45 protein-coding genes and 1 pseudogene (2 of these 46 cut by a window edge) are annotated in these 57,671 nt (G+C 65.6%); 26 read left to right on the top strand and 20 right to left on the bottom strand.

The window, feature by feature from the left end:
• On the bottom strand, window positions 1-231 hold the start of the coding sequence (locus tag AB4079_RS09400) for an alpha/beta hydrolase (RefSeq protein WP_441787029.1). 414 nt of this gene lie to the left of the window's left edge; 231 of the gene's 645 nt are visible here — the first part of the coding sequence; its start codon is at window positions 229-231; its stop codon lies off the left edge, out of view.
• Window positions 232-518: 287 nt separating this feature from the next.
• On the opposite strand from AB4079_RS09400, the gene AB4079_RS09395 reads away from it, so the two are divergent.
• The 5 genes and pseudogenes from AB4079_RS09395 to AB4079_RS09375 all read left to right on the top strand — a co-directional run.
• Window positions 519-1,712, top strand: coding sequence for an extracellular solute-binding protein (locus AB4079_RS09395; RefSeq protein ID WP_441787028.1), 1,194 nt, complete (start codon window positions 519-521; stop codon window positions 1,710-1,712).
• A gap of 39 nt (window positions 1,713-1,751) precedes the next feature.
• Entirely contained in the window at window positions 1,752-2,894 is a 1,143-nt protein-coding gene (locus AB4079_RS09390) for an ABC transporter ATP-binding protein (protein WP_441787027.1), read from the top strand.
• The gene (locus AB4079_RS09385) at window positions 2,887-3,801 is read left to right on the top strand and encodes an ABC transporter permease (protein ID WP_441787026.1); all 915 of its coding nucleotides are present in this window, start codon (window positions 2,887-2,889) and stop codon (window positions 3,799-3,801) included. The genes AB4079_RS09390 and AB4079_RS09385 overlap by 8 nt, the downstream gene beginning before the upstream one ends.
• Window positions 3,801-4,682, top strand: coding sequence for an ABC transporter permease (locus AB4079_RS09380; RefSeq protein ID WP_441787025.1), 882 nt, complete (start codon window positions 3,801-3,803; stop codon window positions 4,680-4,682). The genes AB4079_RS09385 and AB4079_RS09380 overlap by 1 nt, the downstream gene beginning before the upstream one ends.
• A gap of 16 nt (window positions 4,683-4,698) precedes the next feature.
• Window positions 4,699-5,350, top strand: a pseudogene (locus AB4079_RS09375) (NAD-dependent epimerase/dehydratase family protein); the annotation flags it as partial.
• A 77-nt stretch (window positions 5,351-5,427) separates the two neighbouring features.
• Here AB4079_RS09375 and AB4079_RS09370 read toward each other — a convergent pair.
• Genes AB4079_RS09370 through AB4079_RS09345 form a run of 6 tightly spaced genes read right to left on the bottom strand, consistent with a single transcriptional unit; the run spans window position 5,428 to window position 14,654 of the window.
• Window positions 5,428-6,822 (bottom strand): mannitol dehydrogenase family protein, encoded by a 1,395-nt coding sequence (locus AB4079_RS09370; RefSeq protein WP_441787024.1) that lies wholly within the window; start codon window positions 6,820-6,822, stop codon window positions 5,428-5,430.
• Window positions 6,819-8,210 (bottom strand): glucuronate isomerase, encoded by a 1,392-nt coding sequence (gene uxaC / locus AB4079_RS09365; RefSeq protein ID WP_441787023.1) that lies wholly within the window; start codon window positions 8,208-8,210, stop codon window positions 6,819-6,821. Before uxaC ends, AB4079_RS09370 begins: the two co-directional genes overlap by 4 nt.
• The gene (locus AB4079_RS09360) at window positions 8,210-8,842 is read right to left on the bottom strand and encodes a bifunctional 4-hydroxy-2-oxoglutarate aldolase/2-dehydro-3-deoxy-phosphogluconate aldolase (RefSeq protein WP_441787022.1); all 633 of its coding nucleotides are present in this window, start codon (window positions 8,840-8,842) and stop codon (window positions 8,210-8,212) included. Before AB4079_RS09360 ends, uxaC begins: the two co-directional genes overlap by 1 nt.
• The gene (locus tag AB4079_RS09355) at window positions 8,835-9,761 is read right to left on the bottom strand and encodes a sugar kinase (RefSeq protein ID WP_441787021.1); all 927 of its coding nucleotides are present in this window, start codon (window positions 9,759-9,761) and stop codon (window positions 8,835-8,837) included. Before AB4079_RS09355 ends, AB4079_RS09360 begins: the two co-directional genes overlap by 8 nt.
• Complete coding sequence (gene uxuA, locus AB4079_RS09350; RefSeq protein ID WP_441787020.1) at window positions 9,754-10,971, bottom strand: mannonate dehydratase; 1,218 nt, start codon at window positions 10,969-10,971, stop codon at window positions 9,754-9,756. The genes AB4079_RS09355 and uxuA overlap by 8 nt, the downstream gene beginning before the upstream one ends.
• 14 nt (window positions 10,972-10,985) lie before the next feature.
• Window positions 10,986-14,654 (bottom strand): glycosyl hydrolase 115 family protein, encoded by a 3,669-nt coding sequence (locus tag AB4079_RS09345; protein WP_441787019.1) that lies wholly within the window; start codon window positions 14,652-14,654, stop codon window positions 10,986-10,988.
• Window positions 14,655-15,013: 359 nt separating this feature from the next.
• Between AB4079_RS09345 and AB4079_RS09340 the strand changes: the two genes are divergently transcribed.
• Window positions 15,014-16,048, top strand: a complete 1,035-nt coding sequence (locus AB4079_RS09340; RefSeq protein ID WP_441787018.1) for a LacI family DNA-binding transcriptional regulator — start codon at window positions 15,014-15,016, stop codon at window positions 16,046-16,048.
• A gap of 459 nt (window positions 16,049-16,507) precedes the next feature.
• Here the strand turns inward: AB4079_RS09340 and AB4079_RS09335 are convergent, their stop codons facing one another.
• The gene (locus AB4079_RS09335; protein WP_441787017.1) at window positions 16,508-19,321 is read right to left on the bottom strand and encodes a beta strand repeat-containing protein; all 2,814 of its coding nucleotides are present in this window, start codon (window positions 19,319-19,321) and stop codon (window positions 16,508-16,510) included.
• Between the two features lie 421 nt (window positions 19,322-19,742).
• Entirely contained in the window at window positions 19,743-20,570 is an 828-nt protein-coding gene (locus AB4079_RS09330) for an SDR family NAD(P)-dependent oxidoreductase (RefSeq protein ID WP_441787154.1), read from the bottom strand.
• An 80-nt stretch (window positions 20,571-20,650) separates the two neighbouring features.
• Here AB4079_RS09330 and AB4079_RS09325 point away from each other — a divergent pair, with 80 nt between their 5' ends.
• The 3 genes from AB4079_RS09325 (at window position 20,651) to AB4079_RS09315 (ending at window position 22,099) form a co-directional block, all read left to right on the top strand.
• On the top strand, window positions 20,651-21,076 hold the full coding sequence (locus AB4079_RS09325; RefSeq protein ID WP_441787016.1) for a MarR family winged helix-turn-helix transcriptional regulator: 426 nt from the start codon (window positions 20,651-20,653) through the stop codon (window positions 21,074-21,076).
• 426 nt (window positions 21,077-21,502) lie between these two features.
• Complete coding sequence (locus AB4079_RS09320) at window positions 21,503-21,910, top strand: hypothetical protein (RefSeq protein ID WP_441787015.1); 408 nt, start codon at window positions 21,503-21,505, stop codon at window positions 21,908-21,910.
• Between the two features lie 51 nt (window positions 21,911-21,961).
• On the top strand, window positions 21,962-22,099 hold the full coding sequence (locus AB4079_RS09315) for a hypothetical protein (protein ID WP_441787014.1): 138 nt from the start codon (window positions 21,962-21,964) through the stop codon (window positions 22,097-22,099).
• Between the two features lie 138 nt (window positions 22,100-22,237).
• Here AB4079_RS09315 and AB4079_RS09310 read toward each other — a convergent pair whose 3' ends face one another.
• From AB4079_RS09310 to AB4079_RS09270, 9 genes are all read right to left on the bottom strand, one after another.
• On the bottom strand, window positions 22,238-22,957 hold the full coding sequence (locus AB4079_RS09310; protein ID WP_441787013.1) for a class I SAM-dependent methyltransferase: 720 nt from the start codon (window positions 22,955-22,957) through the stop codon (window positions 22,238-22,240).
• A 105-nt stretch (window positions 22,958-23,062) separates the two neighbouring features.
• The gene (locus AB4079_RS09305; protein WP_441787012.1) at window positions 23,063-23,221 is read right to left on the bottom strand and encodes a hypothetical protein; all 159 of its coding nucleotides are present in this window, start codon (window positions 23,219-23,221) and stop codon (window positions 23,063-23,065) included.
• Window positions 23,222-23,624: 403 nt separating this feature from the next.
• Window positions 23,625-23,999, bottom strand: a complete 375-nt coding sequence (locus AB4079_RS09300; protein ID WP_441787011.1) for a helix-turn-helix domain-containing protein — start codon at window positions 23,997-23,999, stop codon at window positions 23,625-23,627.
• A 1,074-nt stretch (window positions 24,000-25,073) separates the two neighbouring features.
• Window positions 25,074-25,754, bottom strand: a complete 681-nt coding sequence (locus tag AB4079_RS09295; RefSeq protein WP_441787010.1) for a ThuA domain-containing protein — start codon at window positions 25,752-25,754, stop codon at window positions 25,074-25,076.
• The gene (locus AB4079_RS09290) at window positions 25,751-26,629 is read right to left on the bottom strand and encodes a sugar phosphate isomerase/epimerase family protein (protein ID WP_441787009.1); all 879 of its coding nucleotides are present in this window, start codon (window positions 26,627-26,629) and stop codon (window positions 25,751-25,753) included. Before AB4079_RS09290 ends, AB4079_RS09295 begins: the two co-directional genes overlap by 4 nt.
• Window positions 26,626-27,834: a dihydrodipicolinate synthase family protein gene (locus tag AB4079_RS09285; protein ID WP_441787008.1), complete on the bottom strand. Its 1,209-nt coding sequence runs from the start codon at window positions 27,832-27,834 to the stop codon at window positions 26,626-26,628. The genes AB4079_RS09290 and AB4079_RS09285 overlap by 4 nt, the downstream gene beginning before the upstream one ends.
• Window positions 27,831-29,012, bottom strand: a complete 1,182-nt coding sequence (locus tag AB4079_RS09280; RefSeq protein WP_441787007.1) for a Gfo/Idh/MocA family protein — start codon at window positions 29,010-29,012, stop codon at window positions 27,831-27,833. The genes AB4079_RS09285 and AB4079_RS09280 overlap by 4 nt, the downstream gene beginning before the upstream one ends.
• 155 nt (window positions 29,013-29,167) lie before the next feature.
• Complete coding sequence (locus AB4079_RS09275) at window positions 29,168-30,172, bottom strand: LacI family DNA-binding transcriptional regulator (RefSeq protein ID WP_441787006.1); 1,005 nt, start codon at window positions 30,170-30,172, stop codon at window positions 29,168-29,170.
• A gap of 9 nt (window positions 30,173-30,181) precedes the next feature.
• Window positions 30,182-31,267 (bottom strand): LacI family DNA-binding transcriptional regulator, encoded by a 1,086-nt coding sequence (locus AB4079_RS09270; RefSeq protein ID WP_441787005.1) that lies wholly within the window; start codon window positions 31,265-31,267, stop codon window positions 30,182-30,184.
• Window positions 31,268-31,403: 136 nt separating this feature from the next.
• Between AB4079_RS09270 and AB4079_RS09265 the strand changes: the two genes are divergently transcribed.
• The 12 genes from AB4079_RS09265 to AB4079_RS09210 all read left to right on the top strand — a co-directional run bounded on the left by AB4079_RS09265 (window position 31,404) and on the right by AB4079_RS09210 (window position 50,762).
• Entirely contained in the window at window positions 31,404-32,450 is a 1,047-nt protein-coding gene (locus AB4079_RS09265) for a LacI family DNA-binding transcriptional regulator (protein WP_441787004.1), read from the top strand.
• Window positions 32,451-32,522: 72 nt separating this feature from the next.
• Window positions 32,523-34,631, top strand: a complete 2,109-nt coding sequence (locus AB4079_RS09260) for an alpha-galactosidase (RefSeq protein ID WP_441787003.1) — start codon at window positions 32,523-32,525, stop codon at window positions 34,629-34,631.
• Window positions 34,632-34,803: 172 nt separating this feature from the next.
• Entirely contained in the window at window positions 34,804-36,141 is a 1,338-nt protein-coding gene (locus tag AB4079_RS09255) for an ABC transporter substrate-binding protein (RefSeq protein WP_441787002.1), read from the top strand.
• 51 nt (window positions 36,142-36,192) lie between these two features.
• Complete coding sequence (locus AB4079_RS09250) at window positions 36,193-37,179, top strand: carbohydrate ABC transporter permease (RefSeq protein WP_441787001.1); 987 nt, start codon at window positions 36,193-36,195, stop codon at window positions 37,177-37,179.
• A complete protein-coding gene (locus tag AB4079_RS09245) occupies window positions 37,176-38,129 on the top strand; it encodes a carbohydrate ABC transporter permease (RefSeq protein ID WP_441787000.1) in 954 nt (317 codons plus the stop codon). The genes AB4079_RS09250 and AB4079_RS09245 overlap by 4 nt, the downstream gene beginning before the upstream one ends.
• A complete protein-coding gene (locus AB4079_RS09240) occupies window positions 38,126-39,046 on the top strand; it encodes a family 43 glycosylhydrolase (protein ID WP_441786999.1) in 921 nt (306 codons plus the stop codon). The genes AB4079_RS09245 and AB4079_RS09240 overlap by 4 nt, the downstream gene beginning before the upstream one ends.
• The gene (locus tag AB4079_RS09235; protein ID WP_441786998.1) at window positions 39,043-40,044 is read left to right on the top strand and encodes a LacI family DNA-binding transcriptional regulator; all 1,002 of its coding nucleotides are present in this window, start codon (window positions 39,043-39,045) and stop codon (window positions 40,042-40,044) included. The genes AB4079_RS09240 and AB4079_RS09235 overlap by 4 nt, the downstream gene beginning before the upstream one ends.
• A gap of 8 nt (window positions 40,045-40,052) precedes the next feature.
• A complete protein-coding gene (locus AB4079_RS09230; RefSeq protein WP_441786997.1) occupies window positions 40,053-41,684 on the top strand; it encodes a family 43 glycosylhydrolase in 1,632 nt (543 codons plus the stop codon).
• Window positions 41,681-42,679 carry a hydroxyacid dehydrogenase gene (locus AB4079_RS09225; RefSeq protein WP_441786996.1) on the top strand — a complete coding sequence of 333 codons (999 nt, stop codon included), beginning with the start codon at window positions 41,681-41,683 and terminating at the stop codon, window positions 42,677-42,679. The genes AB4079_RS09230 and AB4079_RS09225 overlap by 4 nt, the downstream gene beginning before the upstream one ends.
• Window positions 42,680-42,784: 105 nt before the next feature.
• Entirely contained in the window at window positions 42,785-47,407 is a 4,623-nt protein-coding gene (locus AB4079_RS09220) for a discoidin domain-containing protein (protein ID WP_441786995.1), read from the top strand.
• Entirely contained in the window at window positions 47,383-48,402 is a 1,020-nt protein-coding gene (locus AB4079_RS09215) for a glycoside hydrolase family 43 protein (protein ID WP_441786994.1), read from the top strand. The genes AB4079_RS09220 and AB4079_RS09215 overlap by 25 nt, the downstream gene beginning before the upstream one ends.
• Window positions 48,399-50,762 carry a glycosyl hydrolase family 95 catalytic domain-containing protein gene (locus AB4079_RS09210; protein WP_441786993.1) on the top strand — a complete coding sequence of 788 codons (2,364 nt, stop codon included), beginning with the start codon at window positions 48,399-48,401 and terminating at the stop codon, window positions 50,760-50,762. Before AB4079_RS09215 ends, AB4079_RS09210 begins: the two co-directional genes overlap by 4 nt.
• A 34-nt stretch (window positions 50,763-50,796) precedes the next feature.
• Here the strand turns inward: AB4079_RS09210 and AB4079_RS09205 are convergent, their stop codons facing one another.
• Window positions 50,797-51,603: an alpha/beta fold hydrolase gene (locus AB4079_RS09205; RefSeq protein ID WP_441786992.1), complete on the bottom strand. Its 807-nt coding sequence runs from the start codon at window positions 51,601-51,603 to the stop codon at window positions 50,797-50,799.
• Between the two features lie 208 nt (window positions 51,604-51,811).
• On the opposite strand from AB4079_RS09205, the gene AB4079_RS09200 reads away from it, so the two are divergent.
• From AB4079_RS09200 to AB4079_RS09185, 4 genes are all read left to right on the top strand, one after another.
• Entirely contained in the window at window positions 51,812-52,354 is a 543-nt protein-coding gene (locus AB4079_RS09200; RefSeq protein ID WP_441786991.1) for a YbhB/YbcL family Raf kinase inhibitor-like protein, read from the top strand.
• Window positions 52,355-52,448: 94 nt separating this feature from the next.
• A complete protein-coding gene (locus AB4079_RS09195) occupies window positions 52,449-52,838 on the top strand; it encodes a hypothetical protein (RefSeq protein ID WP_441786990.1) in 390 nt (129 codons plus the stop codon).
• Between the two features lie 196 nt (window positions 52,839-53,034).
• Complete coding sequence (locus AB4079_RS09190; protein ID WP_441786989.1) at window positions 53,035-54,300, top strand: DUF445 domain-containing protein; 1,266 nt, start codon at window positions 53,035-53,037, stop codon at window positions 54,298-54,300.
• A 97-nt stretch (window positions 54,301-54,397) separates the two neighbouring features.
• A complete protein-coding gene (locus tag AB4079_RS09185) occupies window positions 54,398-55,387 on the top strand; it encodes a glycoside hydrolase family 6 protein (protein WP_441786988.1) in 990 nt (329 codons plus the stop codon).
• A gap of 122 nt (window positions 55,388-55,509) precedes the next feature.
• On the opposite strand, the gene AB4079_RS09180 is transcribed toward AB4079_RS09185, so the two are convergent.
• The gene (locus AB4079_RS09180; RefSeq protein WP_441786987.1) at window positions 55,510-56,934 is read right to left on the bottom strand and encodes a ricin-type beta-trefoil lectin domain protein; all 1,425 of its coding nucleotides are present in this window, start codon (window positions 56,932-56,934) and stop codon (window positions 55,510-55,512) included.
• A 250-nt stretch (window positions 56,935-57,184) separates the two neighbouring features.
• On the opposite strand from AB4079_RS09180, the gene AB4079_RS09175 reads away from it, so the two are divergent.
• On the top strand, window positions 57,185-57,671 hold the beginning of the coding sequence (locus AB4079_RS09175) for an ice-binding family protein (RefSeq protein WP_441786986.1). It continues 722 nt past the right edge of the window; the window shows 487 of its 1,209 coding nt (coding positions 1-487); it begins with the start codon at window positions 57,185-57,187; the stop codon falls past the right edge of the window.

Genomic DNA, 57,671 nt, shown 5'->3' with positions numbered 1-57,671 from the left:
GCCGGCGGAGAAGCCAAGCAGCACAACGGTTTTGACGCCTTCAGCGCGAAGCTCCGCAATGCGACCTTCCACGGCGTGAAGGGGGGCGGGGTGCCGAGCTGGCACGGGGTACCAGAGCACGGTCGCTTCGTATCCGAGCGTGCGCAACCACTGCGCGACGGGCTCTCCCTCATGAGGAGCATGGCGTTGATAGCCGCTACCGGGTAGGACGATGATGTGCACGCTTGACATGTCAACCAGGGTAACGAACTGAAATCGTGATGGTTCACTTTTTCACCCGATGCTCCTCAGAAATGGGCAATGAGCAAGTCGATGCAATTCTGATCCTGCCGCAACATATTGGCGAATCTGGATACCTTTGACATTAGGGTGAACGATCACTATTCTGATGAGCAGTCCTCGCGGCATCCGACATCGACGATCATCAGAGATGGGCTGCGAAGTACAGCGTCGTATTTACGAAAGGGACCCCCGTGGCACACAGCAGTGACACCAAGCGAGTCGGCCGAAAGATCGGCATGTTCGCATCCATCGTCGTCGTGGCCGCTCTTGGCCTGACCGCATGCAGCGCCCCGAGCGCTCCGACAGCGGCATCGACCTCGACAGCCAAGCCGGCCAAGCCGAGCAAGCCCATCCAGCTCACCATCCTCGATGGCGGCGGCGACCTCAAGGGAGGTGGTCAGGCTGCGATTGACGCGTTTGTGAAGGCCAACCCTGACCTTGTTTCCAGCGTCTCCTATCAGACGGCAGCGGCGACCGATGTCGCCGGCAAGCTCCTCGCGCAGTCTTCAGGCGGTGCAGTCACCACCTCGCTGGTACTCGGCGGTCCGGATGTACTCGGTTCTCTGCAGAAACAAAAGCTGCTAACGACCCAGCTTCCCGCATACGCGTCCAGCCTTCCGGATTTCACGAAGATCCAGGACGCCGGTCGATCGAACTTCCAGAAGGCTAGCAACGGCCAGGGAATCCTGATCAATTACGACCAGAACGGGCCCTTTATCGACTACCAGTCGCCCGTCACGTCCTCGGATGCCCCGAACACGCCACAGGCTCTCCTCGCGTGGGCCAAGGCCAACCCGGGCAAATTCTCGTACGCGCAGCCTGCCAACTCCGGTTCGGGACGGGCGTTTATCGAGACGCTTCCCTACATTCTCGGTGACAGCGACCCGTCCGAGCCGGTTCATGGTTGGACCAAGACCTGGGCCTACCTGAAGGATCTCGGCAAGTACGTCACCAGCTACCCGTCGAGTTCATCGCTGCTTGCCCAGCAGTTTGGCGGCGGCCAGCTTCAGGTGATTCCGACGGTCATCTCTCACGACATCTCGTTCCGCAAAGCGGGAACCTACCCTGCTGGTACGGGTATCACGCTGTTCAAGAACCAGAACTGGATCACGGACGGCCACTACTCGATGATCCCGGCCGGCGTCAGCCCGGAGACGCTGTACGTGGATCTGAAGCTCGAGTCCTACATGGTAGGTGAGGAAGCGCAGAAGCAGCGCCTGAGCACCGGTGTGCTGACGACGGCGAACAAGAACGTGACCACCGACAACTCGGGTGACGAGGTGAAGGCGTTCGTCGAGCAGTGGGGCCGCCCGGACTTCTACCCGGAGGCTCTGAAGACCGGCAAGGTTCGGGTTCCGCTGACGCCGGATGCGCTGCAGAATGCCTTCACGATTTGGCAGCAGAACATCGGCAGCTCCGTCGGCCAGTAACGACCATCATCCGCAACTCAATGGAAATCCGGTAAGACAATGACCACCACCTCGATCCGAGCGACCAAGAAGCATCAGTTCGAGCGACTGCAGATGCGGAACGTGTCGCGGTCATACAGCAAGGGAAGCTTCGCGCTGACCGATCTGGACCTTAGCCTCGGACGGGGAGAGTTCGTTGCCCTCCTGGGCCCCTCGGGGTGCGGAAAGTCGACCGCGCTGGCATGCATGGCCGGACTGCAGCCGCTGACCAGCGGTTCCATCTGGCGTGATGATCAGCGCATTGACAACCTCCCTACCGAGAAGCGCGGCTTCGGAATGGTGTTCCAGAATTACGCGCTCTTCCCGCACATGACCGTGCAGAAGAACGTCGAATTTGGGCTCAAGATGCGAAAGGTGGCGCGCCCCGAGCGCGCCACCCGGGCATCAAGGACCCTAGAGCTCGTGCAGCTGAGCGAGCACGCCGGGAGGTTGCCAGCACAACTCTCCGGTGGTCAGCAGCAGCGCGTGGCGATCGCCCGGGCGCTGGCAATCGACCCCGAGATCGTGCTCATGGACGAGCCACTCTCCAACCTGGACGCTTCGCTGCGCGTGGAACTCAGGACCGAGATCAAGCGGCTCTACCAGGAGCGCGGGCTCACGGTGCTGTACGTGACGCACGACCAGGAGGAAGCGCTGTCGCTCGCGACCCGCCTGGTTGTGCTGCGCGCCGGCAAGCTTGAGCAGACCGGCACCCCGGAGGAGGTATACACCAACCCCGTCTCGGCGTACGTCGCCGGCTTCATGGGATACCGCAACCTCTTCAGTGCCGTCGCCTCGGCGTCGCGCTCGGACGGAACCATTGAGGTCGACCTCAACGGCCAGCGGCTGCTCGGGACGTTCAGGTCTCCCGGCGCGCCCCAGCCCGGAGCGAAAGTCACGGTCGCCATCCGACCGGAGGACGTCAAACTCAGCGCAGGGACCGCGGCCGATGGACTCGAGGTGATCGCCGAGGTCGTGGAGTACCACGGTCGAGAGCTCGCCGTGCAGACCCGAACCCGGGGCGGCATCGTTATCCACCTCCGCACCGGCGAGCAGGTCAGCGCTGGGAACGATGTGCGGCTCCAGATCTCGCCCGATCGCGTCCTCGTCTACTCGGACGAGGCACACATCGACGAGGAAGGGCAGGTGAAAACCGTTGGCTAGCGCAACCACCGCGTCGAGCGGCAACGCGTCTGCGGCCAGACAGCCGCTTAGGCACCGTCTCTCCGAGCGAGGAATCGACTGGAGCCTCCTGCTCCTACTGCCGGCGATTCTCGTGCTCGCAGGGCTCTTTCTGTATCCGTTCCTGTACGGAATCTCAATCTCGTTCCAGCCCCGTTCGGGCGGTCCGTTCCAGAACTACATCGACTTCTTCACTAACCCTTATCAGGTGAGCTCGATCCTCCGGACGCTGACGCTCGCCGTTCCTGTTGCCCTGTTCAGCGTGGTGTTCGCTGCCCCGATCGCCTATCAGGCGCGCCGTGATTTCCGCGGGCGTAAGACGATCACCCTGCTCATGATGCTGCCGCTCACGTTCGGCAGCATCCTCATCGCTCAGGGCATGAGCCGGGCGTTCGCCCCGTTTGGGTGGATCAACTTGGCACTGAAGGCACTGGGCCTGCCACAGGGAAACTTTCTTTATAACTACTGGGGCACGTTCATCGCCGCCGTGCTGACCACGGCGCCGTTCGCCTTCCTCATGATGATGGGCTTCTTCGGCGGGATCGACCGCTCTCTGGAGAACGCGGCGGCAAGCCTCGGGGCGAGCCGGTCGGCTCGCTTTTGGCAGATCATCTTTCCGCTCGCGCTGCCCGGTGTACTTACTGCGCTGATGCTGGCACTGGTGGAGTCGTTTGCGATCTTCCCCTCGGCGATTCTCGTCGGCCAGCCCGATAACCAGACCCACGTACTCACGATCCCGATCTACCAGGCAGCCGCACAACAGTCCGACTACACCGCGGCCTCCGCTATCGCGATCGTCCTAACGATCATCGAACTCATTGTGCTCGGTGTGATGACATTGATCCGATCCCTGCTCTACAAGGGCCCCGCCGTCGGAGGAAAAGGCTAATGGCGACTACGACACCCTTCATCTCTGCCAAGTCTCGATCCGGGGGGCCGCGGCCGCGGATGCTCTCCCGCTTCAGCCTCACCTCATTTATCACTTGGTTCGCGGCAGCATGCTTTATCGCCGTACTGTTCGCCGTGCTGCTCTCGGTGATCGTCGCCTCGTTCGCACAGAGTTGGGGCGGAACCTGGTGGCCGACAACCTTTACATTCGACTGGATCAAAGAAGTCCTCGAGATCCCGCAGTTCAAGCCCTCGATCATCACCACATTCGAAGTGGCCATCGCTGACGTATTCCTTGCACTGGTCATCGGCGTCCCAGCGGGATATGTCCTCGCTCGCAAGAAGTTCCCAGGACGCTCCGCGGTGATGTTGGCGATTCTGATGCCGGTCGTGCTGCCGACCCTCACCTATGCGGTGCAACTCGCCGCACTTATGTACCGGTTCGGTCTCGGCGGCAGCCTGCTTGCTGTCATCCTCGTCAACCTGGTGCCAATCCTCCCGCTTGTAGTCCTCATCACGGTTCCGTTCGTCGAGCAGATCTCGCCGCAAGTTGAGAACGCGGCGCGCGTGTTCGGAGCAAACAATTGGCGGTTGTTCAAGGACGTGCTCATCCCGCTGTTGGCCCCGGGAATCGTAGCCGCCGGCGTTCTCGCCTTCGTCCGGGTGCTCGGGTCTTTCGACCTGACGTTCTTCGTTGCGGGTGCGGACACTCAGACGCTGGTGGTCACAATCTTCGGAGCCATGTCTAATCCAGGCGGAACTCCGGAAGGCCTGACGGCTGCAATGACGCTGTTCTACATGATCATCGCCTTCATTGGACTTGCCATTAGCCTCCGCTTCTCAAATCCGGCACAAGCACTTTCGTCGACCACGCGGCGCTAGACAGCGTCGGAACAGGCTGCGACGCACGTCGTGCGGGCATGCGGAGTTCGTCCCGGACGGTGTCCCCTTCTATCGGGCCACGATCCTCGACAGCGAGCTGCTGTCGTCGGTCTTCGCCGAGAACCGGATCAGTGGCGTCGTGCATGTCGCCGGGTTCAAGTACGCGGGCGTCTCGGTGCAGCGTCCGCTGCACACGTACGAGCAGAACGTGACCGCGACCGCTGTGCTCCTGGCCGCCATGCAGGACGCCGGCGTCGACGCGATTGTCTTCTCGTCGTCCGCGGCGGTCTACGCGACGCCGGACGTGGACATCGTCACGGAGTCGACTCCGAAGAGCCCGGAGTCGCCGTACGGCGAGTCGAAGCTGATCGGGGAGTGGCTCCTCCGTGATCAGGGAGTCGCCGCCGGGTTGCGCCACACCTCACTGCGGTACTTCAACGTCGTCGGCCGAGGGGCGCACCCCGCGCATCAACGGCACCGACTACCCGACGCCGGACGGCACCTGCGTTCGCGACTACATCCAGGTCGCCGATCTGGCGGTCTCGCATGTCGCTGCGGCGAAGCGACACTATGCCGGGGAGCCGATCGAGGCGGTCTACAACCTGGGCAGCGGTGACGGCGTCTCGGTCGGCGAGATCATGTCGACCGTGGCCGAGGTGACGGGCATCCGCTGAACCCGCACCGCGTCCCTGCTGCGGGTCTGCGAATCACCGCTCGGGCAAGCAGTCACTCGCCACGGCCTCGATTAGAGGATTTGGGTGAGGCCGTCGACCGCCTCTGACACTCTGCGCGAGAATGTCTCATCAGTGGCGAGGTCGGGGGCGACAATAGCGAGAAGTTCTCGGATCGGTTCCGCGCTCTGCTCTGCCACGCTGATGTCGTCGGCCCGCTCGTCGGGGACCTGGGGTGTCAGCTGCAGGGAAGCGATCCACGCGGCGATGGCTGTGGCTGCAGCGTCGGCGCCCCGTCCTGCAGCAAGTTCCAGTCGTGCAACCGGGGCGACCCGAACACCGAGCTTCGTTGCCGAGTCGGTTGCGATCTGGGTGAGGGAGTGCTCGATTCGCGGGTTCGCGAACCGCTTCAGGAGTGCGTCGCGATAGGCAGGAACGTCGAGTTCCTCTGCGAGATGGTGGGAGGCCTCGTCCCACCATGCTTCGACGTGACCAAGGCACTGATCGTCCAACATCGCCTCTGCGACGGCCCGATGTCCTCGGAGCCTTCCAGAGGCTGCGAGGAGGGTGTGCGCGCCGTTCAACATCCATAGCTTCCGAGATTCGTACGGTCCGATGTCTGCGACGAATCGTGCACCCGCGCTTTCCCACTGCGGGCGACCCGACGGGAACTCACCGCTGAGGGTCCAGTCGGAGAACGGTTCGGTCGCGACCGGTGCCGCGTCGTACCAGCCGGTGGCGCTCTGAACAGCGTCGAGCAGGTCGTCTGTGGCACGTGGGGTGATTCGATCCACCGACGTCGAGACGAACGATGCGCCTGTCGGCAACCAACCGGCGAGGTCAGGGGATATCAGGTTTGCAAGGGTGGCGAGGGCTTGCGCGAGCACGCTTCCGTTGGCGGGGATGTTGTCGCACGGGACGATCGCTACTGCAGGTGCTCCCGAGCGTCGGCGCCCTTCGAGGCCGAGCAACAGTCTGCCGAGCGTGGTCTGCGGCGATGCTGTCTCAAGGGTGTCCGAAATGATCGCCCGTTGGAGCTCACCGATATCCCTAACGATGAGCGGATCGTTGAGGTCGGGCATACCTGTCGGGGTGAGGGAGTAGCCGGCCTCGGTCACAGTGAGCGTGATGATGGCCGTGGTCGGCGCGCTGGCGTAGCGCATGTAAGCGTCCCGGTCGGTCGCAGCGCGCGCGTCGACGATGCTCGTCACATGTTCGTAGAGATCCTCTTCGGCTCCACGTTCGACGAGCGTGAAGACACCTCCTTGTGGAGCAAGAAGGTCAGGGAGCGAGCCGGAGCGCCCCGAGAACGCGGCGATACCCCAGTCGGCAGCGTCTTCCGCCCGGCTGGTATACCAGGCTTGGTGGGCGCGATGGAAGGCGCCGAGACCGAGATGGAGGATGCGCACGGGCGGGCTTGATGCGGCGATACGGGAACGGGTGATCTGCGGTCTCGTCTTCTCGATCACAGCTTGAACGCCTTCTTCGGGATTGAATCTACGAGGTCTTCAATGATGTGTTCCGCGGCTGCCATGCTGACGCGGCCGTCCGCCACCAGGCGCGCGAGGAATGCCGCGTCGGCACGACGGGCGGTGTTGTGACGCGCCGGAATCGACAAGAAGGCGCGGGTGTCGTCGATAAACCCGGAACCCCGGTAGAACCCTGCTGTTTCGGTTACGGCGGCGCGAAACCGCCCGATCGCGTCCGGGGCATCGAGGAACCACCACGGGGCGCCGATGTAGATGCTCGGGTAGAAGCCGGCCAAGGGCGCAAGCTCGCGGGAGAAAGTTGTCTCATCGACCGTGAAGAGCACGAGGTGGAAGTCTCTTTCCAGTCCGAATCGTTCCAGCAAGGGCCTGAGCCCTTCGACGAATGTGGTGGTGACGGGCAGGTCGTGACCGGTGTTTGCGCCGTAGCGGCTGAGCGTGGCGCTGCTGTGATTGCGATACACGCCGGGGTGCAAGGTCATGACGAGGCCGTCGTCGACGCTCATTCGCGCCATCTGGAACAGCATGTGCGCTCGGAAGAGCCGAATCTCGTTGGTATCCCCTGTGCCAGACAGAACTCGGGCGAAGAGGCTCTCCGCTTCCATTGGTGATAGGTCGGCGGTCCACGTGTCGAAGACTCCGTGGTCAGCTGAGACTCCACCATGCGATATGAAGTACTGACGCCGTTGTTCCAGAGCCGACAAGTAGCCACCAAACGTCGCGGCGGTGGAAGTGGTTGCGAGGAGGCGGTTAACCGATTCGGCGAAGTCGGGCGCCTCTGGGTCCAACAACCGGTCTGGGCGGAATGTTGGCAGGACTCGGAACCCGTCCGCTTGCAGGCGAGCGTGATCTTCGAGGTCGTCGAGCGGGTCGTCGGTTGTTGCGAGGACGTCGATCTTGAAGCGCTCGAACAGCGCTCTGGGCCTGAACGCTTCCATGCCGAGGTGCTGTTGAATGATGTCATAAACGTCGTCGGCTGTCCGAGCGGACAATTCCTCGCGGATCCCGAAGACGCCCGCGAGTTCTTCCGCCATCCAGTACCCGGTCGCGGTGCCCGCGAACACGTGCCAATAGGAGCAGACGACGCGCCACACCTGCCGTGGGTCAGCGTCCGGTCGTCCCACGCCGAGCCGGTCGAGATCGACGCCACATGCGTGAAGCAGTCGGGTCAGATAATGGTCTCCGGTGACAAGGAGTTCCGCGGGGTCTCGAAATTGCGTATTTGAGGCGAGTAGGCGCGCATCGACGTGGCTGTGTGGGGAGATTAGCGGCGCATCTTCAATTCGCGCGAGGAGTTCTGCAGCGATGTCGCCGGTCAGGGTATCTGTCGGCAGCAGTCGCCTGGCGAACTGCCCAGTCGTCGCCCGCACTAGCTGCCGCTTCCCAATGAAGAGCGAATGCTCGAGGAGATCAGTTCGCCGACCTTCGCGATCTGGTCTTCTGTATCGAAGGCAGAACCGAGTGCCACAACGTGGCATCCTGCGTCGAGGAACGAACGCGCAGTCTCGGGCGTGACGCCTCCCGTTGCGACGAAGCGAACGTCCGGGAACGGTCCGTGCTGGTGTCGGATCCATTGGGGCCCGAGTCGCTCGGCCGGGAACGCTTTTAGCCAGACAAAACCCAGCGAGAGAGCCGACTGGATCTCCGTGCCGGTTGCGACACCCGGAATGTGGGGGAGACCGAGTTCAACACTGGCGCGCGCGACTTCTTTGTCGAAACCGGGGGCGACCGTGAATGCCGCCCTAGCCTTCTTGACCGCAGCGAGCTGGTCAGCGGAAATGATCGTTCCGGCTCCGACGTCAAGCCCGCGGTCGCGTGCTTGGTGCGACACCGCCGCGAGGACGTCGAGATCCTCCGGTGTCTGAACGGGCACCTCTAGGATCCGTACGCCGGCGTCCCAGGCTGCGTTGGCGAGCAGCATGGTTCGCTGAAGCCCTTGTCGCCGGAATATCCCCATGATCGGCACATCGGCGAACGTGGTTGAGAAGTAGGCGTCAGACATCGATACTCGCCTCCATTGACGATAGTGATTCGAATGGTGCTTGGTCGGAGTGGCTCCGCAGGACGACCCCGGCGGCCGCGTGTCCCGCGGCAAGACGCTCCTGCGGACCGTCTCCACGATGGAATGCGGCGAGCCAGCCGGCGGCAAACGCGTCGCCGGCGCCGACGGGCTCGATGACGTCCACTTTCGGGGAGGGGACACTCATCCGCTTGGTCCGTGTGAACTCGGTGGCCTCTATGTCAGCGTCCTTGACGACGAGTGAGGGGACATCCGGGAGCAACCGTCGGATCTCCTCCGCGGTCGCCGTTCCCCAGAGCGCTTCTGCCTCATCCCGCCCAACGAACACGATGTCGGCACGGGCTGCCAACGTGTGCAGCGTCACCGCGGCTTGGTCTTTGGAGGGCCACAACGATGGGCGGTAGTTGACGTCGAAGCTGATGGTGGCGGGCGCGAGCGCGCCAGTAACGATGGCTTCGGCGAGCGCTTTCGTCGAGAGGGATAGAGCGGCAAGGATGCCCGAGATGTGTACGACTGCGGGCGGTGTGATCCCGTCGAGGTCGGATGGCGAGAGGTCCGTCGCCGCGGACCCTGCCCGATAGTAGAACACTTCCGATGCGTGCTGGCCTGCGTGTTTGACCATCAGCCCGGTCGGCCGAGTCGGGTCGACGGTGACGTGGGAGACGTCGACCCCGCGGCGTGCGACGCTTGCGCGGACGAGGTCTCCGAGCGCTCCTGGTCCGATTCGGGAGAGCCATGCCGTGCGGAGACCGAGGGCCGCAGCGCCGATCGCCACATTGCTCTCGGCGCCTCCTGCGCCCAGAAGCACCCGTGCGTCGATTTCGATGCTCCCGTGATCGTCGGGCGCAACGAGCACCATCGCCTCACCTATGGTGAGAAGGTCGAAGCGCGTCTCACTCATGCTCTTGAGGGCACGGCCGTTCGGCCTGCTGGCTAAGCAGGCGCGTCACAGCGAGCTCGACGCCGCGGAGCTGAGCGAGTCCCTTCATCCGTCCGACGAGGGCGTAGCCGGGGTACGTCGGCCGGCGCAGGTCGTCGAGGAGGAAGTGCCCGTGGTCCGGGCGCATCGGGATCTCTGAGGCTTCTTCTCCGTCGCGCCGGCGTCGCTGCTCTTCAGTGACGAGAGCTTGGATGACCGCGACCATTTCCACGCCGCCGTCGATGTGGCTGTCTTCGAAGAAGCTTTTGCCGTCCGACTCCAGTGTGACGTTCCGTAGATGCGCGAAGTAGATGTGCCTGGCAAACCGTTGCGTCATTGCGACGACGTCGTTGGTGGCTACCGAACCGAACGAGCCGACGCATAGGGTCAACCCGTTCGCCCATGACGGTTTTGCCTCGAGCAGGTTCTCGACATCCGCTTCTGTGGAAACGACGCGCGGCAACCCGAACAGGGGTCGGGGCGGGTCGTCGGGATGAATTGCGAGACGGATGCCAGCTTCTTCTGCTGCGGGAACGACATCACGCAGGAAAGCGGTCAGATTTCGTCGAAGGGTATCCGCGTCGATGCCGTCGTAGAGTGCCAGGCCAGCGCGCAGGGTGTCAAGATCGTAGGATTCGCTGGAACCTGGCAGGCCTATGAGCACCGTCTCGGTGAGTGCCGCCTTGGCCGCGTCGTCGGCGTTCTCCCACCAAGCGGTAGCCCGAGCTCGATCCTCTTCGGTGTAGTCCGATTCGGCGTCGGCTCGCCTCAAAACGAACAGGTCGAAGGCTGCGTGGGCGGCGAAGTCGAACCGCATCGCGTAGCCGCCAGTGGGCAGGGGATGACGCTGATCGGTACGCGCCCAGTCGATTACCGGCATGAAGTTGTAGCACACCGTCTTCAGACCGCAGTTCCCGAGGTTGCGCAAGGTTTGCGCGTAGTTGGCCACAGCCTCGTCGCGTAACGGCCCGTTCCATTTGATGTGTTCATGTATCGGCACTGATTCGACCACGCTCCAGGTCAGGCCGGCCTCGCGGATCATTGCTTGACGCTTCCGAATTTCTTCGATGGGCCAGACGGCGCCGTTGGGGATGTGGTGGAGCGCGGTGACGATTCCGGTTGCGTCCGTCTGACGGATCTCGGCGAGCGTGACGGGGTCGTTCGGGCCGAACCAGCGGAAGGTGTGCTTCAACGGAGTCCTCGGTTTCAGGTGAGAGCCGAAACGGTCGGCGAATGCTGATCGTGAATCGGCTGATGGAAGGCGACGGGTGGAGACGCGGTCCACGCCGAGTCGATGGGGGGAAGCTCATCCCCGGTGGTCAGGTAGATCCTGTCGATCCGCAATCCGGAACGTCTGGCCAGCACGGAGAAGACGTGAGGCCCCGCAGGGATTTCGAGGTCGGAAATTGCAGCCCACAGCCACACTTGGCGGGTCCCGTATGTGCACAGGTCTCCGCCCGAGAACTGCCTTTCGACCGGCTGGATCACGCCGTCGAGAGCAACAAGGCACGAGTCGTCGGACCGGTCTGCAAATTTGACGAGCATCCAGACGTGGTAGGTGCCACCTTCGACTGCATCAATTGCGTAGTGCAGTCCTGGAGCCGCGCGCGGGTCCTCCCAGAACACACCGGACGGTTGAACGTGCATTGCGAGTCCGGTGCGACCTCGGGATTCCGACTGGGTGTGCGACCAGGTGCTGTTACCGTCGCGAGATGGTGTCGTCCAGGCGGCCTGCGTATCTGCGAGGGCGATCTCAGCTTCGATGGCGATGACTCCGCCGGTACCGGATGCGCCAGGGTTGAGTTCATCGAGTACCTTCTTCGTCCCATCCGCATGTGTCAGCTGAACGGGCTCACCTCGACGTTGCTGACTGACGGATGAGTAGGGTCGGAAGGTGGTATCGCCATCCCAGAAGTGCCTGTCGGCGTATGCCTGGTCAGGCAATTCGAGGGTTGACGGGTCTACGCGCAGGTAGTCGCGCGTAATTCGTTCAATCGAGGCTAGATCGAAAGCGGCGGGGTCCATCAGGGTCTTGGGAGCCATTGCGTGTCGTGTGTGAGCGCTGAAAGCGGGGCCGATGTTGCTTGCAATCGGGGCACTGGTATGGATCACGATCTTGCTGATGGTCACATGGTCGTCGATCGCGTGCACGGAGAGAGTGTGGACACCTGCGGCTAGCTCGGGAATGGGCACAGTCAGTCGTTCGATGTTGTCGAGGATGCCCTGCTCCCACATGCCGCGATGTTCGTCCGTAGTGACACTTTCGATCGTGATCGGGCTTTCGCCGTCGAGGCTGATGGCGAGCCGGATTCGTCCGGTGGCGTCGAGAGTTGGAAGCCGGTGAATCTCGAGTTGGTGTGCTCCTGGGGTTCGCAGCTGGAAGCGAAAGTCCACGCTTGCCGCCGCGTCGGACGTTTGCATGTCGAGAGCGCGCGCTTCGAGCGCCGCGGAACCGTACCTGCTCAGGAGGGGGGCGGCCTCCCAACGTGATGTCGTCGCGGGATGATCGTCGTCGGGCAGCGCGGGATCGATTGAGACGTACCCATCCGCTTCAACCCATCCCACGAAGTCCTGCGGTGGCGCCTCCGCATCCACAACCCGAACGGTCACGATGTGACGGGCCCCCGTCGCTGCCTCGATTACTGTGATCTGGCCGGTTCGCCCACGGTTCGATGACGATTCGACCCGGACGGCGACTCTCCGCTCGGTCTCCACGACACCGGTGCGGGCACCCACGGTAATCCACGGGTCGCATTCGATGGTGTACTCCACGCCGGGCACCCCGGTGCAGAAGAGTTCGATCCATTTGTCTTGGATCCCGTCGGGCCAGAACGTCAATGAAGGCTTCGAGCGTTCGGAATCTCCCCATGCGATCACGCCCAGGCCGCGGCCCTGGATCGTTAGGGCGGGCGTGCCAGCCGGATACAAGGGCATGACCGGCGGTGGGAACGCTTCGGGGGTGAACATGCCGTCCCATATGCCGCCGGACATGCGGTGGTTGTAGAAGTCGATGACAGCACGCTTGTGGTCGTCAAGCGCGCGGGAGAGCGCGACGTATTGGTCGGCTGCGGCGCTTTTTCCTTGGCTGGCGGCGAGCGTGCTTCGATCGGCGTAGACAAACTCCGCGTTGACCAGGTATGCCATGTGGATCTTGACGGCAAAGAGTTGGAAGAAGGAATCACGTTCCTCAGCCGGTAGTCGCAATAGCAGATCGTTGGTGGCTGTGTAGAGAACTGCGAGTTCGGACAGTCGTTCGCTCGCCTCATCCCCATAACCTGTCTGGTGGAACACGCCGGTGTTAAGGTGCTCGTACTTTCGCTGGTTGTTCAGTCGGTAGTAGTCGGCGTAGATCCGTGCGGCCTCGGCTCCGATGCCGCCGCTGAACTTGGAGTCCATCCACGCGGCAGTGAACCGCTCTACGTCGCTGGTCGACCGCTCCTTTCCTGCCTCCCACGCACTGCGGAGGAAGAATTCCATTTCGAGCTCGAGCGGCTTCAATCCTCCGATGTTGTCCACCCAGAGTTGCCGAATTCCTCGCTCCCACGCATTTCGCAACTCGGACTTCATCAGAGCTAGAGGAGTCGAGGATGTCGCGAGGTAACTGGTCGTCGGAGTCGACCAGTAGGACGAGTGGTAGTAGAGACCGTGCCCGCCGGCACGACGAAGTTCCGCGGATCCAGGGAAGCGGCGAATGTATCCGAAGTTGTCGTTGGTCCACACCACGGTGACGTCATCCGGCAGCTCAAGCCCCGCGTCGTACAGCGGAAGAACCTCTTTGTAGGGGATGAATATCTGCGGGGCCGCACTGGCGGACACAGACAGTGTCGACGCCAGAATTGTGCGCTGGTTCTGGATCGCCTCTCCCAGGAGTGCGACCCGAGCAGCCAAACGCTCGTCTTCGGTCAGGGAGGCGTCCTGATCGATAGCGGCTGTCTGGAATCCAGTGTCGTGAATGCCGCGTATCCCCAACGTCCAGGTGACCTCGTAGTCCTTGTTCTGCTCCACGCTCTCGCGCCAGTACTCGTGGAGCCGGTCGCGGTTGCGTCCCTGCAGCGAATAGTCGTAGAGAACCGGTTCGGGCTGCGCCTCCTCCCAGGGGCGAAACTCATGTTCGTTGCTTCGCAAGAGGATGTCGCAATGGCTGGAACCGATAACGATCCCCATGTCGTGAGCGAGCTTGCCATTGGCGATATCGGTGTTGAACGCTCGGACATGCATTGCCGGCCACAAGTAGTTGCCTTTGAGGCGAAGGATCAATTCGAAGAGGCGTTCATAAGTGGCCGGGCCGAGCGTGCCATCTGCCGTGTGTGTGGACGCCCAGCGAACCAACTCCTCCTCGTCGTTGATGAACACTCCGCGGTAGCGCACAGATGGCCAATCAACGATTTCGACATCTGGCACGAGAGCGAGCTCGTCCCGTGGACGGGTGGGGGTCTGCCCCCACCAGGCCCAGGGCGAGGCGCCCAGTTGTTCGCTGAACTCATAGAGCCCGAAGATAGTCCCGCGTCGATCTGCGCCAACGATGTAGAGCGTCTCATCGATCAGCTTGATGAGATAGCTTTCCGGTCGCAGCTCACCGTCGGGGTCGCGCAGCACGTCAAGGTTGAGGATGTTGTCGTCGATAGCACGTTGGATCAACGGGGAAGTCCCTGCAGTTCCGACAACGGCACCTCCCCGGCTCGTGTCCTCGACGACCGCGTGAACTCCGGCGATACGGCGGAGATCTTCAGCGACGCTACGGGCCGCTCGCCCGACCGCGATCGATTCCTCGCGGGCCAGAGCGATTGACATGCCCGAGCCACGCCGCGCAATGACCGCACCGCGTTCTCCGGGCGCGGTGAACAGAGCATTGATCGATGGAGCTGTGAGCGACATTGGCCGTTATTCCGTTGCGTTTGGACACTGGTATGCCGAGCTGCATCAACCGGCACGTTGCTTGACAATACCAGAAAAGTGATCGTTCACTAAATACTCTGCCGCGTGCCTCGTCGCCAGGTATCGGGGTGGCATGTCGACCCGACCCGCGGCAACGGCTCACGAGCTTGACACAAAGTTATCGTTCACTAGAATAGTTACAGAAAACCAGCAACATCCGGGGTCGATCCACGATGGTCGCAACTAAGCACGTGTGACGCTGCGGAAGCCTGGATCAGTCGGAGACGATGATGATGGGGTTGCAGCGCTTTCGGCGTTGACGTCATACGATCAGCGACATGTCGGTGAGGAGCGATGATATGAGCGCGGTCGAAGGCTCTGAGCAGGAACACCAGAAGCGAGCGACGATGTTGGACGTCGCTCGTCACGCGGGAGTTTCGCATCAAACTGTTTCTCGCTATTTGCGGAACAACGGCGGCCTCAAGCCCGCCACAATCGAGCGGATCGACCGTGCCGTCCAGGAGTTGGATTACCGTCCGAACCTGATCGCTCGATCGATGCGGACTATGCGATCGAATCGAATCGCTGTCGTGCTCCCAGAACTCAGCGAATTCGTCCCTACCGCCACCCTACGTGGTGCCGCAGGCGTGGCGCACGAGGCAGGCCTTCTGATCGATGTCGTCAGCCTCGAAGGTAATGAGCGTAATCGGCGTGACCGAGTTCTCGAACTCCTGGACGGTGAGCGAGTCGACGGAATTCTGTCGCTAACGCCATTGGGGGAAATTCTCGACTACCCGCAAATCCCGGGACTGGCGCCGATCGTGGTCGTTGGCGAGTACGACGACAAGATGCGGTCCCGTGGCGTCTTCGCGGATGGTGCTCTCGCTTCAGAAATCATCGAGTACTTGGCCAGCTTGGGGCATCGCAGATTCCTTCACGTCGCCGGGTCTTCGGAGTGGGCCTCGGCGCGTAACCGCCGTGACGTCTATATCGAAACCGTTGATCGGTTGGGGCTGGAGTCTTATGGCGTTGTGGATGGCGACTGGTCGTTGAGGTCGGGATATGAGGCCGCGCGTGATCTCCCGTCCAATTCGGGAGTAACCGCGGTTCTTGGCGCCAACGATTACGTCGCGCTTGGAGTGATCCGTGGATTTCAGGACAGGGGCGTCAGGGTTCCGGACGATGTCAGCGTATTCGGATGGGACGACGAGCAGTTCACCCAATATATGTCCCCAACCATGTCCACGGTCGCTCTCGACAAGGAAAGACAAGGGCGGCAGGCGATGCAAACTCTTATCGCGCGTGTCCGGGGCGAAACACCACCATTGTTCGACGTGGAAAAGACTGGTCGACTGATTTTCCGCGGGTCGAGCGGACCGGCACCGCGAATCTGATCGACTCCCGCTTTGGGCGTCGGATCGAAACTGGTCAACCGGCTCTCGCGGAGTCGTGTTGCCGACCGTGCCGACGTGAGCTGTTGACGCCGCTGGACTTCTGAAAGGTTTCGTCGCGTTGGCTTCCCATCGCACCGTGGCAGCATCCGGCGGCCGGCGATCCGCCCCCTTCGGGACACGACGAGATGACATGCGAAAACCCCTTCCGAGTGGTTCTCGTTGCGACGGTCACTGGAACCATTTGAGGTCGTGTTCGCACGCTCGATGCGGTCGCCGGCGCGAGGGATGTATTAATGCCGCAGTGCGGCCTGAGTGGGGGCTCAGAGCCGCACTGCGACACGGCGGAACGGGATGCTACTGGACCAGCATCTGTGCATTGTTCGCACGTGCAGCTGGTTTCGGCTGTCGTTGTCGGCGATCTACTTCCTCCGTCACACTCGCCGGCATTGAAGATCCGGGTCAGTCGCGAGAGACGGTCACGTTATTGATGTAGACAGACCCCACTTCGCCGCCGTTGGCGTACCAAGCGATCTTGCCGATCGAGGGCATCGATGTACGGAATGAGGCGTTCGTGATCATCGGTTGGCCGTCGAGATCCATATCGAAGCTTTGGTTCACGGTGTCGATAGTGAGGGTGACGGTGTACCACTGGTTCAGGTTGTAGGTGGTGAGGGTTTTGAGTGTGCCGCCTTCGTACGCCTCGATCTGGCCGTGAGCGAAGGCGACGCTGACTGCCGGGGACCCGCCCGCGTTATACACGTACGGCAGCCCGAAGTATCCGCCAGAACTGTCATTACGCATGATCTGCGCCTGGATGGTGACCAAGCCAGTCAGCGGTGTGGAGTAAACCCGCGCCAGGTTCGTGCCATCTGTGCCGCCCTGGCTGTTGGTGCGGTTGAGGTAGCCGCTCTTGTCGGTGGCAGAGGGCACTTGGGCGACGTTCACCGTGTTGCCGGTCGAGACCACCTTCCAGCCGTCTGTCCCGTTCGCTAGTGAGCCGGTCGGAAGGTTGTCGAAGGTCTCCGAGGTTATGGTCTCAGTGCTCTGGCTCTTCAGGTAGAGGCCGCCGATATTCACTGTCTGTGTCGGGCTGAGCGAGAAACCGCTGCGAGCGATGCCGGAGTAGCCGAGCGCGGAGGCGACGAATGAGTAGCCGCTGCCGACGGGTACGTTCTGGGCGGTAAAGCTGCCATCGTTGCCCGATGTCGGGGTTGCGACGGTCGAGCCGTTCTCGGAGACGGTCACCTGGGCGTTCGAAACGGGGTTGCCCCGCTCGTCGATCACCGTGCCTGTGAAGGTGCCGGTGGTCGAGGTGGCAGTCATCGTGAAGTTCTGCCGGGTGAACGTGCCGTCGGCTATCGTCACGGTTGACTGGTAGGTCTCGTAATCCGGCGCCGTCGCCATGAGGGGCGCATCCGTTGCGAACGGCACACCTGATATCACATAGAAGCCGCTTGAGTCACTGGTGGCTGTGTAATTCGTGCCGCCCACGCTCACCGCAACGCTTGCACCGGCAACAGCGCTTCCGTATTGGCTGGTGATCGTTCCGGCGACGGATTCGGTGTTCTGGCCGGCCGGTGTCCGGTATTCGAAAGCTCCGATGTCGGTTGCGGTGCCGTTCGGCACGGGGTTACCGGCATAATCCACTCCGCCATTGCCTGTGATCGCCAGGGCGGAATCGATGAAGCCCGAGCCCGGCTGCAGGGCGTACGCGTCCGCCGTCGCAAGTTGTGTTCCGTCCGCGCTGCCGTACGGGCCGGTCGGATCGGGATTCACGAAGCGTGCATCGCTAACGGTGACAGCTTTGGTCTCCGATGATGGAATCTTTGTCTCGTTGGAGGTGTAGCCGTTGTTGTTGTACTTCAATGCTGATGCTGACACAAACGCGGTATCTGAGCGCTCCGAGGCGAAGATGTTGTTCGTCATCGTCACGGTTCCCTTGATGGAGCCGGAGGTCATGTTCGGTGCGATCTTGTTGTAGAAGGTGTTGTTGTACACCTGCGCCGTCGAGCCGCTCACCTGAGAGAAGTAGATGTTGCGGTTCGTGCTGTTCGCGACCACGTTGTATCGAATGGTCGCGCTCCCGAATTGCGGGCTACCGCAGGCACACAGAAGGATGCCGTCGGCGTTGTCGTGCAGGTAGTTGTACTGGAAGTACTGGTTGGTGGTACCGATATCGGGGTCGAGCCCGTTCGCGTCGGCGCTGTGCTGCGCGTAGTGCGTACCCATGATCTCGTTGTACTGAACGGTGATGTTGTCGGTCATGTTGCTTTCGACGCCGGAGACGCCGACCTGGTCGATCACATTCCCCTGGACGGTCCCGCCGCGCACACCTGTGATGTACACGCCGTCTCCGCCGAACGCCGTACCCGCTTGTGTGATGTAGTTGTTCTGGATAATGACGTTCGTGAACGGCGTGAACCTGCTGTCGGTTGCGGTCGCTCGCTGGCCCCAGCCGGTCGAAACGGCCCCAGGGGCGTCACCGCTGTACTGCTTCGTGGAGATTCCAGAGAAGGAAGTGTTTTCCACTCGGGAATTCTCGATCGTCAGACCGTCGTAAGTGGTTGCCGTTCCAGGAGCCGCAATGTTGGCGACGGAGGCGTTGACGATGATCCCGCCCGTGTTCTTGGACCTGTCCCAGCCCGTTCCCCAATTGACGCCGGGGGTGTCGTTGGAAGCGCTGCCGCCGACCCAGTTGATCTGTCCCGTCACATCGTGGACGTAAACCGAGTCGATGGTGATGTTGTGCAGAACCGTTCCGTTGTTGCCATGAACTCCGATGCCGCGGAAGTCACCCAGGTTTGCTCCAGGGGTTTGCGTAGCCGGAACCTCGTTCGACACGTCAAGATTGCGAATCACCCAGTACTGCTGATTGAGCAACTCCACCGCATCACCTGCGGACCCTTGGCCTTGAATCTGTGGCTTGGCACCCGTTCCGTAGCTGTCGATGGTGATCGGCGCGCTGACCGAACCAGATCCTTTCGCCCACAACTGGCCGACCCACTGATCGCCCGATTCAAAGTGGATAGTGTCGCCGGGCTGGAACGTCGCGGCGTCTACCTTCGCAAGCGACTGCCACGGCGCGTTCGTGCTTGTCCCCGAGTTCTGGTCACTACCCGAGGTGCTTACGTAATAACTAGTGCCCGTCGATCCTGACGCGAGGCTCGCCGTAGCTGGGACTAGAGCTGCCGCAACGGATGCGAGGGCGGCGAGCCCAGCTCCGATCATCAGGCGTTGAGATCGATTTAGTACAAGACCCTTGAGTTGAGTCACAACGAACCCTCTCCTTTGAGGTGAGCGCCCGCGCGATGGTGGCGGGTTTAGCGCTCGATATAGTGATGGGCCGACAATAGTGAACGATCATCCTCAGTGTCAACAATCAAGCGTGTGGAGAATTTCGTATCGTTGAAACTCCCGGCCAACATGAGCGTCCGGCTGGGAATCACCGGACAATCGAGCGGTCGCAAGTGAGAGTACGCGCAAAGTGAACGATCATTAAAACGTCTTAGCCCGCAAGCGTGGAGGGTTTATGGATCGCGCTCATCGGTGTCGTGCCGCGCGACGGTCGATGGACGCACCTCGTCGAGCCATGCCGCGGAGCACTGCTCGGGGAACTGGATGTTGTCTGGCGGGCCGCTTCAGGGCCGCCCGCCAGACCAACGTGGGCGCTGACGCGTCGCCCAATCTTGAAGCGTCAGCCGTTGGCTTTATGCGACAGCGCCTCCCATGACTTCCACTCGGCCAGTCGAGCGGCGTATACCTGTGGCACCATGACCGTGGGCGCGATCCCGAAGAACACGCGAAGGGGAGGTCTCTCGCTGTCGACCAGCTCGAGCATCGCTTCACCGACGGCGTCAGGTTTTCCGTACCATTCGGCAGGCTGGCTCGACCATCCCGCGGCGATCTCCTCACGAACCTGGTCATATGCGGTGATCGGGCTGGCATGAATCGCGCTGGATCCTGCCCAGTCGGTGTCATACCCGGCCGGCTCGACCAGAGTGACGTCGATTCCGAAGCCGCTCACCTCCTGGGCGAGCGCGTCGCTCAAACCCTCCAGCGCCCATTTCGACGCGTTGTAGCCACCAAGGCCGGGGAAGCTCACCACGCCACCGACGGTGGAGATCTGCACGATGTGCCCGGAGCGCTGGGCGCGCAGAATCGGGAGCACGGCCTGGGTCACATGGAAGGCGCCGAAGAAGTTCACCTCGAACTGGTGACGAAGCTGAGCCTCATCGAGTTCTTCGATCATGCCGAACAGTCCGTAACCTGCGTTGTTCACCACGACGTCGATCCGACCGAACCGGTCGACCGTTGCCTGAATCGCTCCGTCGACGGCGCTCCGATCGCTGACATCGAGTCGAATCGGCAGCAGCGCATCACCGAACGTCGCCTCCATTTCAGATAGTGAGTCGACATCACGGGCGGTAGCGGCCACGCGATCGCCGCGACTGAGCGCCGCTTCTGCGAATCGGCGTCCGAAGCCCCGCCCCGCACCAGTGATGAACCATATTTTGTCCGTCATTTCCAACCACTTTTCGTTAGACGTAAGTTACTTAGCGTTAAGCAGCCTAGCAGTGAGGTAAGCCGCGATACAATTCGGTCGTGACGAATCTCCGGGAACTCTTCGACGATCTCGTGCGAACCAAGGCCCTGATCTGGAGCGGGATCGACCGTGGCCTCGCAGACGGAGGTCTCATCGGCCTAGGCCCGCTCAGCATGCTCAACGCCATCCATTCGCGGGGGCGGTGTCGAGTGCAGGATCTGGCCGTGGAAGCCATCATCACGACCGGAGGGGCCAGCCAGGCGGTCGATCGCCTCGTCCGCATGGGACTCTGCCAGCGGATCGACAACCCTGATGATCGACGATCGTCCCTCGTCGAGCTCACCGGCGACGGCGTCCGGGCCATGAGCGCCGCAAATGTGGCGTATGACGAGTTGCTCGAGACGTACTTCGCGCCGATCCCAACGGGGGAGCGGGTGGCGCTGGGCAGCGCACTTGGTCTACTGCGGGCGCGCGCGACGCCCTGAAACGTGTGGTCGCCGAACTCAATCGGTTGCAGTTGCGCACGATCGCACCTACCTACCGGGGTGCCGCAAACGACGGCGGTCTCAACGGGTGAGATGCACCACCCGACTCTGACTCGAGCGAAGTTGCACGGGGCCCGGAGACCGGGGCGACTTTCTCCACAGTCTTGCTAGCGGAGGGTCTTGCACGAGGTTGGTTTACCCGCGGCCGGCGCCGCTCGGCAGAGCCCTGCGCCGGTTGAAGTGCTCACCCCGGCTCGCTCGGCCAGGTCATAAGTTGTCGGCCGCCGGTTTCGAGGTGACTCGTCGTTCGGTGCCCCGGCCGTTTATGCGTCGGCTGGATCGCCTCGGAGGTACCGAGCGGATCCTGATCGAGACATTGCACGAGCTCGAGGACAAGGGCGTCGATATCAAGAGCCCACCGAGCCGGTGATCGACACCACAAGCCCGATGGGCAGGGCCCTGTTCGGCTTCGTCGCCGCGACCTCCGCCATATTCAGTAGCGAGGGCGAGGCAATCGCCGAGGGTGTCGCCGCCGCTTTGCAGATCGATCCCACCCATGACCACATTGCGAAGCTGCTGGCCGATCCGTACGACGAGCGGCACCTGTTCCTCATTGTCGGGACGACGGGTCTCAGCAATGCGGCCGCGTACGCGCTCATCGAACCCGGCGAGGTACCGTCTCAAGATCCCGCCCCCCCGATCGGAATTGATCACCTGTGGCTCGCGCCTGGTTGGGGGAAGACGGTCACGGTGTGGAGCCGTCCGACTGGATGGCGTCACGAGCGCCTGCCCGATCCGCCCCGATCAGCTGAGCGGAGCCCAGCCACTCGTTGACGTCGGTGTCTAAGGTTCGTACCGAATGGGCTGACGGCAGCCTCAAAGAGAATGGAGCTTCGCGAGAAGAAGGCTGCACGTCGAACGCAACACCTCACAGCGCTGCCGGACGACCCTCCAGCGATGCTCGCGGTCCGCGACACCTACCGCGCCCGCATCGCCGCCATCGTGCGCTCCGTCACCCCCTGACCGCTCGATCCTCCGTCACCCCGCGACGCGCCAGCACGAGCTCGAACACGTAGCGTCTCGTGACCCGTCCGCCGAACTCGGCGTCGATCACGTTGCCCAGACACAGCAGAAGTCCCTCGCGTGCTTCCTCCGGCAGGCTCAGGATGTTCGAATACGTCCGCTGCAGGTCGAGGAACTCCTCTGTCGAATACGTGATTTCGACGGGGAAACGGTGGCCCTCCCATCGGTCACGAGTGGAGACGCGCCAAGTTCGTCGGTACTCGGCGGTAATCGCTGTTCCTCGGGCGGTTGGAAGTCGGCAGGGGCGTCGGGTTCGAAGCGCTTGTAGCAGGCTTGGGTGCGCGTGAAGTAGCCGGGAGTGCCGCCGGCGACGTGATGAGTCCACACGATCGCCAGCGTTCCGCCGACCCGCACGGACGCTGCAGCCCGCTCCACGCGCGTGGCCGGGTCGAGCCAGTGGAAGGCCGTGGCGCAGAAGAATGCGTCGAACGGTTCGCTCGGCAACGTCCAGTCGTCGAAGGAGCCGGTCACGATGTCGACGTGGGGCTGATCGGCGGTGTGCCGGCGCGCGACCGCCGCTAAGTGCGCACCCAGTTCGACAGCCGTCACGCTCCAGCCCCGCTCGGCGAGCGCCCGTGTCGCCTGACCGGTTCCGGGGCCCACCTCGAGGATGCGCGCCCCACGCGCGAGACCGCCGTACGCGGCCATCCTGTCGTACAGGGCGGCGGGGTAGGTCGGGCGCCGCGCGGCGTACCGCTCTGCGTTGTCGTCGAACGTCCGCCGCCGGGTCTCGCGCATACACAGGATGCTACGCGCGAGCGTCCGGCCGCTGGGCGGTTGCCGCTTCGGCTTGCGCATCCTCGAGCGCTGAGCCGCCTTCCACTCGCTGACGTCGACACGGATATAACGGACGCAGGTTTGTCAAGGATGGGTACCGGTACGGTCTCGGCCGTCCCTGAAGCTTCAGTCTGAGAAGCGAGCCCGCACGAGGGTTTCCTGCTCGTCTTCAAGCTCCCATCGCGCGCGGTGCTCGTGGTCCGGGTACTCCTCGCGAAGGAACGCGCGGATGGTCTTCGCGGACACGTCCAGCTGGTCAGCGAGCTCGCGCGGCGTGGTCGTCATGGCCGCCATCGTATCGAGCCATCAGGGCCGCGCCCGGGGGACGGCCAGCGGGATCTTCACGCTGACCAGACAATCCGGTCGGATCTCCCTGGAACCAGGACGCTTCTCGGTTCGAAGCGGAGGCATCGACGAGGGAGTGATCCGCGCCCGTTCGGGGCCATCACCGTGCATGAGAAGGGATCTCTATTTCGCATCGTTGTCGCCACCGCACAAAAATCCCGGGAGGTTCTGCGGAGATGAGGCCCGCTGAGGTCGAGCGGTAAGGCGCCCTCCAAAACTGCGGGGTCGCGGCTTCGACCCAACCGGGCCGGCTGTTTGTAACGAAGTTGACCCGACTTCCGCTCGCCACCCATGAGAGGAACCCGTCGCTGCGAAGCCGTGGCCTGACATCGACGCGGCGCCGCTACTCGCCGTAGCCGGATTGCTTTCCTGGTCGGTGGCCCCCGTTACGAACGCGCGAGGCGCGCGCGTGCTCGATTGGCGTCGGCTTAGGGACGGTCGGCCCGGGAATGGACGCGACCAGTTCGGTGATGTGGATTCCCAGGGCGTCGGCGAGAGCGACCACAGTAGTCAGGCGGGGGCTGTGTTCGCCGCGCTCTATCCGGCCATAGGTTCCCACGTCGATACCGATGAGCTCGGCGAGTTCGACTTGTCGGAGTTGCCGCCGCTTTCGGACGTTCCGCAGCTCCTCGCCGAAGAAGTACGCGATGGCCTCCTGGCGACCGGGGGCGGCGAAGGTCCCAACCGGTGCTCCTTGATGGTTGCGTGCGCCTGTCATGTCGCGACTCTAAACGGGGAGACGGGCGCCGCGGAACAGAGGGATTGCGAGGATCGCGTACCAGCCGAGCACCCTCCACGCTCGCGCTTCGCCAGCACTGGTCATTTACGGTGTTATGTCCCAGGGCATCGGCCTTTAGCTGTAATTCCCCGTGAGGTTGTGAACGTGGGCTGTGGGTCCTGATTAATGGCGTATGAATGTGTCGCGCTCGCACTCGACGAAGGAGTCGACTTCATTTGGTACGCGTGATCAGCAGCTGACTTTCGCACTCGCTCGCCCCCGAGTAATCTCCGGCCTAGTGGGTCGCCGCAGCGACACGGCCGCGATCGTTCAGCTCGGAGGTCCCCTTGCCGCCGGGCTGAACTCACGTCGTGAGACGGGAAGACTCCCCAGCTGATCCGCTGGTTCTATTAGTTGAGCGCTCAAGCTCGACAAGCCCCGGGGCAGATAGGCAACGCTTGACAACACTTTGACAACACTTGGGCAAAATCGGACAGTATCGAGCGGCGCTAACGGTTATCAAAGAACGGCAGGATTTCGCGGAAATCTGGCACCTGCCCGGCGATACCGGCACCACCGCTAGAGTTCGAATCCCACGCCCTCCGCGGTGTCATGAGTCGCGACATAGGTCTCACCTGAGTCGCGTCATGAGTTACTGAGGGAGAGTCCGGCCATTGGCCGGGCTCTTTGTCGTGGTTGGTCCAGTAGCTGTGTTCTGGGTCGATGGTGTGGGTGGACAGTGGTCGAGGGGGGTGTGCCGGCGAAGCGTGCGGGACGGGCCTCGGCTGAGGCTGCCCCTTACGGTGCGCCGGAGGGGAGCCGCCTCGCGGTCTCCGCCTAGCGTCGGAGATCCCGCCGCTATCGTCGGAGACTTGCGCGCATCCGGGCCCAAATCTCCGACACACTGCGGCCGGTCGGAGATTCGCGCCCGTTTCTCCGACGCAAGGCGCGCCTGTCGGCGGTCAGCAACCGACTGTCGCCTCTGACCCGACTCAGGTGTCACCTCGCCGATCACATTCTCGAGCCCGCTTCACACCTCACGTGGTTGGACCGGCCGTAACGCATCGAGGCGAGCTAGTCGATGAGCCAGCGGATGGCTTGAGCGAGCAGGGCACGGTGGTCGTCGCTATCGTACGAAGCGGTGTCGTGGCCCAGGGCGTCGTAGAGAACCCGGGCCTTCTTCGGGCCGTAGGTGCGTTGCCAGACGATCGGATGGTCTCGGCCGTTCTCCTGATGGACGGCGAGGACGGTGTTATCCGGTTCGACGCTCAGGTCCGTGTATCGCTCATCCTGGACGCTGAAGTCGGCGATCCCGTTGTTGACGTCGGTCTGATCGGGGCCGATTCGGACGGCTGCGGGGCCGTAGTCAGGGTGGAAGCTGGTGCCGCGCTCCCACATCCCCCCGACGATGCTTCGCCATTCCGGAACTCCTCGCAGGGAGGTGACGGTGGCGTGGAGGGCGAGAAGAGGCCGCCCCGCCTGCAGGTACGACAGCAGGCCGACCCGGGCGCTCGCCTCCGCGGCGGGTTGCGGATCGTCAGGGTGGTTGAGCGCCGGATCGCCGAAGTTCATGACCAGGAGGTCGGGGAGCTCAGCCGGTAGTCGCGACATCCGCTGGTCGACATCCCCGTCGATGGTGACGTGGAGGCCTTCTGCGCGGAGGATTTCGGCCAGCCGTTCCGAGGTGGCCGGGAACGGGTGCCACGGGTCGGCGTAGCGGCCGGTGCCGCTGAGAATGATCGCGTTACGGTTCATGCTGGGTGCCTGGTGTCTCGGAGCGGAATATGGTCGGTGAACGCCTGGGCCGTTCGAGCGACCACCTCGGCCGGATCGGTTGCCCAGATCTCCGCGTTGAAGATCTCCACCTCGACGTCGCCACTGTATCCGGTCGCGTTGACGGCTGCGGTCAGACGGCCGAAGTCGACGTGGCCGTCGCCCATCATCCCGCGGGCGAGCAGGGCGTCCGCCGGGATCGGAGTGAGGAAGTCGCAGACCTGATAGCTGGCGATCCGTCCGCCGGCGCCCGCCCGTGCGATCTGCGTCTGCACGTCCGGGTCCCACCAGATGTGGAACGTGTCGACAACCACTCCGACGGAGGCGGCCGGGAACTGCTCCGCGACGTCGAGCGCTTGACCCAGCGTCGAGACGACCGCGCGGTCGGCGGCGTACATGGGGTGCAGCGGCTCGATAGCGAGGGTCACCCCGGCTTCGTGCGCCTCCGGCTCCAGCTCGGCGATCGCCTCGGCGACCCGCGCGCGGGCTCCGACGATGTCGGTGGACCCGCGGGGGAGGCCGCCGGCCACGAGCACGAGGACCGACGCCGAGCCCGGCGCGCCTGCGGCGCCGAGCGTTGCGGTCTCCTCGATCGCTCGGCGGTTCTCGTCGAGCGCGGCGCGCCGCTCGGCACCTTCCAACGCTGTGAAGAATCCGCCGCGGCACAGGCTGGAGACGCGCAGGCCGGAGTCCGCGACCATTCTGGCGGCGTCGGCGAGTCCCACATCGGCGACCGGCTCCCGCCAGAGCCCGATCGCCGGGATGCCGGCGCCCGCGGTCAGGCGGAGCGCGTCGGCAAGGGTCGCGTATTTGATCGTCGCCTGATTCAGGGACAGGCGCGGGTCGGCGGGGGTCATGCGTCGAACCCGTGCAGTGCGAGCAGTCGGCTCCAGCGTGCTGCTGCCAGCTCGGGACGTTCGAGCGCGCCGGCCCGGTTCGCGAGTCGGAGGATCTCCGACAGGTGCGGAAGGCTGCGTGCGGCATGGAGCCCGCCGACCATCGCGAACGACGGCTGGTGGCCATTGAGCCAGGAGAGGAAGGCGACGCCGGTCTTGTAGTAGTAAGTCGGCGCAGCGAAGATCTGCCGGGACAGCGCCTCGGTCGGACTCAGGATCTGACGGTACCGGTCGCTGTCGCCGGCGTCGAGCGCCTGGATGGCAGCGGACGCGTTCGGGGTGATGGCTGCGAACGCGCCGAGGAGCGCATCGGAGTGCGCGCCATCCTCGCCGTGGATCAGCCGCACGTAGTTGAAGTCGTCGCCTGTGAACATCCTGGCGCCCTCCGGCAGCCGGGATCGGAGACTGACTTCGGCGTCCGCGTCGAGCAGGCTCATCTTGATTCCGGCGACCTTGTCACGGCCGGATTCAATGATCCGGACCACCGTGTCGGCGTCGCCGAAGTAGCCGGCGAGCTGCGGGTCGAACGCTTCACCCAGCCAGTGCAGGATGACCGGCGCGCCGGCCGCGTCCAGCACCTCCCGGTACACGCGCGCGTAGTCCGCGGGCGACTCAGCGGCCCGTGCGAGGTGCCGGCTGGCCATGAGGACGACGCCGGCGCCGGCCTCCTCGGTGAAGTGCAGCTGCTCCTTGTAGGCGTCGATCACGGCGGTCAGCGAGACGACTTCGTCGTCGAGATGATCGGTGTTCACGCCCGCGACGACGGCGCCGCCGACCGCGCGCGCCTCCGCGGCGCTGCGCGTGATGAGTTCACGGGTGGTGGCGGCGTCGAGTCCCATGTTGCGCTGCGCAGTGTCCATCGCGTCCGCCACACCGAGGCCCCAGGAGTGGACGTGGCGGCGGAAGGCCAGGGTCGCATCCCAGTCGAGGTCGGCGGGGGCGCCGGGCGCGTTGTCGGCCCAGGGCTTCGGGATGACGTGTGCGGCGGCGTAGACCACCCGCGAGCGCAGCGGGGCAGCGGGCCGGTCGTAGCCGGGGGCGGCGCCGAGGTCGGCGCTCTCCGTCGTGCCGTCGGCGTTCAGAAGCGTCACCGGGAGGGCGGGGGGAGTGCCGGCATCGCCGGTGCCGCTGGGGTCAGCGGTACTGCGCAGGGCGGAGAGGCTCATCGCGCGATCCCGGCGAACGCCGGAGCTGCGTCCGGCAGCCTCACCGCGGGGAGGTCGATGCGGCGGCCTTCGCGGGACGAGCGCAGGCCCTGCTCGGCGAGCTGGACGCCGCGCGCGCCGGCGAGGAAGTCGTAGTGGTTGGGGGCGTCCTCCAGCACGTGTCGGAGGAACTCCTCCCACTGGGTCTTGAAGCCGTTCTCGAAGACGTCGTTGGCCGGGGACTCGATCCAGTCGGCCGCGTAGTCGTGCTCGTCGGCGAGGTCCGGATTCCACACCGGCTTGGGAGTGGCGTTGCGCGGTTGGATCCTGCAGCCGAACAGTCCGACGACGGCGCTGCCGTGCGTCCCGTCCACCTGGAACTCGACCAGCTCGTCGCGGTTGACCCGGGTGGTCCAGCTGGAGTTGAGCTGGGCGGTGATCCCGCCCTCCAGCTGGAAGATCGCATAGGCGGCGTCATCGGCTGTCGCCGCATACGGGTGGCCCTGCTCGTCGACGCGTTCCGGGATCTCGGTCACCGCGTGCGCGTAGACCGACTCCACTCGGCCGAAGAGGTTCTCGAGAACGTAGCTCCAGTGCGGGAACATGTCGACGATGATGCCGCCGCCGTCCTCGGCGCGGTAGTTCCAGCTGGGCCGCTGTGCGGCCTGCCAGTCGCCCTCGAACACCCAGTAGCCGAACTCGCCGCGGACCGAGAGGATGCGGCCGAAGAATCCGGAGTCGATGAGCCGCTTGAGCTTGCGCAGTCCAGGGAGGTAGAGCTTGTCGTGCACGACCCCGTTCTTGACGCCGGCCTTCTCGGCGAGGCGGGCGAGCTCGAGCGCCTCCTCGAAGCTCTCGGCGGTCGGCTTCTCGGTGTAGATCGCTTTGCCCGCGGCGATCGCCTTGCGGATCGCCGCGCTGCGCGCCTTCGTGACCAGGAAGTCCGCGTAGATCTGCCAGCGGTCGTCGGCGAGGGCTGCATCCAGGTCGGTCGTGTAGTCAGCGATGTCGTGGCGCTTGGCGAGTTCGGCGAGCTTCTCCTCCGACCGGCCGACCAGGAGCGGCACGACCTGCACGCGGCGACCGTCCGAGAGGAGCACTCCGCCCTGCTCGCGGATCGCGAGGATCGACCGGAGCAGATGCTGGCGGTAACCCATCCGCCCGGAGACGCCGTTCATGATGATGCCGATGGATGACACGTGTACTCCCTCAGTGGACGATCCGATCGGTGACGACCGTTGGAAAGCGCTTACCAGTGAATCTAGCGATCCCGTCCTCGAATGGTCAAGCGCAGACGAGACCGGTCACCGCCAGCCGCAGCGCATGTGAGGTCCCGCGGGTCGCCAGCGGGCGACTACGGTCGAGCGCTCAGGCCAGGGGTGGACTCGCGGAGCCGGACGCGGCCGTCGACGGCCAGGGTCGCCGGTGCGTCCGTGTCGTCGGAGAGAGCGAGCTCGAGCGCATCCGCGCCGATGCGGGTGAGCGGCAACGCGACCGTCGTGAGTCGCGGTGTCACGTCCCGCAGCAGCGGAATGTCGTCGAATCCGGCGACGGCCACGTCGATTCCCGGTCGGAGGCCGGCGTCCTGGATCGCGGCGATGGCACCGATCGCCATCACGTCGGTGACCGCGAAGACGCACTCCGGGCGCCGGCCCTCTGCGAGCAGTCGAGCGGTGGCGGAGTAGCCGCCGTCGCGGGAGAAACGGTCGTGACGCACGGACGCGCTCGGCGCCACCGAGGTGAAGCCGGCGACCCGATCGCGGACCGTGGACAGTTCCGCCGGGCCGGCGATGACCGCGAAGTCCGTGTACCCGATGCCGGTGAGCGCCCGTGCGAGGTCGGCGGCGCCGACGTAGTTGCCGATGATGATGGAACGAATTCCCGGTGCGTCCGGACCGATGACCACCAGCCGGTCGATGGTCGTGAACGCCTCCCAATCCGCGGACAGGGCTCGGCTGGAGGCGAACAGGACTGCGCGGGGTCGCTGGGCGCGCAGCGCCGTCAGGGTCTCCCTCTCCAGGGCCGGCGCAGTCTCGACGCCGTCATAGGGGAGTGCGGCGATGGTGACGATCAGCCCTCGGGTGCGGGCCACGTCGATGACGCCGGCGGCGATCGCCGCGAAGTACGGATCGGCGATGTCGCCGACCACCAAGGAGACCGTGCTCGTGGAGCCGCGGGCGACCGCTTGCGCGTGCGCGTTCGCACTGTAGCCGAGCTCCGCCGCCGCGGCTATCACCTTCTGCCGCAACTCCGGCCGAACGGTCCGTGCCGATGGATGCAGAGCCCGCGAGGCTGTGGCCAAGGACACGTTGGCACGTGCTGCGACGTCAGCGAGGGTCGCGGCTGATGGTGAGGCCACGCGCGTAACCTACCGCATCCACTGTCTGTGCGATCCCGGCTGACCGGGACGGCCGGTTCGCCTCTCGCGCCTCGGCGTACTGTCCCGGATCACACCCGTGGCCGACAGCATCCGAACCGGGCGGTCCTCCGGCTCGGCGAGCGCCATGGCGAAGGCGAGGCCGCCCATTTCGGTCAGCGGAACGGAGGCCGTGGTGAGGCTCGGCGTCACGTCGCGGGCCATCCGGATGTCGTCGAACCCAGCCACCCCGATGTCGCGGCCGACCTGGATGCCGTGGTCCCGGAACGCTGCTGCGGCTCCGACGGCCATGACGTCGTTGACCGCGAAGACGAGGTCGATGTCGTCCACGCCGCGGGCGATGAGCTTCTCGGCAGCTCGGTAGCCGCCGTCCCGGGTGAAGTCGTCGACGAACGTGTCGTGATCCCGGATGGAGAGCCCGACCTGGGCGAGTCCTTCGGCGAAACCGGCGCGCCGCTCCGCCACCGTGACGAGCGTCGGGCTCCCGCTCAGCACCGCGAATCGCCGATACCCGTGTCCCGCGAGCTGCAGGGCGAGGCTCCGAGCGCCGCCGGCGTTGTCGACCGCCACGGTCGGAAACGGCAGGAGGGGCTGCGAGACCAGGACGACGGATCCGCCGGAGCGCTCGAACGCTGTCAGCGCGTCGGTCAGCTCGTCGTAGGAGGCTCCTGAGTCCCGGCTGCCGGCGATGATGATCGCCCGGTGTCCCTGAGCGCGCATGTCGCGGACGCTCCGCAGCTCCAGGTCCGGGTTTCCCGCGCTCGCGGTCACGGTCACGGTCAGCTTGGCCGCCTTCGCGGCAGTGATCAGCCCGCTGGCTATGGCTGCGAAGTAGGGGTCGGCGATGTCGTTCACCACGAGCCCGATGGTCGACGTCGCACCGCGTTTGACCGATTGAGCCGACACGTTCGCCACGTACCGGAGGCGTCGCGCGGCTTCTTCGACGCGAGCGGAGATATCGGGGCGCACGACTCGGTCGCTGCCGTTGAGCGCCCGGGATGCCGTGGCGACGGAGACACCCGCCTCGCGCGCGACGTCGTGCAGCGTCGCTCGCGACGGTGAGCGCTTAGTCGCCATGTCCGGGCCCTCCCCGCACTGATCGGCATGCGCAGAAGACCCCACCGTCATTCCCCGCCGTCATGAGGACATTGTCACACGCGCGCGCGACCCGGCGGCCGCTGCCGCGGTCGCACCGGTCCATTACTGTCGATCCATGGCAACGCGACGCTCACCCAAGCCGACCCTCGATGACGTCGCCGCTCTGGCCGGCGTCTCGCGCGCGACGGCGTCGCGCGTTCTCAACGGCGGCGTTCGCTCGACAGCCAACATCGACCCCGAGGTGCGGGAGGCCGTCTTCGCGGCGGCCCGATCTCTGGACTACACCGCGAACACCCAGGCGCAGGCGATGTCGGCGGGCGCATCGTCCACCGTCGCGATCCTGGTCTCCGAGATCGACGATCCCGGCTCGTCCGCGCTGGTGTCCGGTGCTCTGAAGCGAGCTCGGGAGACGGGCCACGCACTGATCGTCGGCCTGTCGGGGTTGACCGAGACGGAGGAGTTGGATGCCCTCCGGGCCCTACGTGGCCAGCGACCGAAGGCTGTCGTGGTCGCCGTGAGCCGCACGACGGACGCCGCTCGCGAGGACGCGTTCCGGGAAGAGCTCACCGCTTTCGCCGATGCGGGTGGACGCGTGTCGGTCATCGGCGCGAACTCGTTCGGTTTCGACGAGGTGCTTCTGAGGAACGCCGACTCCTCCGCCGCGCTGGCCCGCGCCCTCATCGGGCTGGGCTACCGGCGATTCGCCATCGTCGCTGCGTCGGCGGATCAGATCACGTCGCACGAGCGGCAGCGCGGATTCATGGAGGAAGCAGAGAGGGCGGGGTTCGCCACCGACCCCGACCTCGTCGTCTCGGCCGATTTCGATCGCGACGGCGGGTATGCGGCGGCCGGGGCGCTGATCGATCGCCTCGACGATATCGACGCGATCTTCGCCGTGAGCGACGCGATAGCGCTCGGAGTGATCGCGCGACTGCGTGAGAACGGGGTCGCGGTGCCCGGCCGTGTCGCGGTCGCGGGATTCGACGATGTCCCTGTGGTCAGGGATCTGACCCCGCCCCTGACGACGGTCCGGATCCCCCTGGAGGAGATGGCGGCCCACGCCGTCGATCAGGTACTGGGCGAGAGCGGGGCCGCCGGTCCGCAGACGCTCGAGCTCACGGGTGAGGTCGTCGTGCGGGCCAGCACGCCGGCGAAGGGCTAGGGCGCAGAGTCCAGCGGGGCGATACGATGAGGTAAACGCTATCCGTATGACTTTGCAGGGGATTGACAGCCAATGACGCTTTTGGAAGACCGGGCCGACGCGCTCCGTGAACGCACGTGGAAGGCGGACGACCTCGCCATCGAGCTCCGCTGGGATGACGACTCCCCCGCGACGATCGGCGCGATCCACATCGGAGTGCGGCGGACTCTCGTCGGAGGACGACCGCTCGTGGACCTCTTCACTGCCGATGAGCAGCGCGCCCGAACGAGCCAGAGCTACGTCCGATCGGCGGTCGGATCGCGCCTGCGGGTGCGATCGATCCAGGAGGACACCGACGACGAGGGCGCCGCAGTGCTCTCGATCACCCAGCGGGATGAGGTGGCGTCGCTGGAGGTGACGACAACGCTCCGGAAACCTCCGGCTGCCCGGGCGCTCCGGGTCCAGCATTCCGTGTGCAATGTCGGCGACACCGACATCGTCCTGACAGCGATCAGCTCCCTCCTCGTCGGACTCGGCCGAGCCGAAGCCGACCTGGATCACATGACCGTGATCGACGGCGAGAGCGAGTGGCTCGCCGAGGGGCGCTGGCACGAGCGTCCGCTGCGTGACCTGGTGCCCCGGCTGTCGCTGGGAATCCACGGGCAGGACGGGCGGGGCCGCTACGCCGTCACGAGCCACGGGGCCTGGTCGACGGGCGAGCACATCCCGGTCGGAGGGGTTGTGGATGCCGGAACCGGTACGAGCATCATGTGGCAGCTCGAGGCGGGTACGGCGTGGCAGTCGTCGATCGGCCAGGGCGTCGAGGGCGGCTTTCTCACCCTCATCGGCCCCGCCGACCTCGAGCATCAGTTCGCCCACCTGCTCCCGCCGGGAGGGGTCTTCCGGTCGGTCCCCGCCGCGATCGCCTTCGCGGTCGGCGGCCGGGACGAGGCGGTCGCCGCGCTCACCGAGTACCGGCGCTTTCAGCGCGGCGCATTGCGCGACGAAGACCGGGCGATGCCGATCGTCTACAACGACTTCATGAACACCCTCATGGGCAACCCCTCCACGGAGAAGCTGCTCCCGCTCATCGAGGCGGCAGCGGGTGCAGGCGTCGAGTACTTCTGCGTCGACGCCGGCTGGTTCGCGGCTCCCGGCGACTACTGGGACACCGTCGGGGAGTGGGTCGAGCATCCCGACCGCTTCACCGGCGGGTTCGCCTCGGTCATCGACGCGATCGTGCGGCACGGCATGCGCGCCGGGACGTGGCTCGAACCCGAGTGCGTGGGGGAGAACAGTCCCGCTGCGACAAGGCTGCCGGAGGAGGCCTTCTTCCAGCGGTTCGGGCGTCGCGTGAAGGAGCACGGTCGATACCATCTGGACTTCCGGCACCCGGCCGCCGTCGCCCACGTCGATGCGGCCGTCGATCGGCTGGTGAGGGACTACGGGATCAGCTACCTGAAGCTCGACTACAACATCAACCCGGGAGCGGGGACGGAGCTGAACGCGGCTGCGGCCGGCGACGGCCTGCTCGGGCACAGCCGAGCGTTCGTCCGGTGGCTCGAGGACATCCAGCGGCGTCATCCGCAGCTCCTGATCGAGCACTGCAGCTCCGGTGCCATGCGGATGGACTACGCCTACCTCCAGCACTGCCACCTGCAGTCCACCTCGGATCAACAGGACTTCCGTCTCTATCCGCCGATAGCCGCGGCTGCGCCACTCTCGGTGCTCCCGGAGCAGGCCGGCAATTGGGCGTACCCATCGGTCGAGATGACGGACGCCGAGACCGTCTTCACGCTCGTCTCCGGTCTCGCCGGCCGGCTCTATCTCTCCGGGTTCCTCGATCGCCTCCGTCCGAGTCAGCGCAACCTCGTCGTCGAGGCCGTCGCTGTCGCGAAGCACTGGCGGACACGCCTCGCCGGCGCCCATCCGTTCTGGCCTCTCGGTCTGCCCGAGTGGGACGCAGAGGCGATCGTTCTGGGATTCCACGCGGGCGAGGAGCAGCTCATCGTCGTGTGGTCGCGGAGCGCGGAGGGGCAGCGCATTCGGATACCGGGCCGGCTCGACGGGCTCCGGGCGGAGTTCCCGGCGCGCCAGAGCAGCGCGGATGGATGGAGGGTCGATCTCGAGGCGGACGCGACCGTGTTGACGGCCCCGGCCGGACTGTCGGCACGCGTGTTCAGTGCGCCGCAGCTCGGCTGAACGTCGGTCCGTTCGGGCCTGGTTGTGTCCGTTAGCCTGTCAGCGGGTGGACATCCACGAGGTGTTGACAAACCCAAGCGGCGCGGAATAGCGTACGGATAGCGTTTTCCACACGGAGACAGCATCAAGCAGATCCGTGAGTCCTCAACTCACGTCACGAAGGAGTGAACGAATGCGAAAAGCACACACCCGTGCGCTCGCCCTGGTGGCCGGGGTCGCAGCCCTGGGCCTCATGGCCGGGTGCAGCGCGCCGTCCAGCCCGTCGGCGTCCGCGACCTCGAAGAAACCCGCCGTCATCGACGTCTGGGGCTGGGACGCCGAGATGACCCCGAACATCGTCAAGGCCTTCAACGCAAGCCACACGGACGTCCAGGTCAACTACGTCCTGCAGGCGAGCAACCCGGCGACGGTGACCAACTTCCGCAACGTCATGAAGTCCAAGAAGGGCATCCCCTGCTGGGTGCCTGCTACCGGCCCGGTCACGACAGCGGTCGTCAACGGCTGGGCGCAGGACATCACCAAGTACATCAAGCCGATCGAGAGCAAGTTCTCCGCGGGAGCGCTCGCCGGCGCCAAGGTGGGCGACAAGTACTATGGGTTCCCGACCGGCCCGGATGCGACGTTCGCGATGGTCAACGAGAAGATCTACAGCGACAACGGCATCGCCGTGCCGAAGACCTGGGATGATCTGATCGCCGCGGGCAAGCAGCTCAAGCCGAAGGGCATCACGGTCATCAACCTCGCGGGCGAGGACCCCTCGACGCTGATTCAGATCGAGCAGCTCGCCGGTGCCAAGTGGTTCGCGATCGACGGCGACCGCTGGAAGGTGAACTTCACCGATGCGAACTCGCTGAAGGGCGCTGATGTGATCCAGCAGATCGTGGACAACGATCTTGCGTCGCACCAGACGTACCAGGACCGGCCCTCCCTCTATGCGTACTTCGACAGCGGCAAGCTCGCGACCATCCCTCTGGCGTGGTGGTCCCTGTTCGGATACCAGACGAACCTCAAGGCCTCGCTCGGGGCGTGGAAGGCCGTGGACTTCCCACAGCTGAGCAGCTCGGGGAAGTTCAAGACGCCCGGGATCGCCAACCCCGGCATCGTGCCAGTCGGCTGCAAGGACCCGGCTGCCGCGGTCGAGTACCAGACCTGGGTGCAGACGTCCGCCGCCGGCATCGCGGCTTCGAAGAGCACGAAGACCGACGCCATCAGCCTGCCGACGGCTCTCAAGGACGTGTCGAAGTACACCACGGCCATCGTGCCCGACAAGCTCATCGACCCGGCGCAGAGCAAGGAGCAGGTGGGCGCTGTGATCTCCAAGGCGCAGGCCGCCTCCATCGGTGCCTTCAATGAGGGCCCCGACTACGACGCCTGGTTCCCTGAGCTCCAGGACCAGTGGGGCAAGGCGATGGCCAAGCAGATCACGGTCAAGCAGGCGCTCGAGAACGTTCAGGCGTTCGTCGTCCAGGACCTGAAGACAAAGGGCATCAACTACACGGTCGGGAAGTAATAGGTGAGGGGTGCGCCCGAACGGCGCACCCCTCACGGAAAGGAGACGGCGATGTCTTCGGCCACTAAGACGAGCGAGGCCGGGCCCGCGCGCAGCGCCACCCGGAGCACTCCGCTCCCGAGCACCGGTCAGCGGTCGAGGCGACGGATGACGTGGCGGCACGTGCAGTCGCTGAAGGGAGCGTCCTTCACCTGGCCCTTCGTCGCCGGCTTCGCCGTCTTCACGGTGCTGCCCGTTCTCCTCGGGCTCGGGCAGAGCTTCTTCACGGTGAAGAGCTCCGGGCTCGGGTTCAGCGCAGCGCAGACGTCGTTCACGGGATTCGACAACTTCTTACGCGCACTGGGCGATGAGACGTTCTGGGCGTCGATGATCCGGGTGGCCGTCTATGCGGCCGTCATGGTGCCCGTCACGATGATCGTGAGCCTGACGATGGCCCTCCTCCTCGACGCCGTCCGCAGGCGCGTGGCCAACCGGTTCCGGCTCCTGCTGCTCATCCCGTACATGATCCCGGGGATCGTGGCGACCATGATCTGGCTCTACCTGTACAGCCCGAACGTCGGCCCGATCCGGCCCGTCCTGGCGCTGGTCGGGCTCGACGTGAACTTCTTCGCGGGCAACATGGTCTGGGTCGGGATCGGCAACCTGGTCGTCTGGGGCACCATCGGGTTCAACATGCTGATCCTGTACGGGTCGTTGCAGGCCGTCCCACGGGATGTGTTCGAAGCCGCGCGGGTCGATGGCGCCTCCGAAATACGCATCGCCTTCTCCATCAAGGTGCCCTACGTGCGCGCGACCCTGGTGCTCACGGGCCTCCTCTCCATCATCGGCACGCTGCAGATCTTCGCGGAGCCGACGCTCTTCCGGACGGTCTCCCCGGAGACCATCACCAAGGACTTCACGCCCACGATGGTCATATACAACCAGGCCTTCCAGGTCGGGAACCTCAACTACGCCGCTGCCCTCTCCATCATCCTCGCCCTCGTCGTGGGGATCGCCTCGGCAGTGATCTACCGTCTCGCGAACAGGGTGGACAAATGAGCCTCATCGAAACACTGAACTCTGACCCGGACCTCCCGGGCTCGAGCAGCGACTCCCCGCGCCGATCCATGCGGCGGCGGGAGGTGGAGCACGACGCGGGTGAGATGGCCGGCCGGCGCGGCGGTTCCAAGTGGGTGGTCATCATCGGGCTGGTCGCGTTCGCGCTCTACTCGGTGGGGCCGGCCTGGTGGTTGATCGTGTCCGCCACCAAGTCGAAACAGGACCTTTTCACGACGAGCGGTCTCTGGTTCTCCCACTTCAACCTCTTCGACAACATCAGCTCGCTGTTCTCCTACCAGGACGGGATCTTCTCGCTGTGGCTGTGGAACTCGACGGTGTACGCGGTGCTGGGCTCGCTCGGCCAGACCTTCGTGGCCCTCGCCGCGGGCTACGGACTGGCGATGTACCGGTTCAAGGGACGCGGCGCGACTGTGGCCTTCATCATCGCCTCGTTCCTCATCCCGAGCACGCTGCTCACCATCCCCTCGTATCTGCTGTACGTGCAGCTCGGCATCTACAACACGATCTGGGCGATGATCGTCCCCGCGTTCTTCAGCCCGTTCGCGGTGTATCTGGCGAAGGTCTACACGGAGGGGGCGATGCCGGCCGAACTGATGGAGGCTGCGCGCATCGACGGCGCGGGGGAGTACCGGATCTTCTTCCGGATCGGGCTGCGACTGCTGACCACGGCGGGAGCGACCATCTTCCTCCTCCACTTCGTCGGCTCCTGGAACGGCTTCTTCGGGCCGCTGGTCTTCCTGCGCGACTCCGACAAGTGGCCGGTGATGCTCGGGCTGTACTCGTGGCTGCAACGCGGGGTCGACTCCACGGTCGATCTGACCAGCCTGGTGATCACCGGCTCGCTCGTCGCGACCATCCCGATGGTCCTTCTGATGATCGCGATGCAGCGGTATTGGAAATCCGGCGTGACCATGGGGAGCATCAAATGACCTTCGAATCCACTCGTGCGGCGGAGATCCGCCCGGGGACCGTCTTCATCGACGACGCCAGTGAGGTCGCCCAGCTGCACGGCGTCGGGATCCAGCGCTTCGGCGACCGGTTCTATGCCTGGGGCGAGGACAAGCGCGCCGGCTCGGCCTTCACCGCGGTCGCCTGCTACTCGTCCCCGGATCTGGCCGAGTGGCGCTTCGAGGGGAATTCGCTGGTCGCCGGCGACGGCGAGCTCGCCCCCGACCGGGTCATCGAGCGGCCGAAGGTGCTCCGCCGTCCGGACGGTGCGTACGTGATGTTCCTCCACGTCGACACCGGCGACTACAGCTTCGCGCGCGTCGGCTACGCGATCAGCGACAACCCGGTGGGTCCGTTCCGTTACCTGGGAAGCGAGCGTCCGCTGGGGAATGTCAGCCGTGATATCGGCGTCTACCAGGAGGGCGGAGTCGGGTACCTGCTCTCCGAGGATCGCGAGAACGGCCTGCACATCTATCGGCTGGCTCCCGATCACCTGTCGGTGGAGGAGGTCGTAGCGACGACGCTCAAGGACGATCAGTCGCACGGGTATGAGTCGCCGGCCATGGTTCGTCACGACGGCCTCTACTACTTGTTCGGGTCCGATCTCACCGGGTGGTCGACCAACGACAACAAAGTGGCCACTGCGACGGACCTGAGGGGGCCCTGGTCGAGCTGGGAGGACATCGCGCCCCCGGGATCCGCGACCTTCGACTCCCAGGTGAGCGCCGTCGTTCCTGTCGGCGACGGCGCACGACCGGCCTTCGTCTACGTCGGCGACCGTTGGCTCAGCGACGATCTGGCGAACTCCCCTTGCGTGTGGCTCCCGATGGAGATCTCCGGCGGCCGTGCGCGGATCAGCTGGGTCGACGAGTGGCGGCTGGAGGTGGCGCGCCTATGACTCTGGAGTACCGGCCGACCATCCTCGACGTCGCCCAGACGGCCGGCGTCAGCTCCCGTACCGTGGCTCGGGTCATCCAGCGCTCGGCAGCCGTCAGCGTGGCCACTCAGGCCCGGGTGGAGCAGGCGATGCGCGAGATCGGGTACTTCGTCGCCCCGCACGGCGCCGCTGCCGGGACGACCCAGATCGCGGTGATCGCCATGCACGGGATCAACCCGACGATCCTGCACGGCGTGCTCGACGGTGTCACATCCGAAGGGCGACGGCGTGGTCTCCTCGTCACCCAGGCGGATGTCATAGCGCCCGCGGATAATCTGGAGACTTCGCTGCTGGAGGTCGTCGGTCGCAAGGTCGAGGAGGGCGCCTCGGGTGCGATCCTCGTCGCGACCGCGGACATCTTCGCGAAAGTGGCGGCCGTCCTCGCCCACCGTCTGCCGGTCGTCCTCGCCCTGGCGGAGCACGAGACCGCGTCGTCTGTCACGATCGACTGGTACAACGGTGCGGTGCAAGCGACCCGGCACCTGCTCGCGCTCGGGCACACCGAGCTGGCGCACGTCGCCGGCCCGGCGAATCTGGTGCACGCGCGGGCCAGGGCGCAGGGCTTCCTCGACACGCTCGAGGAGGCAGGGCTCGAGCCTGTCGATGTCGTCTCGGGCGACTGGTCCGCGGCAGCCGGCTTCGCCGCGGGCGAGCGGCTGCTGGAGTCGAGGGCGTCCGCTGTCTTCTGTGCCAGCGATCAACTGGCGCTGGGGGTCATGCACGCCTTCGCTCGCGCAGGGCGTCCCGCCCCTGACGGCATCAGCGTGGTCGGGTACGACGACGAACCGGGGGCGGCGTTCTTCACTCCGGCCCTGACGACGATCCGCCTGGACTACCGGCGTGTCGGCGTCGCCGCGATCGAAGTGCTCGCGCAGGCGGAGGCGGCGGGAGCACCGAGGCACGCCGACCTCGTCCCCGAGCTCATCGTCCGCGGATCGACCGCGAGGCCCGATCGGTGACCGGGCCGATGACGCAACAGACGCTGCTGACGAACCCGGTCATCCGCGGCTTCGCTCCGGATCCGTCGATCGTCCGCATCGGCGAATGGTACTTCGTCGCCGTGAGCTCGTTCGAATGGTTCCCGACCATCCCGATCCACCGATCGCGCGATCTGATCCACTGGGAGTACGCGGGGCACGTCGAGAACGCTGTGCCGGGGGGATCGCTTGCCGGATATGCGGACTCGGCCGGTGTCTGGGCGCCGGCCCTGAGCGTCGCCGGGGGCAGGCTCTGGGCGACCTACTCGATCGTGGAATCCCTCCAGAAGCCCTACTTCAACCTGTCCACGTACATCACGACCGCCGCGGTGGGGGAAGGCGTGCTCTCGGACTGGGACGTCCCGGTGCGGGTGCCCTCGCACGGGTTCGACCCGTCCCTGTTCCACCACGACGGGCGGAGCTGGCTCCTCAACCTGCAGAACGATCATCGGCCGGGAGGCGACCGGTTCTCCGGCATCGTCCTCACCGAGCTGGACAGAAGCCACGGCACGGTGCGCTCGATCGGTCGGACGCGGCTGCTTCTGCAGAGCGACACTCTCATCGAGGGTCCGAAGCTGCTGTTCAAAGATGGCTGGTTCTACCTTGCGGTGGCCGAAGGAGGCACCGGCGTCGAGCACGGTGTGCGCGTCGCACGGAGCCGCGCCGTCGACGGCCCGTACGAGGTCGACGGCGAACCGTTGCTGACCACGCGCGACGACCCCGACTGGCCCCTCCAGAAGGCCGGCCACGGTGAGTTCGTGCAGGCTTCCGATGGTTCCTGGTACCTCACGCACCTGGTCTCCCGGCCCATCCGGACCCCGAGCGGAGTGCAGAGCCCGCTCGGTCGGGAGACCGCTGTGCAGGCCATCGTCTGGGACGACGACGGCTGGCCGCGCCTCGCGCAGGGGGGCTGGCATCCCGCTGTCGAGGTCGCCGTCCCTGAGGTTCGCGCCCTGGACCGACCCGTAACGAGGCCGGCAGCTGGGCCTGCGGTGCTGGACTGGCCGTGGAGCGCCCTCCGGGCTCCCGCGACGAGCGAGTGGGTGGACGTCCTCGACGAGGATACGTTCCGGTTGCGCGGACGCCAGGGGATCGAGTCCTGGCGCGCGAACAGTCTGGTCGGGCAGCGTCTCATCGAGCACCACGCGGTCGCCGAAGTGACCGTGGAGGCGCACCCCACATCGTTCGCGCACTCCGCCGGCCTGGTGCTCTGGTACAACGCGAGCGCATACATCTCGCTGCAGCTCACCTGGGCCGAGCCGGAGGGCGAGCGACAGCGCGGCCAGCAGTTCGAGCCGGGCGGGGGTCGCATCGTCCTCGTTCTGACCGCCAGGAGCGTCGACGGGTCGCGGGAGCTCGCACGCAGCACCGTCGGCGGCGGCCCCTTTCGGCTGCGTGCCGAGCTCGATCACGGCACCGCGCGCTTCGCCGCCGGTCGCGACGGGAGCGCCCTCGAACCGTTCGGGCCGGAGGTCGACGCGTCCTTCCTGTCGGATGACTTCGGGCCGCTTCTGCGCTTCACCGGCACGTTCGCGGCAGTCAACGCCTTCGACCTCGTCGATGAGGCGTTCACCGCGACCTTCAGCCGTTTCACACTCACCACGAGCAGACGGAGACCATGATGAAAGCCGTTTTCGGGATGGGACAGCACATGATCCCGTTCTTCTTCTCAGCCCCCGACCTCGCTGAGCTCCAGAGGTATGTCGAGATCGACACGTCTCGTGCCATCGCATCGGTCGCGGAGCTCGATCCGGCCGAACGCCCGGAGATCGACACCTTGATAACCGGGTGGGGCGGCCCTGAGATCACGAGGGACGTGCTCGATCAGCTGCCCGGTCTGCGGGCGATCGTCCACGTGGCGGGCACCGTCCGGTTTGTGGATCCCGACGCGTGGCGCCGCGGCATCGTCGTGTCTTCCGGCGCGTGGGCGAACGCCGTTCCTGTCGCCGAGTTCACTGTCGCGATGATCACCCTCGCCGGTAAGGATGTGTTCTGGGCTGCTCGCACGTACGCCAGGGAGCAGCGCGAGATCTTCCGCGAGGCCGAGCTGCCCGCCATCGGAAACTTCGGTCGCACCGTCGGAATCGTGGGCGCCTCGCGGATCGGGTCGCGGGTGATCCGCATGCTGCAGGCCTATGACCTGCGCGTGCTGCTCTTCGACCCGTTCTGCACGGAAGAGCAGGCGCGTCTCCTGGGAGCCGAACTGGTCTCCGACCTCTCCGAGCTCGCGCGGCGCAGCAGCATCCTCTCCATTCACGCGCCCAGCCGACCGGAGACGTGGGGGATGGTCTCACGGGAGGTGCTGGCGGCCCTGCCGGACGACGCCACCATCATCAACACGGCGCGGGCCGACATCGTCGATCAGGACGCGCTCATCGCCGAGCTCCGGTCGGGGCGGCTGCGCGCCGTACTCGATGTGACCGACCCGGAGGTGCTGCCGAAAGGACACATCCTCTACACGCTCCCCAATGTCCACCTGACGCCGCACCTCGCCGGCGCAGCAGGAAACGAGTTGCGCAGGCTCGGTGAGTCCGCCGTCGCGGAGGTGCGCAGGCACGCGCGCGGCGAGCCGTTGAAGTACGCGGTGGAGTTCGCCGAGCTCGCTCGCATGGCCTGATCCATCCCGATCCTTGACGTGCACCCCGTGGTGCGCAACACTGTGGAAAACGCTATCCACTCCCCTTTCTGATCAATCCCACCGTCAACGAAGAAGGTACTGATCGTGCATCAGCGCAGCGTTCCCTCACCCCGCCCTCGGGCCCGACTCGCTTTCCTCAGCGGGCTGATCGCGGTCGTGCTCGCGGCAGCAACGCTGCAGCTCACCGCGAGCCCGGCCGCGGCCGCGCCGGTTCAATCGGCCGCGGCCGCGCCGGTTCAATCGGCCGAGCCGGCCACCACCTGCGCCGTCGAGTTCCACCCCACGGTGAGCAGCCAGGGCTTCGTCCATCCCGGAGTCGGACTGACAGCCCCCGTGCTCGAGAATGCCAGGACCCAGGTCGCGACAGGCGCCGAGCCCTGGTCGAGCTACTACACGTCGATGACGCAATCCTCCGCCGCCAGCACCACGGCTTCGTCGTCGAACGCGAGCAGCGCCGACCCGACCAAGCCCGGCACGGTGGCCTTCAACAGCCAGGGGGTCGAAAGCAAGTTCATCGCAGACGGCCTCAAGGCCTACACGCAGACGCTCATGTACGTGTTCACCGGGTCGGAGGTGTACCGCAAGAACGCGATGAACATCATCCGGATCTGGGAGCAGATGGACCCCAGCCGCTACGCCTACTACACCGACGCGCACATCCACACAGGCATCCCGCTGAACCGAATGGTGACCGCGGCTGAGATCCTCCGCTACAGCTCCTGCACGAACGAGGAGAACCCCTGGACCGACGCCGACACGGCAGCGTTCACGAAGAACCTGATCACGCCGGTCATCGAGACCTTCCAGCACAACCAGAACTACTTCATGAACCAGCACACTTATCCGCTCCTGGGCGCGATGGCCGGCTACATCTTCACCGACAACGCACCGCGCTACGCTGAGGCGGTCGAGTGGTTCACGGTCAATGCCACAGCCACTGACCAGGGCTTCAACGGCTCCATCTCGCGACTCTTCCGAATGGTGACGAAAGACGACTCGACCGGTCAGGCGATCGCCGACCCGCATGTCCAGCACGTCGAGATGGGGCGCGACCAGGCGCACGGCGGCGGCGACATCACCAACGCGTACTACCTGGCGCGGATGATGTTGGCTCAGGGCACGAAGGTCGACCCGACCACCGGCACGATCTCCACGGCGGCGAACGCCGTCGGCCCCTACGAGTTCCTCGACGACCGCATCCTCTCGGCCGCGGACTACTTCTGGCAGTACATGCTCGGCTACGACACCTCGTGGACCCCTGTCGCGTACGCGATCTCCCCGGACGGGACGATCCGCGACACCTACAACCACATCTCCTCGGGCTACCGCGGTCGATTCAACACGGCCAGCTTCTGGGATCTGTACTACTACTACACGTATCAGCGCGGCCTCGATCTGAAGACCGTCGCGCCGCACTTCTACGAAGCGTTCAGCAAGCGGCTGCCCCTGACGTACTACTACGGCGGGACTCCGCAGAATGCCTGGGACGGCGTCGACGGCGGCGGCGACTTCTGGCTCTACATGCCGGCGGCAGCCGCGGGCAGTTCGGTCCCGAAGAAGGAGACGAGCGCAACGACGCTGGAGGTCGAGGACCGCTACACCGACATCTCCGGACAGGTCGAGTCCGGCACGGACGGCACGACCGGCTACGTCCGGCTCGGCGCGACGACGGCCGGATCGAAGATCGCGTTCCTGGAGGGTTCGACGGCCGCGAAGACCATCGGACTGCGCGTTCGCACCGACGCGCCGGTCGACGTGCGGCTCACCTCTGGGCTCGACGAGACGGTGACCATTCCGGACACCGGGTCGCAGTGGCGGAACGTCGTGGTGAACCTCGGCACCGGAGAGGCGATCGGCGATCTGATCTACCTCCAGGCGAACGGCTCCGGCGGCCACGTCGATATCGACAGCATCGACACCGCGATCGCGTCCCACTCCACTCCTCCTGTCCTCCCGGCGACGGCTCCCACCCGCCTGGTGGGATACACCGGCGCGTCCTCCGTCACGTCGTTCGCGGCCACGGATCCGGGTACGGGGGAGACACTCACGTACACGGCTTCCGGCCTCCCCTCCGGGGCATCGCTGGACTCCGGGACCGGCGCGCTCACCTGGGCTCCTTCGGCAGCGGGCTCAGCCGACGTCGTGGTCTCGGTGGATGACGGGACGACCGTGGCCGCACGCCATGTCGAACTGGACTCCGCGACATCGAGAGACGGCGCCCTGACGCTTGCGAAACAGGGATTCGATTCGAACGCGATCTACGAGAGCGCGACCTCAACCGCCTACACTGCAGCGGTCGCCGCGGCGACCTCGCTCTCCCACCACGGTTCGGACGCCGACTACCTCGCGGCCGTGCAGAAGGTCGTCACGGCGGTCGCCGGTCTCCGGCTTCTGTCGCCGCGGATCGCGGACGGGAGCCTGAACTACCCGGCCCTGCTGACCAGTTCGACGATGGGCGCCAGCGTTGGCACGCTCGACGACTCGAGCAACCTGACCGGATCGAGCTACCCGCAGGCCGTGAACCTCACGCACACGTTCGACTTCGGGCCGGACTACCGCGTGTCGGCGACATCCTTCGGGCTGGAGTCGAACATCTTCGCCGACCGGATCGCGGGCTCGGCGGTGTTCGGCTCGAACGACGCCACCAACTGGACGCGATTGACGCCCGGTCTGACCACGATGACGCAGGACTTCCAGACGCTCGCCGTGTCCCCCGACCTGGCCGGCCAGCAGTTCCGCTACTTCCGGATCAAGATGCTGGATCCCCAGCCGGACGTCCTCCACGGCAGCATCGTGAACCTGATGGAGCTGACGGAGTTCCACATCTTCGGAGACCGCCATGAGATCGGAAACGAGGTCGCCCAGGCCACGATCAGCTCGCCGAAGGCCATCGCGGGCAAGATCTCCTCCGGCGACCCCGTGACGGTCTCCGTGGTCACCAAGGCCGCCGTGGGCTCCGTCTCGGCGATGATCCAGGGTGCGAAGGCCGCCGCCTCATCCTCCGACGGCGTCCATTGGACCGTGACAGCGCCGGTCGCCGCCACGGCCGCCGGCCCGGTGACGCTGGCCATCGACTACACGGATGCCCGCGGCACGGCGGGGCCGACGCTCTACGGCACCACGGACGGGTCCGCCCTGTTCGTCGGCGGCGACGGGAGCAAGCTGGTCGACGTTACGAACGACGCGAAGGTGACCGCCTCGGACAAGCAATGGCCCGGCAACGGGCTGAGCGCAGACCAAGTGGGATACCTGCTCTTCGACGGTAAAGCAGACACTGCGGGCGATCTGAACACGAGCACCGGGTCGTATTACGTGATCGACTTCGGCGCCGGTGCGAAGATCGCGCTCGACCAGGTCTTCCTCCTGCCGAGGGCGGGCAACGCAACCAGGGCGAACGGCACCGTGGTCCAGGCCTCCAACGACGGGACGACCTGGAAGGACCTGACCGCAGCCCTCTCCGGCGCCGCGCAAGGCACCTGGTCGGATGCCGGAGCGGTCGCCGCGGGGGGCCAGGCTTACCGCTACCTCCGTCTGATCAACCAGACGGCCTGGAGCGGCAACCTCGCCGAGGTCCAGTTCTACGGCAGCCTGACCTACGACGACGGCTACTTCGACACCCAGGTGGCCGACACCTCGACGTCGACCCGCGCGAGCGCCGACGAATACGCCCAGAAGGTGGCTGCACTGAGCACAGCATGGAACGCGCCAGGGGCGGACCGCACCAGCGTCCTGAAGCAGCTCGCCGCCGCGAAGTCGATCCTGGTCCCCGAATCGACGCTGTTCACGAAGATCGGCGTCGCGCGTTCGCAGGTGGTCGCCTCCTCCGTCTCCTACGACGGCACGGCCGACGCGGCGGACAACGGCTGGCGTGCGTTCGACGGCGATCCGACGACGGCCACCGACACCAAGACCGCGGCGGGCTGGGTGCGGGTCGACCTCGGCTCGGGCAACGCCCGCACGGTCGGCAGCGTCCGGTTCCTGCCACGCGCGGGCAACTTCGCCCGGATGAACGGCGGGGTCTTCCAGGGCTCGAACGACGGATCGACGTGGGATACCCTCACCACCGTGAGTGGGGTGTCCGCCGTGCAGTGGTACGAACTGCCCGTGACCTCCGGGATCGCCTACCGCTACCTGCGGTACTCGACATCCACGGGATTCGCGAATGTCGCCGAACTGCAGTTCACGGAGCGAATCGTCGACACGACGCTCCTCACGGCACGGATCTCTGCCGGCGGAACGGCGGCGGACCCGGAAATCTGGACCGCTGCCTCCGTCGACTCCCTGAACCAGGCGGTCGTGTCGGGGAGCGCGACGCTCGCGAGCGACTCCCCCACCCAGGCGGAGGTCGACGCCGCGGCGCAGGCGATCGCGGATGCGCTCGCCGCCCTCCAGCCGCTCGGAACCGCCTGGGGCGCGGACCAGGTCTACACGAAGGGCGACCACGTCACGTACGACGGCGGCACCTACATCGCCCAATGGTGGACCCAGGGCCAGGTGCCGGGTGCCTCGCCGTGGAACGCCTGGGCGCAGGTCGGTCAGCGGACCCAGTGCAAGGCGGGTTGGAGCCGCACCTGGACGGCGAGCTGGCAGTACGGCGAGGGCGACGTGGCCGTGCAGTCCGGTCACCGCTGGCAGGCGAAGTGGTCGACCAGGAACCAGACTCCCGGGGATGCCAACGGCCCGTGGACGGACCTCGGCGCCTGCTGATGACGGTCGACGACATTCAGGACGAGGTTGAGCCCAGCCGCGAGTACGGCTACCTGTTCGCCCACTTCCGCGAGGAATCGGACGGCTATGCGGAGCGCATCCACTTCTCGTTGAGCGAGGGCGACTCCCCGTTGCGGTGGCTGCCGCTCTGGAACGGGCAACCGAAACTGACCTCCACCCTCGGCACGACGGGCGTCCGCGACCCCGCGATCGTGAAGGACGCCTCTGGACGGTTCCATGTGCTGTCCACGGATCTCCGGGTGTGGGGCGGAGACGACGCCGGATGGGACGGCTGGCGACGGCGGGGCAGCCGCTCGCTCATCGTCTGGGACTCCGACGACCTGATCGAGTGGACGGGTCCGCGCTCTGTGGAGGTCGTTCCGCCGACCGCCGGGATGGCGTGGGCGCCTGAGACGACGGTCGACCCGGACACCGGCGAGCACATCGTCTTCTGGTCGTCGTGCCTCTTCGATGAGTCCGACACCGATCACGCGGGGGAGACCTACAGCCGCATCCTGTACTCCCGCACGCGCGACTTCGTGCACTTCACGGCCGCGGAAACATTCATCGACAACGGTCTCGACATCATCGACACGGCACTCCTTCAGGAGAACGGGCGCGTCTACCGGTTCAGCAAAGACGAGAGCCACGGGCCGCGAAGGAACGGAATCCACCAAGAGGTCGGCTCCGGACTCCTCGCCGACGACTTCGTGACCGTCGGCACACGGATCGGGGCGGATATGTTCGCCGGCGTCGAAGCGCCGATGGTCGTGAAGGATCCCCACGAGTCCCGTTGGTATCTCTTCCTCGATCAGTACAGCCGGAGTCCGCAGGGCTACTTCGCTCTCGAAAGCACCGATCCCGACAGCGGCGAGTGGAGCCCGGTCCCCGCCGATCGCGTGCGAATCGCGCCGGGAACCAAGCACGGCACGATGCTCCGCCTCGACCGCGAGGAATGGCTCCGGCTCCGTCCCTTCGCGGAGGAGGTCGCGTGACCTCACCGCACCGGATCCGACTCGACAGTCCCGCTGACCTCTTCATCGACGCTTTCGTCCACGGCAACGGCTCGCTGGGCGCCACCAGCTATGGCCGGCCCGGCACCGAGCGGATCGACCTGAACCTCGACACGCTGTGGTCGGGTGGCCCGCTCGCACAACCGGCGGAAACCAGGGTCGGTGCGCTCGAGTCGGTCCGCGATGCCGTCGCCCGACGCGACTTCGTCGAGGCCGACGCGCGCGCAGCCGACCTGCAGAGCGACTCGTGGACGCAGTCGTATCAGCCGGTCGGGGGTCTGCTCTGGACCTATTCGTCGCCCGACACCGTTCCGCAAGGCTACGCGCGCGTCCTCGACATCGACACGGCCACGTCCTCCACGTCGTTCGAGGCCTCCGACGGCCCGATGTCGATGTCGGCGTTCGTCTCCGCGGCCGACGGAGTACTGGTCGCGTCCGTGCACGGTCATGCCGTCGCCGATCACGCAAGCTTCGATCCCACGGTCGAATTCGACATCCCGCATCCCCACCGGATCGAGACCGTGCGTGACCGGTGGGGGACGACGCACACCGTCATCGGACGCGCCCCGTCGTCCGTGCTTCCGAACTACGTCGATGCTCCCGATCCTGTTCTCTATGGCGACGACATCCCGGATGCGGACGGCAGCGTGAGCGCGGGCATGGGCTTCGCCATCGTCGTGAGGCAGCAGATGCTCGGCGATGGCGAGGTCCGTCTCCTCGTCGCAGGCGAAACGGGCTTCCGTGGGCACGACGCCCGGCCCAGCGCCGACGTGGGTTCCCTTGCGGAGGTCGCGCGAGCGCGCGTCGAGCTCGCCATGTCTGTCGGGACGGCGGAGCTCAGCGCCCGCCACATCGCCGAGTTCCGGTCCTTCGCCGACCGAGCGGACCTGGACCTCTCCGGATCCGCGTCGCCGGCCGCCGAGGCGGCCGAGCTCTTCTTCCACTACGGTCGCTACCTCTTCCTCTCGAGTTCGCGCCCAGGGACCGCGCCGGCCACCTTGCAGGGCATCTGGAATGTCGATGTGCGCCCGGGCTGGAGCAGCAACTACACCACGAACATCAACGCCGAGATGAACTACTGGGCCGCGGAGACGATCGGTCTCGCCGACTGCCACGCACCGCTTCTCGAACTGATCAGCGTCCTCGCCGCACGCGGCGAGGAGACCGCAAGGGCGTATTACGGCCTCGACGGTGCGACGGTCCACCACAACACCGACATCTGGGGGTTCACCGCGCCGGTGTCGGGACAGCCGCAGTGGTCGAATTGGCCGACCGGACTGCTGTGGCTCGCGACCCATCTCCTGGACCACCGCGATTTCGCGGCCGACGACCGTGCGGCAGCAGTCCCTCTGGCTGCGGTCGAGAAGGCTCTTCGGTTCGGTCTCGGGCTCCTCGTGGACGACGGACATGGCGCATTGGTCATCAGCCCCTCCACCTCGCCCGAGCACCGCTTCCGCGATGGAGACGGGCTCGCAGCGGTCACGTCCGGTGCCGCGATGGACCAGGAGCTCTTCACGGAGGCGGCCACCCGATATCTGGATGCGGTGGGAGAGGGCGGGGATCGCGACCTGGTCGCCGACCTGAGGAGCCGCCTGCCGCGGGTGGCGCTCCCGAGAATCGGAGCGGACGGTCTCCTCCTCGAGTGGGCGGACGACACTCTGAAACCATCCGAAGTCGGCCACCGACACCTTTCACACTTGTGGGGGCTGTATCCCGGACAGAGGATCACCGAGACGGGCACCCCCGAGCACTTCGCCGCCGCGGAGGCGGCATTGGCCTCCCGCTTGGGCAGTGGCAGCGGACACACGGGATGGAGTCAGGCGTGGATTCTCTGTCTGGCCGCCCGACTCCGCGACCGTGGCATGGTCGGCCGCGCCATCGAGACGCTGCTGAACCCCTTGACCTCCGCATCGCTGCTCGACCTCCACCCGCATCCGGCGTGGCCGGGCGGTCAGATCTTTCAGATCGACGGCAACCTGGGGGCTGTCGCCGGGATCGCCGAGGCCCTCCTGCAGAGCCACGAAGACGCGATCGCCCTACTCCCGGCGGTTCCGGAAGGCTGGACCCACGGAACCGTGACCGGCTTCCGCGCCCGAGGCGGCCATCGCGTCGACGTCACCTGGAAAGACGGGATACCCGTGACTGCCCGCATCGTGACGGGACGGCCTCAACTGCTCACCCTCGACGTGACGGACCGGATCCACCGAGTCGGGATCCTGTCGAAGGGAGGCGGTCCTCTGCTGGTCGTCGGCCACACGGCGGCGAGCGGTCGGAGGAGGTTCGACCTTCCGCCGGCGCCGCACCGAACCTATGACCTGGTCTTCGAGCGGACCGACCACTGATCACGCCCGCGGCCGACCCGGGTCTCCGCTTGGTTCAATCGTGTCCTGACCGGTTGAGGTAGCGGGTGACGAGGGTGGCGATGTTGGAGGGTGTGTTGTCGATCGCTTCGTGACCCTGGCCTTGTAGTACCGCAGTGGACGCGTTAGGGATAGTGGCCTGCAGGTAAGCGGTGATGTGCGCGGCCCATGCGGGACTTTCCGAACCCAGGAGAAGCAGCACTGGGCAAGCGATTTTCTCCGCAACGGCGAGGTCAAGGGTTTGCAGCGCGCGCGCCTCCCGGGGCAGGGTTGCTGCTGCGATCGGCCGCGGGTCAAACGCTCCCGCCTGATTGCGGAGGGTCTCCACCTCGCTCGGGCTCAGACCGATCACGTCGATGAGAAACGATGCGATCGCTGGGCCGATTCGGCCGCTTCGTATCAGCTCGGTAACCTTCTCCGGCCACCCTCCCGCGACGGTCTCCGGACCGGGAGGCTCGTAGAGAACAACTTTGCCGACCGCAGGGTTTCCGGCCACGGCTGCGATTGTGAAGCTGGCACCGATGCTGTGCGCAAAGACATTTACTGACGTACCGGTGTCCGAATTCAGCTTCTCGATGATCGCGGAGATGTCTGCGCTCTCGCGATCAGCTGTGTGGTTCGGGCTGTCCGTGCTTGAGCCGCGTCCACGACGGTCCATGGCGGTTACCCGGAAGTGCTGGGTCAACTGGTCCCAGACCGGCTGCCATCGTTCGAGCTGTCCCATGCCGCCGTGTACGAGCAGAAGCGAGGGTCCCGAACCTGCCGTCAGGGTGCCGATACGAGCTGCATCGCTTGTCTCGACATGCCCTCTTTGCCCGTCCATAGGCTGACACTAGATGCTTCGTCGAGGCTCGAACGCGATCCGTTGTGCTGTTTTGGACGTGAGGTCCCGCCCATCCGCTTGGGACCAGACGAGCGCTGGCATTGTCGTACTACTCGAAGAGCATCAGCGCGCGCGGGCTTGCGAGAGAACATACCGGGGGCGCTCGTCGCTGTGAGGGCATCGAGGTTTCTCGCTTATCGTCCGGTTCGTGACCTCGAACGCATTGCACAAGCTCGTTTGGGACGCCCCGAACCTGGCCGCCGTCCACACCATCGAGCTGCGAAGCCCCGACTTCGAGGACAACGGAATCATCCCGTCCGTGCATGCCGCCGTGCGAGCTGGGGGCGAGAACCTTTCGCCCGCGCTGACCTGGGCTCCCATTGCAGGTGCAACCCAGCTGGTGCTGATCATCGAAGACCCTGACGCGCCCACACGGTCGCCCTACCTGCACTGCCTCGCCCTTCTGGATGCTTCGATGTCCGGTCTGGATCGCGGCGCGCTCAGCGTGCCAGTAGAGGCGACCGGAGTGCAGTTCGCTCGGTCGGGGGCCGGAGATGGCTACCTTGGGCCGGCCCCACCCGCATCCCATGGACCGCACCGGTATGTCTTCCAGCTGTTCGCGCTCGGAATCCCGCTCGACCTCGGCCCGAGACCTGAAGCTCCTTCGCTGCCTGCGCTGAAGAAGCAGCTCAGCAGCAACGCGGAGGTACTCGCCCGCGGTCGGCGTGATGGCGTGTACCGAAGAACGTAGTGGGGCCGGTGAGTGTCGGATGTCACCCGTAGTGTCGGCTCGATCACCGATACTTCGCGTACGTGCGAACCCCTGGCCCCTGAAGGAGATTCTGATGAGCGTCGACGCCCTGGCCGAACGCTGGACCCGGATGTGGAACCGAGAGCTGCCTGCCGATCAGGTGGTCACTCCCAGTTGCCCCACCTATTTCGGCCGTACACCTCGCACTGCACGACCGGCCACCGCTGTCGGCCCGGAAGAGCTTCAACGCACCGTGGACGAGATCGGATCCAGCATCGAGGGCATCAGGTACGGCCATGTCAGCGCACCGCTGGTTACAGAGGGCTCGAACGAGCACGCGGGGAGCTTCACCCTGCTGTGGGAGGTGCAGGCCCCAGGTTTCGGAACTCGTTCCGGGATCGACATCCTGCGGTATGAAGGCGATCTCATGACCGAGGTCTGGTCGATCACGGGGGATCTGGAGTTCCCACCATTCTCCGACTGATCGACGATGGAGTTCGAATCCCACGCCCCTCTGCGGTAGTCCGTACCACTCGATTCCTCGCCGTGGCGTGAGTACGGTGGATGTTGCCCAACATACGTGCCGGGGAGGTTCGGGTGCGCATCCAGGACGCCGTCGCCGCCGATCGTGAAGGCGGCCACCGGCTCAACGACACCGGCCGCCGGCTGAGCATCGTCGCGTGACCGCTCTCCCGACTGACGCCGAACGCCGTCTCGCCTTGCGGCGGATGAAGGCACTGGCGACGAGCCTGCTGGCGGTGGCCGCTGTGGTGTTCGCCGTGGCGTACGCACTGCAGGACCGCTATCCCTGGCTCGGGTTCGTTCGTGCCGCCGCTGAGGGCGCGATGGTGGGCGCGCTCGCGGACTGGTTCGCTGTCACCGCCCTGTTCCGGCATCCCCTCGGGCTTCGCATCCCGCACACGGCGATCATCCCGACCCGCAAGGACGAGATCGGGGCGAGCCTCGGCGAGTTCGTGGAGACGAACTTTCTGTCGGACCAGGTGGTCGCCCGCAAGCTGGGCACGATCGACCTCGCCGGCGCGGCCGCCGACTGGCTATCCGAGCCGCAGAATGCACGCCGCGTGGTGGCGGAGTCCTTCCGCGGCATGACCGGGCTCGCCGCCCTGGTCGACGACGACCGGATGCGAGAGGCGATGGAGGCGGTCGTGCGCACGCACCTCGTCGCACCGTTGTGGGGTCCGCCGCTCGGCCGCCTCGGCGCGCGGGTGCTCAGCTCGGGTGGACATCGTGAGGCGGTCGACCTGCTGCTGGACCGGCTGGACGAGTGGCTCGCGGCCAACCCGGAGGTGTTCGGACCGGTGGTGTCGCGGCGCCTCCCGTCGTGGCTCCCGTCGTTCGTGGACCGCGTGATCGACGAGCGCCTCCACGCGGAGGCGCGGCGGTTCGTCCGGGAGATGCGCGACGACCCCGACCACCGACTCCGTGGCTCGCTCGACGCGTACCTCACCCAGTTCGCCGACCGGCTGCAGCACGATGAGGCGACCATCGAACGACTGGAGGCGGCGAAGGGCCGTGCGTTCGACGATCCGCGGATCCGCGAGCTGACCGCCTCCACGTGGGAGGCCGCACGCACCGCCGCGATGGACGCGCTCTCCGACGAGGACGGCGACCTGCGGCGCCGCGCGGAAGCCTTCGTCGCCGACGTCGCCCGGCGCGTCCTGGCCGACGACGTGCTGAGGGCGTCCCTCAACGCTCGACTGACCGACGCCGCACTTCACGTCGTGACGAACTACCGCAGCGACATCTCGCACGTCATCACCGAGACCGTGCAGTCCTGGGACCCGGCCGAGACCACCGAGAAGATCGAGACGCAGGTCGGCCGCGACCTCCAGTTCATCCGCATCAACGGCACGGTCGTCGGCGCGCTCGCCGGACTCGCGATCTACAGCGTGGCAACCGGCGTCTCTGCGCTGTTCTCGGTGTAGCTGCCAGGCAGGTCGCTCGCGCTTCCGAATCGTTCGGAGCTGCCGAGAATCACCTGGGGACAGTAACCGGGTGGGATGAGGTGCCGATAGTCCCGGTATGCGCACTCTGATCGCTTCTCTGGCCGGGGCAGCCGTGGCACTGGCTGCGCTCACGCCCGCGCCATTGCCGTTGCCGACGCCGACGCTGTCGCCCATGCCTGACGACTCGGCGTTCGGGAGCAGGCTCTCTCTCGACCCGTACAGTGACGCACGGAGGGCGGCCGACCAGCTGACCGCATCCGGTGACAGTACGGCCGCGTCCCTCGTGGAGCAGATCGCCAGCCAGCCGACGGCCGTCTGGCTCGGTGACTGGTACAGCCCGACGGTGCTGCTCAGCGTCATCCAACGGCAGCTGCGAGCATCGTCGGCTCAGGGAGGGACGCCGGTCTTCGTGACCTACGCAGTGCCTGACCGCGACTGCGGGGGTTACTCGGCGGGCGGTTTCACAGCCGAGGACTACCTCGACTGGAATCGCCGGGTCGCTGCCGCGCTGGCCGGAAGCCACGCCGTCGTGCTCATCGAACCCGACTCCCTCGCCATGCTGTCCAGCGCGAAGTGCGCAGGGGTGGCGGACACCCGGCTGCCGCTCATCCGGTCGGCCGTCGACATCCTGGGTGCTGCCGGGCTCGTCACGTACCTCGACGGAGGCAACGCCCGCTGGCTGACCCCGGATGCGCAGGCCGCCTACCTCAGGGCGGCGGGGATCGCCGGGGCCCGCGGATTCTTCACGAACGTCTCGAACTTCGACGCGACGCAGACCGAGCGGGACTACGCCGGAAAGGTGTCGTCCCGAGTCGGCTGGAAGCACTTCGTGATCGACGTCTCGAGGAACGGGAACGGCTGGACCGGCGGCTGGTGCAATCCGCCGGGAGCTGCTCTCGGGCAGAACCCGCAGATCACCGAGTCGTCCGCCACCAAGCTCGACGCGCTTCTCTGGGTGAAGCATCCCGGCGCGTCCGACGGCGAATGCGACGGCGGTCCCCCGGCCGGCGCGTGGTACGAGGCTGCTGCGGAGGCCCTGGTGCGCGGGCGCTCCGCGGTGCCATAGCCGATCGCCCCGAGAGGGTCAGCGACTATCGGGTGTCCGGCAGGCCGTGACGTGCAGAACGCTCCCGATCGGAGCGATCGGGAGCGTTCTGCGTTGCTCAGCGGCTCGGTCGCCCCAGCCGGCTAGTTCAGCGACCAGCTCTGGTTGGATCCGCCGTTGCAGTACCAGAGGTCGACCGCGGTGCCGTTGCCGCTCCCGGCCCCGGACGCGTCGAGGCAGAGGCCCGCGTCGGCGGCCGGGGTGATGCTCCCGCCGGCGTTCACGGTCCAGTGCTGCACGGAGGCGCCGGTGCAGTCGGCGATGACGACGCGCTGGCCGGCAGCCACGGTGGCGCCGTCTGTCCCGGCCTGCATGCACAGGTCACCGTAGATGGTCAGTTCCTGGTTGGCCTCGAGGTTCCAGGATTGGTTGCCACCGCCGTTGCAGTCCCAGAGGTCGAGGGCGGTTCCCGGGGTGGTGCTGAAGCCGGGAACATCGACGCACCGTCCGGAGGCGAGCCCGACGAGGCTCTGCCCGGGCGGGGCGGCGGGGAGGCTGTTCACCGGTTCCTGGTCGCCGTATCCGTAGCCCCACTTCAGCTGGGCGACGCCGGATGCGCTGTTGTCGGTGAGGGTGCCGTCGGGCTGGAGGGACTCGATCGAGTAAGAGTCGCCGGCGCGAAGCCCGGGCCAGTAGACGATGCCCATGCCGTGCTGGCGGGCGAAGTCCGTCACCGCGGCGAAGTACGACGTGTAGACGTTGCCGTTGTGGGCGCCGTAGTTCAGTCCGATGGTCATCGGGGAGCCCGCCTCATCGATGATGGTGCGATTCGTGTAGGTGCCGATGCGCGGAGCGAGGTTGGCGGTCCAGTCCGCTTCGGTCGTGGACGACGCCCAGTAGCCGTAGAAATGCAGCGAGAGCAGTGTGCCCTTTAGCTGGGGGGCGTCACCGACGCCGACGACGTTGTCGTTGTACCCGGTTCCGCTGATCACGATCCTGTTGCGGGGGACCTGGCGGTGGTCGGCGATCCACTGGGAGGTGACGCCCACCCACTGGTCGAGCGTGTAGCCGTGCGGCTCGTTCATCGGCTCGAAGTAGACGTTCTGCGTGTGCTGGTAGTCCGCGACGACGGTGTTCCACATCGTGTTCCAGGCCGGGACATCGTCGATGAGTCCGTCTTTGCTGCTGCTGCCCTCCCAGTAGCTGAGGATCACCTTGAAGCCGGAGTCGGCGGCGGCGTCGATCGCCCCCCGGTACGAGTTCCACCACGGCGTCCCCACGCTCGCCGGATTGATCGGGAGACGCACCGTGTTGGCCCCGAGGTTGTGGCTGAAGCCGCTGAGCGTCTGACGTGCGAACGCGTAGACCTGCTGGTAGCTGTCGGTGGTGTGCAGCCCGGTCGGAACAACCGCGTCGTCCGCGTAATTGTCGCGCGGGTCCGCCCAGTTCACACCCTTGAACTCGGAGGTCGCCGGACCATGCAGGCCGCCGCCCGCGTCGGCCAGGGCTGGTGCGCCTGCGCCGATTCCAACGAGAGCGAACCCGGCCGCCAGGGCCGTGGCGATCAATCCGTTCCGAAGGCGTCCTGGGAATGTTGACGTAAACATTTTTTGCGACATGTGATCCTCGTCGATCAGTTGGGGTGGATTCCAGCGATGTTTCCATCCGACGTGGGGGCGTGTCAAGAGGGAGGCCCGTCTGTGAATAGCTGACGTTCGCTAGGATTCTGGAACGTTGAGTGCTAAACATCAGATAGTAGAGGCAGACCGGGCGGTAACGCATTCTGTTCACAAACCTTTCCCAATTGAGGGATAGCCCGTGAACACACGTCGTTCTCGTTCGTTTCGACCGCATCTGATTCTCTTCTCGCTGGCGCTGGGCGGTTCGCTCGCGCTGGTCACCGTTGGCGGCGCTCAGGCAGCCACCACCATCGACGGCCCCATCGACCTCGGCAACGCCACCAGCTTCGGTGTTCTCGGTGGCAGCGCCGTCACCAATACCGGCCCATCGGTGATCAACGGGGATGTGGGGGTCAGCCCCGGAACGTCGATCACCGGCTTCGGTGGTCCGCCCGATGGCAGCCTCACCGGCACCGTGCATCAGACCGATGCTCTGGCAGCGCAAGCCCAGTCGGACGTGACGACCGCGTTCAACACTGCCGCCGGACTGACACCGACCACCTCTGGATTCGGCGATCTGACGGGGAAGTCCCTCACGCCCGGCGTCTATTCCGGCGGCGCACTGTCGCTGTCCGGCAACCTCACCCTTGCCGGCAGCGCAAGTTCCATCTGGGTGTTCCAGGCCG

Source organism: Leifsonia sp. 2MCAF36, assembly GCF_052115525.1.
In the GTDB taxonomy this organism is placed as follows: Bacteria; Actinomycetota; Actinomycetes; order Actinomycetales; family Microbacteriaceae; genus Leifsonia.
Note: the sequence above shows the minus strand (reverse complement) of the source record. Positions and strands in the feature narration are given on the sequence as shown.

Coding starts and splice junctions, on each gene's coding strand:
- AB4079_RS09245 (WP_441787000.1), top strand. CDS start 37,176: ATGAGCCTCATCGAAACACTGAACTCTGACCCGGACCTCCCGGGCTCG.
- AB4079_RS09195 (WP_441786990.1), top strand. CDS start 52,449: ATGAGCGTCGACGCCCTGGCCGAACGCTGGACCCGGATGTGGAACCGA.
- AB4079_RS09305 (WP_441787012.1), bottom strand. CDS start 23,221: ATGACGACCACGCCGCGCGAGCTCGCTGACCAGCTGGACGTGTCCGCG.
- AB4079_RS09395 (WP_441787028.1), top strand. CDS start 519: ATGTTCGCATCCATCGTCGTCGTGGCCGCTCTTGGCCTGACCGCATGC.
- AB4079_RS09330 (WP_441787154.1), bottom strand. CDS start 20,570: ATGACGGACAAAATATGGTTCATCACTGGTGCGGGGCGGGGCTTCGGA.
- AB4079_RS09355 (WP_441787021.1), bottom strand. CDS start 9,761: ATGAGTGAGACGCGCTTCGACCTTCTCACCATAGGTGAGGCGATGGTG.
- AB4079_RS09290 (WP_441787009.1), bottom strand. CDS start 26,629: ATGACCCCCGCCGACCCGCGCCTGTCCCTGAATCAGGCGACGATCAAA.
- AB4079_RS09345 (WP_441787019.1), bottom strand. CDS start 14,654: ATGTCGCTCACAGCTCCATCGATCAATGCTCTGTTCACCGCGCCCGGA.
- AB4079_RS09390 (WP_441787027.1), top strand. CDS start 1,752: ATGACCACCACCTCGATCCGAGCGACCAAGAAGCATCAGTTCGAGCGA.
- AB4079_RS09295 (WP_441787010.1), bottom strand. CDS start 25,754: ATGAACCGTAACGCGATCATTCTCAGCGGCACCGGCCGCTACGCCGAC.
- AB4079_RS09255 (WP_441787002.1), top strand. CDS start 34,804: ATGCGAAAAGCACACACCCGTGCGCTCGCCCTGGTGGCCGGGGTCGCA.
- AB4079_RS09360 (WP_441787022.1), bottom strand. CDS start 8,842: ATGTCTGACGCCTACTTCTCAACCACGTTCGCCGATGTGCCGATCATG.
- AB4079_RS09310 (WP_441787013.1), bottom strand. CDS start 22,957: ATGCGCAAGCCGAAGCGGCAACCGCCCAGCGGCCGGACGCTCGCGCGT.
- AB4079_RS09265 (WP_441787004.1), top strand. CDS start 31,404: ATGGCAACGCGACGCTCACCCAAGCCGACCCTCGATGACGTCGCCGCT.
- AB4079_RS09230 (WP_441786997.1), top strand. CDS start 40,053: ATGACGCAACAGACGCTGCTGACGAACCCGGTCATCCGCGGCTTCGCT.
- AB4079_RS09235 (WP_441786998.1), top strand. CDS start 39,043: ATGACTCTGGAGTACCGGCCGACCATCCTCGACGTCGCCCAGACGGCC.
- AB4079_RS09260 (WP_441787003.1), top strand. CDS start 32,523: ATGACGCTTTTGGAAGACCGGGCCGACGCGCTCCGTGAACGCACGTGG.
- AB4079_RS09380 (WP_441787025.1), top strand. CDS start 3,801: ATGGCGACTACGACACCCTTCATCTCTGCCAAGTCTCGATCCGGGGGG.
- AB4079_RS09315 (WP_441787014.1), top strand. CDS start 21,962: ATGGAGCTTCGCGAGAAGAAGGCTGCACGTCGAACGCAACACCTCACA.
- AB4079_RS09205 (WP_441786992.1), bottom strand. CDS start 51,603: ATGGACGGGCAAAGAGGGCATGTCGAGACAAGCGATGCAGCTCGTATC.
- AB4079_RS09185 (WP_441786988.1), top strand. CDS start 54,398: ATGCGCACTCTGATCGCTTCTCTGGCCGGGGCAGCCGTGGCACTGGCT.
- AB4079_RS09285 (WP_441787008.1), bottom strand. CDS start 27,834: ATGAGCCTCTCCGCCCTGCGCAGTACCGCTGACCCCAGCGGCACCGGC.
- AB4079_RS09250 (WP_441787001.1), top strand. CDS start 36,193: ATGTCTTCGGCCACTAAGACGAGCGAGGCCGGGCCCGCGCGCAGCGCC.
- AB4079_RS09340 (WP_441787018.1), top strand. CDS start 15,014: ATGAGCGCGGTCGAAGGCTCTGAGCAGGAACACCAGAAGCGAGCGACG.
- AB4079_RS09300 (WP_441787011.1), bottom strand. CDS start 23,999: ATGACAGGCGCACGCAACCATCAAGGAGCACCGGTTGGGACCTTCGCC.
- AB4079_RS09225 (WP_441786996.1), top strand. CDS start 41,681: ATGATGAAAGCCGTTTTCGGGATGGGACAGCACATGATCCCGTTCTTC.
- AB4079_RS09270 (WP_441787005.1), bottom strand. CDS start 31,267: ATGGCGACTAAGCGCTCACCGTCGCGAGCGACGCTGCACGACGTCGCG.
- AB4079_RS09240 (WP_441786999.1), top strand. CDS start 38,126: ATGACCTTCGAATCCACTCGTGCGGCGGAGATCCGCCCGGGGACCGTC.